General features: G+C 45.5%; 46 protein-coding genes, 2 tRNA genes and 1 other annotated feature (2 of these 49 running past the window's edge). Of the genes, 33 read left to right on the forward strand and 15 right to left on the reverse strand.

Going from position 1 to position 57671, the window contains the following annotated elements; all coding sequences use genetic code 11:
* The 6 genes from mtnN to gltB (AB4405_RS00780) form a co-directional block, all read right to left on the reverse strand.
* A protein-coding gene (mtnN, locus tag AB4405_RS00755) for a 5'-methylthioadenosine/S-adenosylhomocysteine nucleosidase (protein ID WP_372059234.1) crosses the window boundary here: on the reverse strand, window positions 1-205 show its start. It extends 491 nt beyond the left edge of the window; 205 of the gene's 696 nt are visible here — the first part of the coding sequence; its start codon is at window positions 203-205; its stop codon lies beyond the left edge, outside the window.
* A gap of 71 nt (window positions 206-276) precedes the next feature.
* Window positions 277-723 carry a DUF1499 domain-containing protein gene (locus tag AB4405_RS00760; protein ID WP_372059235.1) on the reverse strand — a complete coding sequence of 149 codons (447 nt, stop codon included), beginning with the start codon at window positions 721-723 and terminating at the stop codon, window positions 277-279.
* A gap of 51 nt (window positions 724-774) precedes the next feature.
* Window positions 775-2187: an FAD-dependent oxidoreductase gene (locus AB4405_RS00765; protein ID WP_372059236.1), complete on the reverse strand. Its 1413-nt coding sequence runs from the start codon at window positions 2185-2187 to the stop codon at window positions 775-777.
* Window positions 2188-2205: 18 nt separating this feature from the next.
* Window positions 2206-6669, reverse strand: a complete 4464-nt coding sequence (gltB, locus tag AB4405_RS00770) for a glutamate synthase large subunit (protein ID WP_372059237.1) — start codon at window positions 6667-6669, stop codon at window positions 2206-2208.
* A 459-nt stretch (window positions 6670-7128) separates the two neighbouring features.
* The gene (locus AB4405_RS00775; protein WP_372059238.1) at window positions 7129-8598 is read right to left on the reverse strand and encodes a glutamate synthase subunit beta; all 1470 of its coding nucleotides are present in this window, start codon (window positions 8596-8598) and stop codon (window positions 7129-7131) included.
* On the reverse strand, window positions 8598-13145 hold the full coding sequence (gene gltB, locus AB4405_RS00780) for a glutamate synthase large subunit (RefSeq protein ID WP_372059239.1): 4548 nt from the start codon (window positions 13143-13145) through the stop codon (window positions 8598-8600). The genes AB4405_RS00775 and gltB (AB4405_RS00780) overlap by 1 nt, the downstream gene beginning before the upstream one ends.
* Before the next feature lie 527 nt (window positions 13146-13672).
* Here gltB (AB4405_RS00780) and AB4405_RS00785 point away from each other — a divergent pair.
* The 3 genes from AB4405_RS00785 (at window position 13673) to AB4405_RS00795 (ending at window position 17504) form a co-directional block, all read left to right on the forward strand.
* Window positions 13673-14611, forward strand: coding sequence for a TIGR01212 family radical SAM protein (locus tag AB4405_RS00785; RefSeq protein ID WP_102468359.1), 939 nt, complete (start codon window positions 13673-13675; stop codon window positions 14609-14611).
* A gap of 68 nt (window positions 14612-14679) precedes the next feature.
* A complete protein-coding gene (gene arcB / locus AB4405_RS00790; protein WP_372059240.1) occupies window positions 14680-17031 on the forward strand; it encodes an aerobic respiration two-component sensor histidine kinase ArcB in 2352 nt (783 codons plus the stop codon).
* A gap of 2 nt (window positions 17032-17033) precedes the next feature.
* The gene (locus tag AB4405_RS00795; RefSeq protein ID WP_102468361.1) at window positions 17034-17504 is read left to right on the forward strand and encodes a hypothetical protein; all 471 of its coding nucleotides are present in this window, start codon (window positions 17034-17036) and stop codon (window positions 17502-17504) included.
* Window positions 17505-17598: 94 nt separating this feature from the next.
* On the opposite strand, the gene arcA is transcribed toward AB4405_RS00795, so the two are convergent.
* Entirely contained in the window at window positions 17599-18315 is a 717-nt protein-coding gene (gene arcA / locus AB4405_RS00800) for a two-component system response regulator ArcA (RefSeq protein ID WP_102468362.1), read from the reverse strand.
* Window positions 18316-19118: 803 nt separating this feature from the next.
* Here arcA and AB4405_RS00805 point away from each other — a divergent pair.
* On the forward strand, window positions 19119-19601 hold the full coding sequence (locus tag AB4405_RS00805; protein WP_102468363.1) for a putative 4-hydroxy-4-methyl-2-oxoglutarate aldolase: 483 nt from the start codon (window positions 19119-19121) through the stop codon (window positions 19599-19601).
* Here the strand turns inward: AB4405_RS00805 and AB4405_RS00810 are convergent.
* Entirely contained in the window at window positions 19598-20068 is a 471-nt protein-coding gene (locus AB4405_RS00810) for a ribonuclease regulator (protein WP_372059241.1), read from the reverse strand. The genes AB4405_RS00805 and AB4405_RS00810 overlap by 4 nt on opposite strands.
* Before the next feature lie 275 nt (window positions 20069-20343).
* Window positions 20344-20462, forward strand: a sequence feature (Thr leader region).
* Between the two features lie 29 nt (window positions 20463-20491).
* On the opposite strand from AB4405_RS00810, the gene thrA reads away from it, so the two are divergent.
* The 4 genes from thrA (at window position 20492) to AB4405_RS00830 (ending at window position 26578) form a co-directional block, all read left to right on the forward strand.
* On the forward strand, window positions 20492-22951 hold the full coding sequence (gene thrA, locus AB4405_RS00815; protein WP_102468365.1) for a bifunctional aspartate kinase/homoserine dehydrogenase I: 2460 nt from the start codon (window positions 20492-20494) through the stop codon (window positions 22949-22951).
* Window position 22952: 1 nt separating this feature from the next.
* Window positions 22953-23915 carry a homoserine kinase gene (gene thrB / locus AB4405_RS00820; RefSeq protein ID WP_372059242.1) on the forward strand — a complete coding sequence of 321 codons (963 nt, stop codon included), beginning with the start codon at window positions 22953-22955 and terminating at the stop codon, window positions 23913-23915.
* Entirely contained in the window at window positions 23912-25195 is a 1284-nt protein-coding gene (gene thrC / locus AB4405_RS00825; RefSeq protein WP_372059243.1) for a threonine synthase, read from the forward strand. The genes thrB and thrC overlap by 4 nt, the downstream gene beginning before the upstream one ends.
* 537 nt (window positions 25196-25732) lie before the next feature.
* The gene (locus tag AB4405_RS00830; RefSeq protein ID WP_102468368.1) at window positions 25733-26578 is read left to right on the forward strand and encodes a magnesium transporter; all 846 of its coding nucleotides are present in this window, start codon (window positions 25733-25735) and stop codon (window positions 26576-26578) included.
* Window positions 26579-26623: 45 nt separating this feature from the next.
* On the opposite strand, the gene dacB is transcribed toward AB4405_RS00830, so the two are convergent.
* Window positions 26624-28063, reverse strand: a complete 1440-nt coding sequence (dacB, locus tag AB4405_RS00835; RefSeq protein WP_372059244.1) for a serine-type D-Ala-D-Ala carboxypeptidase — start codon at window positions 28061-28063, stop codon at window positions 26624-26626.
* 430 nt (window positions 28064-28493) lie between these two features.
* Here dacB and greA point away from each other — a divergent pair, with 430 nt between their 5' ends.
* Entirely contained in the window at window positions 28494-28967 is a 474-nt protein-coding gene (greA, locus tag AB4405_RS00840; protein ID WP_102468369.1) for a transcription elongation factor GreA, read from the forward strand.
* Window positions 28968-29115: 148 nt separating this feature from the next.
* Here greA and yhbY read toward each other — a convergent pair whose 3' ends face one another.
* Window positions 29116-29412 carry a ribosome assembly RNA-binding protein YhbY gene (yhbY, locus tag AB4405_RS00845; RefSeq protein WP_102468476.1) on the reverse strand — a complete coding sequence of 99 codons (297 nt, stop codon included), beginning with the start codon at window positions 29410-29412 and terminating at the stop codon, window positions 29116-29118.
* A gap of 112 nt (window positions 29413-29524) precedes the next feature.
* Here yhbY and rlmE point away from each other — a divergent pair, with 112 nt between their 5' ends.
* From rlmE to glmM, 4 genes are all read left to right on the forward strand, one after another.
* Entirely contained in the window at window positions 29525-30154 is a 630-nt protein-coding gene (rlmE, locus tag AB4405_RS00850) for a 23S rRNA (uridine(2552)-2'-O)-methyltransferase RlmE (RefSeq protein ID WP_372059245.1), read from the forward strand.
* Window positions 30155-30259: 105 nt separating this feature from the next.
* Entirely contained in the window at window positions 30260-32239 is a 1980-nt protein-coding gene (ftsH, locus tag AB4405_RS00855; RefSeq protein ID WP_372059246.1) for an ATP-dependent zinc metalloprotease FtsH, read from the forward strand.
* 130 nt (window positions 32240-32369) lie between these two features.
* Window positions 32370-33200, forward strand: a complete 831-nt coding sequence (gene folP / locus AB4405_RS00860; RefSeq protein ID WP_372059247.1) for a dihydropteroate synthase — start codon at window positions 32370-32372, stop codon at window positions 33198-33200.
* A gap of 21 nt (window positions 33201-33221) precedes the next feature.
* On the forward strand, window positions 33222-34559 hold the full coding sequence (gene glmM / locus AB4405_RS00865) for a phosphoglucosamine mutase (protein ID WP_102468373.1): 1338 nt from the start codon (window positions 33222-33224) through the stop codon (window positions 34557-34559).
* Here glmM and AB4405_RS00870 read toward each other — a convergent pair.
* A complete protein-coding gene (locus AB4405_RS00870) occupies window positions 34556-34741 on the reverse strand; it encodes a hypothetical protein (protein WP_102468374.1) in 186 nt (61 codons plus the stop codon). The two genes, glmM and AB4405_RS00870, sit on opposite strands and share 4 nt — an antisense overlap.
* Window positions 34742-34847: 106 nt before the next feature.
* Here AB4405_RS00870 and secG point away from each other — a divergent pair, with 106 nt between their 5' ends.
* The 13 genes from secG (at window position 34848) to AB4405_RS00935 (ending at window position 47784) form a co-directional block, all read left to right on the forward strand.
* Window positions 34848-35186 carry a preprotein translocase subunit SecG gene (gene secG / locus AB4405_RS00875; protein WP_372059248.1) on the forward strand — a complete coding sequence of 113 codons (339 nt, stop codon included), beginning with the start codon at window positions 34848-34850 and terminating at the stop codon, window positions 35184-35186.
* Between the two features lie 12 nt (window positions 35187-35198).
* Window positions 35199-35283, forward strand: a tRNA-Leu gene (locus AB4405_RS00880).
* 55 nt (window positions 35284-35338) lie between these two features.
* Window positions 35339-35415: transfer RNA gene (locus AB4405_RS00885), tRNA-Met, on the forward strand.
* Window positions 35416-35658: 243 nt separating this feature from the next.
* A complete protein-coding gene (gene rimP / locus AB4405_RS00890; protein WP_102468376.1) occupies window positions 35659-36114 on the forward strand; it encodes a ribosome maturation factor RimP in 456 nt (151 codons plus the stop codon).
* Window positions 36115-36146: 32 nt separating this feature from the next.
* Window positions 36147-37634: a transcription termination factor NusA gene (nusA, locus tag AB4405_RS00895; RefSeq protein ID WP_102468377.1), complete on the forward strand. Its 1488-nt coding sequence runs from the start codon at window positions 36147-36149 to the stop codon at window positions 37632-37634.
* A gap of 22 nt (window positions 37635-37656) precedes the next feature.
* Window positions 37657-40374 carry a translation initiation factor IF-2 gene (gene infB, locus AB4405_RS00900; protein WP_102468378.1) on the forward strand — a complete coding sequence of 906 codons (2718 nt, stop codon included), beginning with the start codon at window positions 37657-37659 and terminating at the stop codon, window positions 40372-40374.
* A 99-nt stretch (window positions 40375-40473) separates the two neighbouring features.
* Window positions 40474-40908, forward strand: a complete 435-nt coding sequence (gene rbfA / locus AB4405_RS00905) for a 30S ribosome-binding factor RbfA (RefSeq protein WP_372059249.1) — start codon at window positions 40474-40476, stop codon at window positions 40906-40908.
* Entirely contained in the window at window positions 40908-41855 is a 948-nt protein-coding gene (truB, locus tag AB4405_RS00910; protein WP_372059250.1) for a tRNA pseudouridine(55) synthase TruB, read from the forward strand. Before rbfA ends, truB begins: the two co-directional genes overlap by 1 nt.
* A gap of 228 nt (window positions 41856-42083) precedes the next feature.
* Complete coding sequence (gene rpsO, locus AB4405_RS00915; protein ID WP_102468381.1) at window positions 42084-42353, forward strand: 30S ribosomal protein S15; 270 nt, start codon at window positions 42084-42086, stop codon at window positions 42351-42353.
* Window positions 42354-42661: 308 nt separating this feature from the next.
* Window positions 42662-44782 carry a polyribonucleotide nucleotidyltransferase gene (pnp, locus tag AB4405_RS00920; protein ID WP_372059251.1) on the forward strand — a complete coding sequence of 707 codons (2121 nt, stop codon included), beginning with the start codon at window positions 42662-42664 and terminating at the stop codon, window positions 44780-44782.
* Between the two features lie 155 nt (window positions 44783-44937).
* Window positions 44938-45876, forward strand: coding sequence for a lipoprotein NlpI (nlpI, locus tag AB4405_RS00925; protein ID WP_102468383.1), 939 nt, complete (start codon window positions 44938-44940; stop codon window positions 45874-45876).
* 111 nt (window positions 45877-45987) lie between these two features.
* Window positions 45988-46398 carry a MarR family winged helix-turn-helix transcriptional regulator gene (locus AB4405_RS00930; protein WP_102468384.1) on the forward strand — a complete coding sequence of 137 codons (411 nt, stop codon included), beginning with the start codon at window positions 45988-45990 and terminating at the stop codon, window positions 46396-46398.
* Between the two features lie 45 nt (window positions 46399-46443).
* The gene (locus AB4405_RS00935) at window positions 46444-47784 is read left to right on the forward strand and encodes an MATE family efflux transporter (RefSeq protein ID WP_102468385.1); all 1341 of its coding nucleotides are present in this window, start codon (window positions 46444-46446) and stop codon (window positions 47782-47784) included.
* 71 nt (window positions 47785-47855) lie between these two features.
* On the opposite strand, the gene AB4405_RS00940 is transcribed toward AB4405_RS00935, so the two are convergent.
* The 3 genes from AB4405_RS00940 to AB4405_RS00950 form a co-directional block, all read right to left on the reverse strand.
* The gene (locus tag AB4405_RS00940; protein WP_372059253.1) at window positions 47856-48728 is read right to left on the reverse strand and encodes a U32 family peptidase; all 873 of its coding nucleotides are present in this window, start codon (window positions 48726-48728) and stop codon (window positions 47856-47858) included.
* A gap of 14 nt (window positions 48729-48742) precedes the next feature.
* Entirely contained in the window at window positions 48743-49756 is a 1014-nt protein-coding gene (locus AB4405_RS00945; RefSeq protein ID WP_102468387.1) for a peptidase U32 family protein, read from the reverse strand.
* A 318-nt stretch (window positions 49757-50074) separates the two neighbouring features.
* Window positions 50075-52114 (reverse strand): EAL domain-containing protein, encoded by a 2040-nt coding sequence (locus AB4405_RS00950; RefSeq protein WP_372059254.1) that lies wholly within the window; start codon window positions 52112-52114, stop codon window positions 50075-50077.
* 179 nt (window positions 52115-52293) lie between these two features.
* On the opposite strand from AB4405_RS00950, the gene AB4405_RS00955 reads away from it, so the two are divergent.
* The 7 genes from AB4405_RS00955 (at window position 52294) to AB4405_RS00985 (ending at window position 56855) form a co-directional block, all read left to right on the forward strand.
* On the forward strand, window positions 52294-52821 hold the full coding sequence (locus tag AB4405_RS00955; RefSeq protein ID WP_372059256.1) for an SCP2 domain-containing protein: 528 nt from the start codon (window positions 52294-52296) through the stop codon (window positions 52819-52821).
* A complete protein-coding gene (locus AB4405_RS00960; protein ID WP_372059257.1) occupies window positions 52805-53320 on the forward strand; it encodes a GNAT family N-acetyltransferase in 516 nt (171 codons plus the stop codon). The genes AB4405_RS00955 and AB4405_RS00960 overlap by 17 nt, the downstream gene beginning before the upstream one ends.
* A gap of 217 nt (window positions 53321-53537) precedes the next feature.
* On the forward strand, window positions 53538-53972 hold the full coding sequence (locus AB4405_RS00965) for a DNA polymerase III subunit psi (protein WP_372059258.1): 435 nt from the start codon (window positions 53538-53540) through the stop codon (window positions 53970-53972).
* On the forward strand, window positions 53965-54423 hold the full coding sequence (gene rimI / locus AB4405_RS00970; protein WP_372059259.1) for a ribosomal protein S18-alanine N-acetyltransferase: 459 nt from the start codon (window positions 53965-53967) through the stop codon (window positions 54421-54423). Before AB4405_RS00965 ends, rimI begins: the two co-directional genes overlap by 8 nt.
* Window positions 54424-54630: 207 nt before the next feature.
* Window positions 54631-55428, forward strand: a complete 798-nt coding sequence (locus AB4405_RS00975) for a hypothetical protein (RefSeq protein WP_102468393.1) — start codon at window positions 54631-54633, stop codon at window positions 55426-55428.
* A gap of 254 nt (window positions 55429-55682) precedes the next feature.
* Complete coding sequence (locus AB4405_RS00980; protein ID WP_102468394.1) at window positions 55683-56450, forward strand: SDR family NAD(P)-dependent oxidoreductase; 768 nt, start codon at window positions 55683-55685, stop codon at window positions 56448-56450.
* Between the two features lie 15 nt (window positions 56451-56465).
* Window positions 56466-56855 (forward strand): hypothetical protein, encoded by a 390-nt coding sequence (locus AB4405_RS00985; protein ID WP_102468395.1) that lies wholly within the window; start codon window positions 56466-56468, stop codon window positions 56853-56855.
* 72 nt (window positions 56856-56927) lie between these two features.
* Here the strand turns inward: AB4405_RS00985 and AB4405_RS00990 are convergent, their stop codons facing one another.
* Window positions 56928-57671, reverse strand: the end of a protein-coding gene (locus AB4405_RS00990; RefSeq protein ID WP_372059260.1) for a transmembrane adenylate cyclase. The gene runs 870 nt beyond the window's last position; the window shows 744 of its 1614 coding nt (coding positions 871-1614); its start codon lies off the right edge, out of view — the gene reads right to left on this strand; its stop codon occupies window positions 56928-56930.

Raw genomic sequence — 57671 nt, forward strand, 5'->3', positions numbered from 1 at the left:
CAACTTGGTAATCGCTAAGAAGAATGGTCGTACCGACGGCCGCAGCCACTTTACCAATACCTGATTGAAGCAGCACAATATCCGCACCGTCTAGCTGGCCAGTGTAGAACGTACAGCCGCCTTTAATCTGTTGCTCAAGGTTAGTCAAAGCAGATTTTAAAATGGACACTTCTTGTTCCATTGCGCCAATAATGCCAATTTTCATGGTGACTCTCTAAGTTGGATAGGTAATTGGCATGCAGTATAGCAACTTCGATAGGTTTGCCCAACGCTTGGTCAAGGATTTGTAATAACTAACCCAGTCTCAATTAACTTACTACGAAACTGTTCGACACGTTCTCGGTTTACCTTGAAATCGTAATACCCAATGCGTGCTTCAGAGCGAACGAGTAACTCGCCATTCTGAATTTTCACTTCCATATCATCGGTATAGCCGAACACTTTGGATTGGTATTCTACTCGTAAATAGTCGGATTTTTTATCCGCCACAGTGGCGCGTGGAAAACTCAAAGCAACCGATTCAATTTGATTGATGCTCACATCATCAGCTAGTGGGAATGGTGCGAGCTTAAATTCTTCACGAGAGTCTTGCGTAGAGACGCAGCGAGGACTGTCACCGCAAGGCTGCGCTGTTCTATCTACCATGTTTGTTGTTGACGAACTGCATGCGGTCAACGAGAGAATTATTGTGGTGAGTACAGATGCTTTGACGGTTTTATTCATGATGACTACCCCATAAAAAAGCCTGATATTACCAGGCTTGAAACGTACGTATTATATGTCTAAGAAGTCTAGTATGCCTTCAGCCGCTTTTCGCCCCTCATCAATCGCGGTAACGACTAAATCGGAACCTCTCACCGCGTCTCCTCCGGCGAAAATCTTAGGGTTTGACGTTTGGAATTGATAGGTCTGTTTCGACGCCGCGCAAATTCGACCCCATTTATCCAGCTCAACGCCATGGGGGGCTAGCCAGCTCATTTTATGAGGTTGGAAACCAAATGCCATGATGACGGCGTCCGCTTTTAAAGTATGTTCGCTACCAGCCACTGGTTCTGGACGTCGTCTGCCGGCTTCATCGGGCTCGCCTAAGGCGGTTTTCACCATTTTAATTCCCGCTACGTGACCATTGCCATCAAGCTCAATACCAAGTGGTTGCAGGTTGAACTTAAATCTAACGCCTTCCTCTTTAGCATTTTTTACCTCACGTCGTGAACCAGGCATATTGGCCTCATCCCGTCGGTAGGCACAAATGACACTATCGGCATCTTGTCGTATTGATGTTCGTACACAATCCATCGCCGTATCACCACCGCCTAATACAATGACTTTTTTACCTTTCATGTCGAGAAATGGTGTTGTCGTAGGGAGTCCCATAACACGGTAGGTATTGGATACTAGGAATGGCAGTGCATCATAAACCCCGGGAGCCTCTTCGTTTTCTAGACCCGCTCTCATATTTTTGTAAGTACCGACTCCCAAGAACACGGCGTCGTAATCGCTAATGAGCTCTGACATCTCAACGTCTTTGCCAATATCGGTGTTGAGCCTAAACTCTACGCCCATATCAGTGAAAATACGGCGACGATTGAGCATCACGTCTTTTTCTAATTTGAAGGAGGGGATACCAAAGGTGAGGAGACCACCAATCTCGGGGTAACGGTCAAAGACAACAGGTTTGACACCATTACGAACAAGCACATCGGCAGCGGCAAGGCCTGCAGGGCCGGCACCAATAATAGCGACTTTTTTATCGCTCCATTCAACATGAGAAACGTCTGGTTTCCAACCCATTTCGAAGGCTTTGTCTGTGATGAACTTTTCGACATTACCGATGGTGACCGCACCAAAATCGTCATTTAAGGTGCAAGCCCCCTCACATAAGCGATCTTGAGGACATACTCGGCCACATACCTCGGGTAGGCTGTTGGTTTGATGAGAGAGCTCGACGGCTTCAATTATGCGCCCCTCATTGGCAAGTTTGAGCCACTGAGGGATGTAGTTATGTACGGGGCATTTCCATTCACAATAAGGATTACCGCAGTCAAGGCAGCGATCGGCCTGAGCCGTGGCTTGTTGCTTGGTAAACGGTTCGTATATCTCTACGAACTCAATCTTGCGGATTTTCAGCGGTTTTTTTGCCGGGTCGATACGACTCACATCGATGAATTGATAGACGTTCTGGCTCATAATTCTAGCTCCTTGCCATTATTGGGCTTGAACGCGCAGCTCGGCGGCGCTTCGGCTTTGGTGACCCAACAGCGTACGCAAATCGGCCGCTTTCGGTTTAATCAGGTAGAACTTCGGAATCCATTCATCAAAGTTCGCCAATATATTTTCTGCATGCACTGATCCGGTTTCCTCAAGGTGCTCTGCTATCAATCCACGCAAGTGCTCTTGATGGATATACAAGTCGGCCAGCGCTAAAGCCTCGACAGATTCTGTGTTTACTCGACCATTAAAGTCCTCATTGGTATCGAGCACATAGGCAAACCCGCCAGTCATACCTGCGCCAAAGTTAACGCCTGTCGCACCTAAAATCGCGACGATACCCCCAGTCATGTATTCGCAGGCATTGTCACCAGCGCCTTCAACGACGGCAATGGTGCCAGAATTTCGAACGCCAAAGCGCTCACCTGCGGTCCCTGCTGCAAACAGTTTCCCACCGGTTGCTCCGTAGAGGCAGGTGTTGCCGATGATGGTGGCTTCATTACAGACAAATGTGGTACCCACGTGAGGCTTTATCGTAATTTTCCCTCCTGCCATGCCTTTCCCTACATAATCATTGGCATCGCCAGTGAGATAAATGTCGACCCCACCGGCGTTCCAAACGCCAAGCGATTGGCCTGCGGTTCCGTCAAGATGAAGTTCAATGGGGGAGCTGGCCATGCCCTGATTGCCATAACGCTTAGCGATCTCGCCCGAAAGTCTAGCGCCCAGCGAGCGGTCAGTATTGCGGACGTTGTAGTAGAAACTCGATGACTGCCTTGATTCAACCGCATCAAGGGCATCTTCGACAATTTGACTATTCAGTTCGGCCTTGTCGAACGGATGGTTGGGCTGAGTCCAATACAACGGCAGTTGTTGCGAAGAAACAGGCGAGTCTAGAATACCAGATAGATCAAGCTTACTTTGTTTGGCCGTTAGCCCCTCTGTGACGTCTAATAAGTCCGTTCGACCAATAAGGTCAGTGAGTTTTTCTACGCCAAGCTGTGCAAGCAGTGCTCTCACTTCTTCGGCTAACCCTGTGAAATAGTGGACAACCATTTCTGGCAGTCCCTTAAAATACTCATTACGCAGGGTTTCATCTTGAGTTGCCACCCCTGTCGCGCAGTTATTGAGGTGGCAAATTCGGAGAAATTTACACCCCATCGCGACCATAGGTGCGGTACCAAAACCAAAGCTTTCCGCGCCCAAGATTGCCGCTTTGACGACGTCAAGACCGGTTTTTAAGCCCCCATCTACTTGTAGGCGGATTTTGTGCCGCAAGCCATTAACGACTAGGGCTTGTTGGGTTTCAGCAAGCCCTAGTTCCCAAGGGCTGCCAGCGTATTTAACTGAAGTTAGTGGGCTCGCAGCCGTTCCCCCGTCATAACCGGAAATAGTGATGAGGTCGGCATAAGCCTTAGCCACGCCGGTGGCAATCGTGCCCACCCCAGGTTCTGAGACCAGTTTGACGGAAATGAGTGCTTGCGGATTGACCTGCTTGAGATCGAAGATCAATTGCGCAAGATCTTCAATGGAATAGATGTCATGGTGAGGAGGCGGAGAAATCAAGGTAACGCCTTGCACGGAATAGCGTAATTTGGCTATTTCAGCGGTGACTTTATGGCCGGGTAGTTGACCGCCTTCGCCGGGCTTAGCACCTTGTGCGACTTTGATTTGCAACACATCGGCATTGGTGAGGTAGTGGGGGGTGACACCAAACCGACCAGACGCAATTTGTTTGATTCGAGAATTACGAGTCGTGCCAAATCGACGGGGGTCTTCCCCACCTTCTCCGGAATTAGAGTAGCCTCCAAGTTGGTTCATCGCCATCGCAAGTGCTTCGTGAGCCTCGGGACTTAACGCGCCGATCGACATTGCTGCAGAGTCAAAACGCTTGAATAGGTCGCTGGTGGGCTCAACGGCAGTCAAAGCGAGTGGGGTGGCGATGGATTTTAACGTCATTAAATCTCGCAGCATCGCGATGGGGCGAGCATTCACTTGTTTGGCAAATGATTGATAGTCTTGATTATCACCCGTTTTTACCGCGTGCTGCAGCGTGCTCACAACGTCAGGGTTATAGGCGTGATATTCACCACCATGGACATATTTAAGTAAACCACCTTGTTCAATGGGTTTGCGCTTTGTCCATGCTTTACGAGATAAGTTGAAGATATCTTGTTGGAAATCGTCAAAATTTGCGCCTTGAATACGAGCAGTTACTCCCTTGAAACAAAGGTCAACGATGTCGTTATGGAGCCCAACGGCTTCGAAAAGCTGCGAACAACGATATGACGCCACCGTTGAAATACCCATCTTCGACATAATCTTATATAGGCCTTTGTTGATGCCATTCTGGTAGTTTTGCATCACGACGCGATAGGGTTTATCGAGTGCGCCATCATCGATCATCTTGCCAAGTGCTTCATACGCGAGATACGGATAAATGGCCGTTGCGCCAAAACCAAGTAGTACCGCGAATTGGTGTGGGTCACGTGCGGTGGCGGTTTCAACTAAAATATTGGCATCACAGCGAACGTTGGCATCAATGAGGCGGGTTTGTACAGCGCCAACGGCCATAGCCGCCGGTATTGGAAGGTGGCCTTTGATTAGGGCTCGGTCGGAAAGCACTAATAGCACCGTGCCTTCTTTGACGGCTTTTTCTGCCTGATCACATAAATTGAGTAATGCCTGTTTAAAGTCGTAGTGCTGCGGATCAAAGTTGATGTTGAGTACGGAATGTTGATAATGCTGGTCACTGAGTTGGAGCAGTTGCTGCATATCAGAGTGAAGCAAGACGGGAGAACCAAAAGCAACACGATAAGCGTGCCCGTCCGTTTCGCAAAATACGTTCATCTCTTGTCCGACGCTGGTGGCCAGTGACATAACGTGTTTCTCTCGAAGCGGATCGATTGGCGGATTGGTCACCTGAGCAAATTTCTGCCGGAAGTAGTCAGTGATCAGCCTTTCTTTGGATGATAATACCGCCATTGGGGTGTCATCGCCCATCGAACCTACCGCTTCTTGACCCATATCACCGAGTACCCGAAGGACTTGATCGGTTTCTTCATTGCTCATGGCGAATTGTTTTTGGTAAGTACTCAACAAGTTTGCATCAAAGTCTCTCTGACCAATATCTTCATCAGGTAGCTCGGAAAACGGTGTTAATTTATGAACGTTGTTGTCCATCCATTCGCGATACGGGTGGCGACTTTTTAGGTCGTTATCGATCTCTTCTGAATGCCAAAGCTTACCATCTTGTGTATCGACGACGAGCAATTCGCCTGGCCCGACCCGACCTTTTTCTACCACTTCATCTGGGGCGTAATCCCAAATTCCCACCTCTGAAGCTAGGGTGATGAGGTTATCTTTTGTGATGACATAGCGAGCAGGACGCAAGCCATTGCGGTCGAGATTACAGGCCGCGTAGCGACCGTCTGATAATACGATACCTGCCGGTCCGTCCCATGGCTCCATGTGTTTGGAGTTGAAATCATAGAAGGCGCGAAGGTCTGGGTCCATATCTGGGTGGTTTTGCCATGCTGGTGGTACTAGCATTCGCATGGCTCTAAATATGTCCATACCGCCAGATAAAAATAGGTCAAGCATATTGTCGAGACTTGATGAGTCCGACCCCGTTTCGTTGACAAAAGGCGCGGCGGTTTGTAAGTCAGGTAACAGGGGAGATGCAAATTTATAAGCTCTCGCTTTTGCCCATTGACGGTTGCCTTCAATAGTATTGATCTCACCATTGTGCGCCAGATATCGGAAAGGTTGTGCCAGTGGCCAGCGGGGCTGAGTATTGGTGGAAAATCGCTGGTGAAACAAACAGATCGCCGATTCCATACGAAGATCGGCGAGATCGAGGTAGAAGCGAGGAAGATCCGCAGGCATGCACAGCCCTTTGTAGACGATCACTTGGGTGGACAGGCTACAGATGTAGAATTCACTGTCATCACTGGTACGTTTTTCAATACGCCTGCGAGCAATATATAAACGACGTTCAACATCTTGTTCACGCCATCCTGCTGGTGCTGATATAAAGACCTGCATGATGTTGGGTAGGGAATCGTTCGCAATGGGGCCTAAGACCGCTGGATTTATTGGTACGACTCGCCATCCTGAGATCGTCAGTGTTTCTTGAGCTAACTCCTGAGCAATCACGTCTTTGGTTGTCTGTGCTTTAATCGGGTCATTGGAGAGAAACAGCATACCGACAGCGTACTGCTTCCCTAGATTCCAATGATTTTCTTGGCCAAGTAGTCGAAAGTAGCTGTCGGGTTTTTGTAGTAATAAGCCGCAACCATCCCCAGTTTTACCATCCGCTGCGATGCCGCCTCGGTGTGTCATTCGGTCAAGTGCTGAGATAGCCGTTCGTACTAATTTGTGGCTGGGTTGACCTTGCATGTGAGCAATAAGGCCAAATCCGCAGTTGTCCTTTTCAAGACTTGGGTCATAAAGAGCCATGGTCTTTCTCCCTTTGAACGTGCTGTCGTCCTGACAGTAAATTGATGCTTTTTAATGGTTTTTTTTATTATAAGAATCAAAATTCCATGAATAATGCATTTAACATATAGTGCGATTTTATTTATCACCAACGTCACAAGCTAATGCTTATGGCGATAAACGTCAAGTTTTCAGAAATTAGTCTCGTATAAATTAAAAAAACCATGCATTTATCTGCTACGGCTACGGCTACGGCTACGGCTACGGCTACGGCGTTATGACTTGTTGATATTGTGTAGAAACGTAGTTAGTGATAACGAATTAAATAGCAAAGGGTAGGCAGAGTACGCAGTAAGAGGGCCATCGCTGCAGTTTTTTGGTTACGACTTGTGGCTAGGTAAACAAAAAAGGCCAGCATAAGCTGGCCAAATTAGGAAGGAAATCTGCTGGCTGCTTATTCGCGCAGCCATGCATTTACCTTTAAGCGGAAAGCATTAAAGAATTTGCTTTTGCTTCAAGGTTGGTATTGCCCATTAGGAATTCATCAACAGAGCGTGCACACTCACGACCCTCATTGATGCAGCGAACAACCAAAGATTGGCCAGTACGCATATCACCCGCGGCAAATACGCCTTGTTGGTTAGTTTGGAAATCTTGTGTCGCGACATTGCCACGATCGTCAAGTTTTATATCAAGTTGCGCTAAAACACCGGTTGGTTCAGGGTGTAAAAAGCCCATTGCAAGGAATGCCAAATCACATGGAATGACACGTTCGCTGCCTGCTACTTCGTCAAAGCCTGGGCGTTCGCCTGGTTTTGCATCCTGCCATACGATATCGGCAATGCGTAGCCCAGTGACTTCACCTTTGTCATTACCAATAAACTCTTTGGTTAAGATGTTCCAATGACGTTCGCAGCCTTCCTCATGAGAGGTGGTTGTTTTCATGATCATTGGGTACTGTGGCCATGGCATGTTTGCAGGGCGTTTCTCTGGTGGGATCGGCATGATTTCCACTTGAGTAATGCTGCTAGCTTTATGACGATTTGAGGTGCCGACACAGTCAGAGCCCGTATCACCACCACCAATTACCACGACGTGTTTATCTTTGGCGTGAATCTCTTCGGTTTTCAGATCCATATCGTTAGCACGACGGTTGTTTTGACCTAAGAAATCCATCGCAAAGTGGACGCCTTGTAGCTCTCGACCCGGGATAGGTAAGTCACGAGGTACCGTTGAACCACCAGTCAGCAGAACAACATCAAAGTCTTGACGCAACTGTTGGGCGTTGATCTTGACGCCGATATGAGCGTTGACTTCAAATTTCACACCCGCATCCGCCATCAAATTGATCTTACGATCGATAACGTCCATGCCAAGTTTAAAATCAGGAATACCAAATCGCAGTAGGCCACCCACTTTCTCATCACGTTCAAAAACGGTCACAGAGTGTCCAGCGCTGTTAAGTTGTTCTGCAGCGGCAAGACCAGCAGGGCCCGATCCAACAATCGCGACCGTTTTGCCGGTACGGATACGCGGCTTCTTCGGTTTGGCATAGCCTTCACGATAGGCTGTCTCTACGATGGTTTTCTCGATATTACAGATTGTAATAGGATCTTGGTTGATTCCTAATACACAGGCACTTTCACAAGGTGCAGGGCAAACACGACCAGTGAACTCCGGGAAGTTATTGGTTGAGCTTAGGATGTTCCAAGCTTCTTCCCAGCTGTCGCGGAAAACCGCGTCATTGAATTCTGGAATAATGTTGCCAATAGGGCAGCCGTTATGACAAAACGGCACACCACAATCCATACAACGAGATGCTTGAGTATTGATTTTGTCACCAAACTCTTCGTTAAGCACAAACTCTTTGTTGTCTTCAATACGAACCGATGGATCGAGTTTGCTAGGCAACTCGCGACCATGTTCTAAAAATCCAGTAGGCTTACCCATTATACTGCCTCCACTTCTTCCGATTGTGCCTGTTGTGCTTCAGCTTTACGCTTTTGAAGTACCGCTTTGTAATCACGCGGCATGACCTTAACTAAAGAGGTTAGGTTTGCTTCAAAGTTTGCAAGGAAAGACTGAGCAACTTCACTTCCTGTGAATTCAACGTGCTTAGTTAGCATATCAAGCAGAAGATCTTTATCTTCTTGCTCGATTGGATCTAGGTCAACGAGCTCAGGGTTAAGCTTGGTTTCAAAGTCACCAGCTTTATCCCAAACATAAGCCACACCACCACTCATACCGGCAGCAAAGTTACGACCCGTTGAACCAAGGATAATTGCCGCGCCACCTGTCATGTATTCACAACCGTGGTCACCAACACCCTCAACAACAACCTTCGCACCAGAGTTACGAACACAGAAACGTTCACCAGCCATACCGCGAATGAAAGATTCACCTGAGGTCGCACCGTAGAAACATACGTTACCCACTACGATGTTGTCTTCAGCAACGATAGAAGATTTAGCATCTGGGTACAGTACCAAAGTACCGCCAGACAGACCCTTACCCCAGTAATCGTTCGCGTCGCCTTCTACTTCGAACTTAACGCCTTTCGCAAGGAACGCACCGAAAGATTGGCCAGCACTACCGTGGAACTTAACGTTCATTGGCTGTGGTAAACCGTGGTCTTTGTAAACCTTCGAGATTTCGTTCGACAGCATCGTGCCTGCTGAACGGTCCGTGTTGATGATAGGGAACTGAGCGGTAACGGCTTCACCTTTCTCAAGTGCTGGGGTTGCAGCCTGAATCAACTTACGGTCTAGAACGTCTTCAAGATTATGATTTTGTTTTGTCTGATTGTAGATACCATCTTCTGCACGAGCCTGCTCAATGTGCAGTACCGGTGTTAGATCTAGGTTCTTATACTTCCAGTGACCGATGTCATCACGAACTTTAAGTTTGTGCGATTGACCAACCATTTCGTCGATAGAACGGAAGCCAAGTTCAGCCATTACTTCACGTAAGCCTTCAGCCATGTATTGGAAGAACGTTACTACGTCTTCTACGCGGCCGTCGAAACGCTCACGAAGAGTTTTGTTTTGTGTTGCGATACCAACAGGACATGTATTCTTGTGACACTTACGCATCATGATACAGCCTTCAACAACTAGAGCTGCTGTTGCTACGCCCCATTCTTCAGCGCCAAGTAACGTTGCGACTGCAAGGTCACGTGGTGTTTTCATCTGACCATCAGACTGAACAACGATACGGTTACGTAGGCCGTTTTTCAGTAGTGTTTGGTGAGTTTCCGCTAGACCCAGTTCCCAAGGCAGACCTGTGTGACGGATAGAAGACATCGGAGATGCACCCGTACCACCATCAAAACCTGCGATAAGTACTACGTCAGCCTTCGCTTTCGCTACACCTGATGCAATCGTACCTACGCCAGCTTCTGATACTAGCTTCACGTTGACACGGCCGTTACGGTTCGCGTTTTTCAGGTCGTAGATCAGCTGAGCCAAATCTTCGATTGAGTAGATATCGTGGTGTGGCGGTGGAGAGATAAGACCTACGCCCGGAGTCGAGTGACGCGTTGCGCCGATCCAGTCATCAACCTTATCACCAGGTAGTTGACCACCTTCGCCAGGTTTCGCACCTTGAGCCATCTTGATTTGCAGCTCATCAGCGTTAGATAGGTAGTAAGACGTTACACCAAAGCGACCAGAAGCCACCTGTTTGATTGCTGAACGTTCCCAGTCACCGTTTTCTTTGCGTTCGAAACGTGCTGGATCTTCACCACCTTCACCTGAGTTTGATTTCGCGCCAATGCGGTTCATTGCAACAGCCAGTGTTGAGTGAGCCTCATGTGAGATTGAACCAAAGCTCATTGCACCCGTTGCGAAACGCTTAAGGATTTTCTCAATAGGTTCTACTTCTGCTAGAGGAATAGAGCCTGCTGGGTTCTTGATGAAATCAAGTTGGCTACGCAGTGTTGCTGCGTTGTCGCCTTGAGCATCAACGGCGTTCGCGTACTTTTTGAATTGACCGTAATCTTTGTTACGCGTCGATTCTTGAAGTAGAGAAATCGTTTCTGGGTTGAATAAGTGTTTCTCACCACGTTGTTTCCACTGGTAAACACCACCAACATCAAGTATTTGAGCTGGGATCTCACGAGTAGGGTAGCCGACACGGTGACGAACTAATACTTCGCGAGCGATATCATCGATCGTTAGACCTTGGATACGTGAAACCGTACCAGTGAAGTATTTTTCAACCACTGATTTGCTAATACCAAGAGCTTCAAAGATTTGAGCGCCGTGGTAAGACTGCAGTGTTGAGATGCCCATCTTCGAGAAGATCTTCAGTAGACCGCCGTTCACACCTTTACGGTAGTTATCGAACAACTCACGTGGGTGAAGGCTTGGGTCTAGCTTCTTCGTACGTTGTAGCTCAACAATTGTCTCGATGACTAGGTATGGGTTAACAGCGTTCGCACCATAACCAATAAGCGTTGCAAAGTGGTGTGTTTCACGAGCATCGCCCGTCTCAACCACGATGTCACACTTGGCACGTAAACCTTTACGGATGAGGTGATGGTGAACCGCGCCCACAGCCAGCATTGCTGGAATTGCAGCGTGGTTAGAATTAACGGCACGGTCTGTAAGCAAGATGATTGAGTAACCATCGTTCACCGCATCTTCTGCATATTGGCAGATACGTTTTAGTGCGCGTTCTAACTTGCCAGGCTCTTCGTTTGCTTGGAATACGATATCTAGCGTCTTCGCTTGAAGGTGCTCGTTATCGATAGCACGAAGTTTTTCTAGCTCAGAGTTAGAAAGAACAGGCGACTCAAGTTCTACTTTTTGACAATGTTCAGGGGTTTCTGCAAGGAGGTTCTGATCTTTACCTAGGTAAGTATTCAGAGACATCACCATACGCTCACGAATCGGGTCGATTGGTGGGTTGGTTACTTGTGCAAACAACTGCTTGAAGTAGTTTGAAAGGTGCTGAGATTGGTGAGAAAGAATCGCTAGCGGCCAGTCGGCACCCATTGCAGAAAGTGGCTCGTAGCCGGTTTTTGCAAGAGGGAGAATGATTTCATTCACTTCTTCCGAGCTAACACCAAATGATTGCTGTTTATGCAACAGTTTCTCTGGTGATGGCTGACTGAATTCGTTGCTCGCATCCGGCAGTTTTTTCAGGCTAAGTAGGTTTTCTGATACCCATTTCTCATATGGCTGCGCTTTAGCGATATCGTCTTTCACTTCTTCATCAGAAATGATGCGACCTTGCTCAAGGTCAGCAACGAAGATACGACCTGGCTGCAAGCGACCACGATATTCAACGTTTTCTGGTGCGATTTCTACCACACCCGACTCAGAGGCCATTACCAAGAAGTCGTCTTTTGTCACTGTGTAGCGAGACGGACGCAGACCGTTTCGGTCAAGCGTTGCACCGACTTGTACACCATCGGTAAAGCAGACTGAAGCAGGGCCATCCCATGGTTCCATGACGTTAGCGTGGTATTGATAGAACGCACGACGTGTTGGATCCATATTTTTGTTTTCTTGCCATGCTTCCGGAATCATCATCATCAAGGCATGTGGCAGGCTGCGACCAGAAAGAACTAGGAGCTCAAGTGCCATATCAAAGTTAGATGAATCTGAACTGCCTTCTTGGCAGATCGGAAGCAGCATGTCGATTTCAGCTTGTGAGAACAGATCCGATTCAAGGATTGCTTCACGGGCTTTCATCCAGTTGAGATTGCCTCGGACCGTATTGATTTCGCCATTATGTGCGATGTAACGGAATGGCTGTGCAAGACGCCAGCGAGGGAATGTGTTGGTAGAAAAGCGAGAATGCACGAGTGCAAGCGCAGTCACCATAGTTGGGTTTTGCAAATCGAGGAAGTACTGAGGCACCTGCTCTGTAGTGAGCTGACCTTTATATACCAGTGTCTTATAAGACATTGAGTTAATATAAAAATCATCACCAATATTTGAAATGCTCTCTAGGCATACACGAACGGTATAATTACGTAATACATAAAGCTTACGCTCAAGTTCTTCAGGCGTAATGCCCGGACCACCTGAAATAAAGACATGCTCAAACTGAGGTTCAGTACTTAGAGGATCGGTACCAATCATAGAGTTGTCGGTTGGTAGAACACGGTAGCCGATGACTTCAAGGTCAAGGCGCTGTGCATTGCGTTCTAGAATATCGCGACATTGTGCGCGTTTGTGCTCATCCTTAGGGAAAAGAACAACACCAACACCGTATTTTTCAAAAGAAGGTAGCTTGATGCCAAGCTTAACGGCTTCTTCTAAAAGAAATTCATGGGGTTTTTGCAGTAGGATACCAGCGCCATCACCACTACATGGATCACAGCCTTGTCCGCCTCGGTGTTCCATGCGAGCCAGCATGTCTAAGGCTTGGGTTACTACATCATGCGATTTACGGTTTTTAAGGTGAGCAACAAAACCGATACCACAAGCGTCATGCTCCAGTTCTGGAGTATACAGACCCTGTGTATTCTGCTCTCTATCTACCATAGATACTTCCTTCCAGTTAAATCCAGGCACAACAAAAGTGTGTGATTGTGCCTTGTCCTTTGTAATTCTGATTCTTGACTGCCAGAGGGGGCAGTGTCGATTCCATTCTGCATCTCGCAGGAAAAGTGTTGCGAGAAAAACAATCCGTGGTGATATCCCTCATCGTATACTCACTTTTTAGTGAATTATTTTGGCGGGAATGGGATATCGCCTTTCATTCTACTGATTCAAGCTGTAATCCTAACAGCAGATCGAGCAAAATTGTGTAAGTATCCTACAATTTTGTTCTCGGTAATTCCAACGAAAGTTTCTCTTGTAACCCATTTTTTTTATTTAAAATTGAATACAATCGATAACAAAAAGCTAACAATTGCCGATTTATTGTTGTTTTTGTGCATATTTATTGATTTTGATTAAGTCGATGTCATGGCCACGTTGCTACTGTGCCTGGTTTTATTTTGCAGGGATGTAATTAAATTTCAAAAATTAGAGTGATAGTCATTCTTATTTAATTGAGTTGGTTTGATATGCAATTACATGAGTTAGTTAATACGATCGGTCAAGATCTCCAGCGTCGCTATGGCGAAAAAGTACATAAATTGACCTTGCACGGCGGGTTCAGTTGCCCTAACCGGGATGGGACCATAGGGCGAGGAGGGTGTACATTTTGTAATGTGGCATCGTTTGCTAATGAAAACACCAGAATTCAGTCTATCCATGAGCAGCTTAATGACCGAGCGGGCGAGGTGAAGCGGGCCAAGAAATATTTGGCTTACTTTCAGGCATACACCAGTACCTATGCCGAGGTTCAAGTTCTCAAAAGCATGTATGAAGAAGCGCTTAAATATGCGGATATCGTCGGGTTGTGTGTGGGTACACGGCCAGATTGTGTCCCTGATGCGGTCTTGGAGTTACTTGCTGATTATGTAGAGCAAGGTTTTGAAATTTGGTTAGAGCTTGGACTGCAAACGGCACACAATCAAACGCTGAAGCGGATAAACCGCGGTCATGATTTTGAGGTGTATGATGCCATCACTAAGCGTGCTCGTGCGCTCGGCATCAAAGTGTGTACTCACCTTATTGTCGGCCTCCCTAAAGAAAGTAAACAAGATAACCTCGAGACCCTCGCTAAAGTGCTGGCAACGGGAACGGATGGTATTAAGTTGCATGGCTTGCATATTGTCGAGGGGAGCACCATGGCAAAAGCTTGGCATGCAGGGCGCTTAGAAGCCCCTGAGCTGGACTTCTATCTTGATGTAGCCAGTGAGATGATTCGGCGAACCCCTGCCGATATCGTTTTTCATCGTGTTGCCTCCTCAGCTCGAAGACCGACGTTGCTTGCGCCGCTGTGGTGTGAAAACCGTTGGTTGGCGATGACCGAGCTTGGCAAGCGGCTGTCTTTGTCAGGTTCACAAGGCTCTTTGATTGATAATGCCTTTGTTTATCACAAACCTACTCTCAAATAATTCGCCATTCGTGTGATGCAATGGGGTAAGTGATACACTTAGCCGAGTTGTTACGCACGGAGTGCTGAATGAAGCCCATCAAAAATCTTGCCCAATACTATGTCGACCTTTTGGTAAAGCTCGGCATTGTTCGTTTTTCTATCTTACTGGCACTTGCTTTAGTGGCCCTCGCCGTTGTGGTACAGGTTGCGATTACCCTTGTCCTGAATGGCAGAGTGGATGATATTGATATTGTTCGCTCGGTCTTTTTCGGCTTATTGATCACCCCGTGGGCGGTCTACTTTTTGTCGGTTGTCGTTGATCAGCTTGAAGAGTCGCGCCAGCGATTGGCAAAGATGGTCTCTAAATTAAAAGACATGCGATCTCGAGACCAAGACCTCAATATTAAGCTTCAACAGAACATCAGTAAGTTAAATCTCGAGATTGAAGAAAGGCAAAAGGCCGAAGATGCGCGAAAAGAAGCGATAAAAGATCTCGAAAATGAGGTGTACCAGCGAGAGCGGACACAGCTCGAGCTTGCAGAGCGGACAGCCTTACTGCGTTCATTTATTGATGCCTCTCCGGATTTGATTTATTACCGAAATGCAGAAGGGGTCTTTTCAGGTTGCAACAAGGCCATGGAAGAGCTTACCGGTAAAAAGGAAAAAGAACTCGTTGGGTTGACGCCTTGGGACGTGTATTCCGAAGAAATCGCTGAACAAGTTGTAGAGACCGATCATAAAGTCATGAGCAATAATCAAGCCCTGACTTATGAGCAATGGCTAGAATATCCCGATAGCAAGAAATGCTATTACGAACTGCGAAAAGTGCCATTTTACAGCAAAGATGGTCGCCACCTTGGCCTGGTTGGTTTTGGTCGCGATATTACAGAGAGAAAGCGTCATCAAGAGTCTCTAGAAAAAGCGAGTCGAGATAAAACAACATTCATATCAACGATTAGCCATGAATTACGTACCCCTCTTAACGGTATCGTCGGGCTAAGCCGAATGCTGCTTGATAGTTCTTTAGATCAAGAGCAACGCAATCATATGCAAACCATTAACGTCAGTGCGATTACTCTGGGCCATATTTTCAACGATATTATCGATATGGATAAGTTTGATCGCCGTAAGCTAGAGCTGTATCCAGAGGCGCTTAATTTTGACGATTTTATCATCGAGATAGAGAGCATCTCGGCCTTGATGGCTGAGCAAAAAGGATTACGTTTTGACTTAGAGCGGCTCACTGATCTGCCAGTCGGCATTAGTGTTGATGCGACACGATTGCGACAGGTGATCTGGAACCTTGTCAGTAATGCGATGAAATTCACCAAGCAAGGTGGTGTGGTCATGACGGTCAGCGCGGATGTTGTTGATGGGATGGCGCATATCATGATCGAGGTTGAGGACACAGGGGTCGGGATTCCTCAAGCTGAAGTCGATAAGATTTTTGCTATGTATTATCAAGTTAAGTCTAAGAAAGACAACTTGCATGCGGTTGGAACAGGGATCGGTCTTGCGGTCTCTCAACAGTTAATTCATATGATGGACGGTGATATTACGGTCGATAGTGAGGAAGGGTTTGGCAGTACATTTACGATATCGATTAACGTTCCGTGTGTCGACACCCTTCAATCAGAAGAGCGCATAGTAGAGTCTCAAAAGGGGTTGAATATTTTCATGCTTGAGGATATTGAGCTCAACATCACTGTTGCGCGTAGCCTATTGGAAAGTCTTGGTCACACGGTGACAGTGGCGATGTCCGGTCAAGAGGCCATCGATCTATTCCGGCCGGAAGATTACGATCTTGCCTTGCTTGATATTCAGTTGCCCGACATGAGTGGTTTTGATGTCGCTCAGCATTTCCGTGAAGCCTATGACTCTCTCCCCCCTTTGGTTGCTCTGACGGCGAATGTTATCAAGAACAAAAAGGATTACCTTGAACAAGGAATGGATGACGCAATTAGTAAGCCTTTAAGTGTTAAGGCGCTTACGGATGTCATTACTAACTTTGCTACTCCGACTGAATATAAATCGATAGAAGTCACAACGCAAAAGGATGAAGAATTGATGAGTAATAATAGTGAATTATACGAACGATTGCTTGATATCGGAATGCTTGATTCATACGTTGATATTGTCGGAACAAAGCCCGTTTTTGCTAGCATCGAGATGTTTGAAGAAATGATGCCCGGTTATATGGAGATTTTGCAATCAAACATGACGGCAAAGGACCAGCCCGGTATTACCTCTGAAGCTCATAAAATAAAAGGGGCGGCAGGGTCGATTGGCTTGAAAAGAATCCAGTCTGTAGCGCAGAAAGCTCAGTCGCCAGATTTGCCAGCATGGTGGGAGAACATTGAAGATTGGATTGAAGAAATAGAAAATGAATATCGCAATGACATTCAGGTATTAAAATCTTGGCTAGAAAGTAAGGGTTAATAATGAAAAAAACGATCACAACAATTGCATTGGCAATTGTGCTTGGTGGGTGTTCGTCATCGTCAGTGATGGATAACGACATGTGGATTGCAAAAGATACCGCAATGGTTGAACAACAAGCTATTTCATTGTCAGCTAACCTGTGGATTGACATGATGCCGAAGATTGGTGAAACACAGCCGTTGATGAAAGAGCAAATGCTTCATGGTGCACTTAATTTGAGTACCGAAAGTCAGCTACCAGCAGATATGGACGCAGTAAAAGTCGTGCTAAGACAAGATGGCGAGACATGGACATTGGATTCTGAGGATTTTGAGCTGCGTAACCATAGCGAAGAACAGTGGGAAATTGCATTTAAATGGCAGCTAGCCTTTAATAATTCCAAACCAATGGATGTGGCAGTGCTTCTGGTCAATAGTGACAAAGAGATTTGGTTGACGAATCAACAGGTGATGGTCGACACCGTCTATTGAGTCGGGTTTGACTGAGCAATGTCATGTTATTTGAGCTCAAATCGCCAAAAATAAAAAGGGACGCATGCGCGTCCCTTTTTTAAACTTTCAAATTTTACTCTTCAAGGTCGCCACAAAAACGGTAGCCTTCACCGTGAATAGTAGCAATGATTTCTGGTGTTCCTGATACTGACTCGAAGTGCTTACGAATACGACGAATCGTCACGTCTACAGTACGATCGTGAGGTTTTAGTTCACGGCCAGTCATCTTTTTCAGCAGGTCAGCACGAGTTTGGATTTTGCCTGGGTTTTCACAGAAGTGAAGTAAGGCACGAAACTCTGAGCGTGGCAGCTTGTAGCCATCACCGCTAGGGCTAACGAGTGAGCGGCTGTTAATATCAAGTATCCAGCCATTGAATTCGTATTTTTCTACGCTACGCTTCTCTTCTTGAGACACGTTAGTGCTCATAGAACGATTCAGAAGGTTGCGTGCACGAATAGTCAATTCACGTGGGTTAAATGGTTTAGTGATGTAATCATCTGCACCAATTTCCAAACCAAGAATTTTATCGACTTCATTGTCACGTCCCGTTAGGAACATAAGTGCGACGTTAGCTTGTTCTCTAAGCTCACGAGCGAGAAGTAGACCATTTTTACCTGGCAGGTTGATATCCATGATAACTAGGTTAACTGAATTATCGGTTAAGACCTGATGCATTTCTTGACCGTCACTGGCCTCGAATACAGCATATCCTTCTGCTTCAAAAATGCTCTTAAGAGTGTTACGTGTTACTTGCTCATCTTCAACAATAAGAATTTGCGGGCTTTGCATTGGCGGTACCTAAATTAAACTTGTGATAAATCTGTCTGTAGTAGAATAAATTCTAGGCAATAAGTTAACATAAAGGTAATGTTTCTTGGATGTTCTGCTTACAATCAGAGAAACAGTTACGATATGAGTCGCCATCCATGAAGCTGCCAATTAACGAGAAATCCCTTTAATCTCTTATTATTCCGCTAGGTCATTGAGGCGAATTCTAATATGTTAACAGCATGCTAACAATGGTCAAATGTTAATTACTTGCAGTTTGTTGATTTAAATCAATCGCTGACTTGTAACAAATATTAATAGTAGTAGGTAAATTGACCACTGCTATTAATATGTGTGTTAATGCCTAATTGAATGTTTGTTGTGCAACATGATGCGTTGGCTACTGTCTCCGTCAATGACGAGATATTTTGAGGCGATTGACGTTTTAAACCTAAAATAAAAAAGTAATTTAATGTTAACTTTACAATTAAAAACAATAGCTTGCCTTTGTTTTTTTATGGGTTGCTCCTTGCCGATACTCAATGCTAGCCTACGTGGTTATATCAATAATGGCCTTTACATGATCAAAGATTTGCACGATTAATAGTTCTGTTTTATGCGGAAATTCTAACTAAATGTAATGAAGCTCACGGATAATGCAGGAAAAGCATAGCGCTCTTGTTGTGCAGGAGAATCGTTTAAAAAATTTAGATTTATTGGGTAACAAAGTGACCGTTGAGTGGTCAAATACCCAATAAGTGACAAGGATTTTTAGTTTAGCACTCTCTAAAGGCGCGCCTATTGAGTGACATCACGGAGGAAAAATGAGAGATATCACACCTGATATTTGTGACCAACACGAAGACAAAGTGACATTGTTGGATTTGCCATTGCAAAACTTTGGGCAACGTGCGGCCTTTTGGGGCGAGATAGTGACGATCCGTTGTTATCATGATAATTCCAAAGTACGCGAAGTACTTTCCCAAGATGGAACGGGAAAAGTGCTGGTTGTGGATGGCAATGGTTCTTGTCAAAAAGCCTTACTAGGTGATCAATTGGCCATCATGGCTATTGAAAATAACTGGGAAGGCGTGATCGTAAATGGGGCGATTCGAGATGTTGCTATGATGTCCGAAATGGACCTTGGCGTTAAAGCGTTGGGAGCGAATCCTTTTAAAACAGAAAAACGGGGTGCTGGCGATGTCAATGTTACGCTGACCATGAGTAATCAGATTGTTCAGCCAGGGTATTATATTTACTCGGACTGGAACGGTATTTTAATCTCTAAAGAAGCGTTAACGTTCTAGAATCGAAAGCCTAGGCCGACCTCAACGCCTTGTTGGACTTTTTCAAAGTCAAAGGTAGCGTGGACGTCTAGGTTTTCTGTCAGCCTCATTCTGCTTGATATTTCTGCAGCCATCCCGGCTTGTGTGATGTCATCTTCTTCATATTGGTACCCTCTTAGGGTACTTTTGACCGAGATTCGTTCTGATACTTGATAACTCATGCCACTAAGCAGTCCTTTGTCACTTGATTCATCAGAGTTATTAAGTCGCGCCCCGATATAAATATCGACAGACTCAAATAGCGAATAGGAATAGCCACTGTCTACGTTCCATTGATCGATGCCGTCGCTCGAGGATTTACTATCGGAAGAGAGAAAGAAATTATGTGGGGATGCGTTATGCTTGCCAGGCAGCGCTGGCAGTTCGACGGCTTGGACCATACTGGATGATAATAATACGAACAAAGCAGACGCAATCATTGCTTTCATAGCACCACTCCTTGTTCGTCATTATTATTTTATATTTGTTCATTAATTAAAGCACAAGATCTAGTCAAAAAGTTGTAAATGTATATAGCAATTGGCGATTTACTCATAACGTTACAGTATATGCATTTCATAAGTGTAGGTTTTCAAGCACTGGCTATGATTTCATTGTTTATTTGATAAAAGTACAGATTTTGATTGACTACTCTACAGAAAGTGCGGTAAACGTATGGGTAAGCACATTAGAAAGTTTGTAGATAACCCTATGTATAGAAACCAGCTCGTAGTAATGACCACCACCATTATTATTACCGACATAACCATTGTTGGGGCAGGCTGGTAGACGGAAGAAATTCAAGAACAAGGCCTGTATCAACAAGATACGGGCCTTTTTTTTACCTGTTTTGAGTATTTCGGGAGGAAAGGATGCGAGTACTAAAATTTGGAGGCTCATCGTTAGCCGATGCTGATCGCTTTTTACGAGCGGCAGACATTATTGCCAACAATGCCCAACAAGAAGATTTAGCGGTGGTGCTATCTGCGCCAGGGAAAACAACCAATAAGTTAGTCGCGATTATTGAAACCGCGTTAAAAAATAGCGAAGTCGAGCTTCAGATCTCTGAACTGGAAACGGCGTTTAACGAATTATTTTCTAATATTGAATCTGTACTTCCTAACATACAGCGTGCTGATTTTGACAATCAGGTAAAAACCTCTTTATTCCAACTGCATCAATTCGTTCATGGTATCCGTTTGCTTGGTACTTGTCCGGCTCATGTTAATGCCCGCATCATTTCCAAAGGTGAGCGCATTTCAATCCAGTTGATGAGAGCGGTCCTAGAAGCGAAAGGCCAAGCGGCGGCATTGATTGATCCGGTTAAGTATCTTTATGCCAATGATGACTATCTAGAAGCAATGGTAGATGTTGGTATTTCAACACAAAACTTCAGATCAAACCCATTGACCGAGGGTGTCGTGCATATCATGCCTGGTTTTACGGCAGGCAACGCGAAAGGCGAGTTAGTCACACTTGGGCGCAATGGCTCGGATTATTCAGCTGCAGTACTGGCAGCCTGCTTACGAGCGGACTGTTGTGAAATTTGGACTGATGTCGATGGGGTATACAATTGTGACCCTCGATTAGTGGATGATGCACGCTTGCTGAAATCACTGAGCTACCAAGAAGCGATGGAGTTGTCTTACTTCGGTGCGTCGGTACTTCACCCGAAAACCATTGCTCCAATTGCTCAGTTCCATATCCCATGTTTGATTAAAAACTCGTTTAACCCTCAAGGCGCAGGCACGCTGATCGGTCAAGACACCGGTGAAGATAACCTGCCAATTAAAGGTATCACCACCTTATCTAACCTGATTATGGTTAACGTCTCTGGGCCGGGTATGAAAGGTATGGTCGGGATGGCTAGCCGTGTCTTTGGAGCCATGTCATCAGCAGGTGTCTCTATTGTTCTGATTACACAGTCTTCATCTGAATACAGCATCAGCTTTTGTATCGAAGAAGAAGACAAGCTAAAAGCGTCTCAAATCCTTGAAGAAACATTTGATCTAGAACTCAAAAATGCACTGCTTGAGCCTGTCGAGTTTATGGAAGACGTCGCAATTGTCACCTTAGTTGGTGATGGTATGAGAACCTCTCGCGGGGTGGCATCACAGTTCTTTTCATCATTAGCTGAAGTGAATGTCAATATTGTTGCCATTGCACAAGGCTCTTCTGAGCGCGCCATTTCTGCTGTTATTCCAGAAGATAAGATCTCAGAAGCGATCAAAGCGTGTCATGAGAATTTGTTCAATTCTAAACACTTCTTAGATGTGTTCGTTGTTGGGGTTGGCGGCGTCGGTGGTGAATTGGTTGATCAAATCCAACGTCAGCAAACAAAACTGGCAGAAAAAGGTATTGTTATTCGAGTATGTGGCCTTGCCAATAGCAAAGGCGTACTTCTCGACGGTAAAGGCTTACCGCTTGATCAATGGCGAGATCGCATGGGCGATGTGACGGAGCGATTCAGCGTCGCTGGATTAGCCGCGCTCGTTCAGCGTAATCATATTATTAACCCAGTATTGGTGGATTGTACCTCGAGTGAAGATATTGCCAATCAATATGCCGAGTTTTTGGCCGCTGGTTTCCACGTAGTGACACCTAATAAAAAGGCCAATACATCAAGTATGGCCTATTACCACCAACTTCGAGACGTTGCACGCAGCTCACGTCGTAAATTGATGTATGAGACAACGGTAGGGGCGGGTTTACCTGTCATTGAAAACCTGCAAAACCTGATATCAGCAGGGGATGAGCTGGAAAAATTCAATGGTATTTTGTCGGGCTCATTATCGTTTATCTTCGGTAAGCTGGATGAAGGGCTAACACTAAGCCAGGCCACAAATGTTGCTAAGGATAAAGGGTTCACTGAGCCTGATCCGCGTGATGACTTATCCGGTATGGATGTTGCTCGTAAACTGCTAATTCTCGCTCGAGAGTCGGGAATGGCGCTTGAACTTGAAGATGTGGAAGTGGATCAAGCGCTGCCGCCGGGTTTCGATGATTCAGGTTCGGTTGATGATTTTATGGCTCGCTTACCTGAAGCCGATAAGTACTTCTCTCAGTTAGTCGCGGATGCGGCGAAAGAAGGCAAGGTGCTTCGATATGTGGGTGAGATTGCCGATGGCAAGTGCCGTGTTCGTATGGCCGCTGTCGATGAGAACGACCCAATGTACAAGATTAAAGATGGTGAGAATGCCTTGGCATTTTATAGCCGCTATTATCAACCGATTCCATTGGTGTTGCGTGGCTACGGCGCCGGTACAGAAGTAACTGCGGCCGGTGTCTTTGCCGATGTTATGCGTACACTTGGTTGGAAGTTGGGGGTATAAAATGAGTCAACGTGTTGTTGTTTATGCTCCAGCGTCGATCGGCAATGTCAGTGTTGGGTTTGATGTGTTGGGTGCTGCGGTCTCACCAATCGATGGAACCTTGCTAGGGGACTGTGTTGAAATTCAAGCATCAGAATCGCCTTTCGAGCTTTCAACTAAAGGACGATTTGTCGATAAGTTGCCCGTTGATCCACAAGAAAACATTGTCTATGACTGTTGGAAAGTGTTTGCGAGAGAGCTGGATAAGAAAGGTGTGGCGCTTCAATCCATCCATATGACGTTAGAAAAGAACATGCCGATTGGCTCTGGACTAGGCTCAAGTGCTTGTTCTATCGTTGCGGCCTTGGATGCGCTTAACCAGTTTCATGGCAATCCACTTGACGAAACGGAACTGCTTGCCTTAATGGGTGAAATGGAAGGGCAAATTTCTGGTGGTATCCATTATGACAATGTGGCACCGTGTTACCTAGGTGGTGTACAGCTTATGCTGGAAGAGCTTGGTGTTATTAGCCAAGAGGTACCTTGCTTTGATGACTGGTTTTGGGTCATGGCGTACCCAGGGATCAAGGTATCGACCGCTGAAGCGAGAGAAATTTTGCCGTCGCAGTACCGCCGTCAGGATGTCATTGCTCACGGACGCCACCTTGCAGGCTTTATCCATGCTTGCCATTCCGGTCAGCCTGAGCTGGCTGCAAAGATGATCAAAGACGTCATAGCGGAACCGTACCGAGCTAAATTGCTTCCCGGTTTTAGCAAGGCGCGAGAGTATGCTGCTAGTGCGGGAGCGTTAGCGACAGGTATTTCAGGCAGTGGGCCGACCTTATTTAGTATCTGTAAAGAGAAAGATGTGGCTGAGCGTGTTGCTCGCTGGTTAGAAGAAAATTACGTACAGAATAACGAAGGATTCGTGCATGTTTGTCACTTAGATAAGCAAGGTTCGAAAGTAACAGGAAGTCAGCTATGAAGCTTTACAATATCAAAGAAAACGATGAACAAGTCTCTTTTGGCCAAGCCGTCCGTCAAGGACTAGGGCGCAATCAAGGGCTGTTTTTCCCTTCTGAATTACCGACATTCGACGATATCGATGCGCTGTTAGCTGAAGATTTTGTTTCGCGCAGTGCGAAGATTCTGTCGGCGCTGATTGGAGACGAGCTGTCCAAAGAGAAAGTAACAGAATTAGTTGATGCGGCATTTCAGTTCCCTGCGCCAATCAAGCAAGTCGAAGATGGCGTATACGCCCTCGAGCTTTTCCATGGACCAACGTTAGCCTTTAAAGATTTTGGTGGTCGCTTCATGGCGAATTCACTGGCTGCGGTTTCTGATGGCGGTAAAATCACCATCTTGACGGCAACCTCTGGCGATACCGGCGCTGCCGTTGCCCATGCGTTTTATGGCATGGAAGACATCAATGTTGTTATCTTGTACCCAAATGGCAAGATAAGCCCACTGCAAGAAAAGTTATTTTGCACACTAGGTAAAAATATCCATACCGTAGCGATTGATGGTGACTTTGATGCGTGCCAAGCGTTAGTCAAACAGGCATTTGACGATGCTGAATTGCGCAAAGAAATTGGGCTAAATTCGGCGAACTCAATCAATATCAGTCGATTAATGGCGCAGATTTGTTACTACTTCGAAGCCGCTTCTCAGCTCAGTAAAGCACAGCGTGATAATCTAGTTATCTCCGTACCAAGCGGTAACTTTGGTAACCTTACTGCTGGCTTGTTAGCGAAAGCACTCGGGCTTCCAATTAAGCGTTTCATTGCGGCGACGAATGAGAACGATACGGTTCCACGTTACCTTGAAACAGGCCAATGGGCCCCTAAGCCTACAGTGGCGACAACATCGAATGCGATGGATGTGAGTCAACCTAATAACTGGCCACGTATTGAAGAGCTTTGCCAGCTAAAAGGTTGGGGCCTAGATACACTGGGTAAAGGCGCAGTAACAGATGAGCAAAGTGCAGAGTCGGTGCGCGTTCTGAATGATAAAGGCTACCTATGTGAACCCCATGGTGCGATCGCTTACCGTGTGCTTGGTGAGCAGTTGCAAGCCGATGAAACCGGCTTGTTTTTGTGTACGGCGCACCCAGCAAAATTCAAAGAGGTCGTGGATGATATCCTAGGCACTGATATTGAGTTACCGGCACCACTGGCTAAACATGCCGCGATGGAACTGTTGTCAGAAGAACTTGATAATGACTTTGAAGCACTAAAGGTCATTCTTCGACGCGTACAACAGTAAAATAGATAAAAACGGCGTTCTGCGTTGTTTTAATTCGTAAATCGAACGCCTGTTTGTTAAATGATATCGATTAGAGATATCGTTTAACAAACAGGCGTTTTTTCTGAAGGTAATCGCAATGACGCTGAATCTAGAGAGTAAATCGAGAGTTAGTTAAATAAATAGCAAGCACATTCATGAACATTTGCGAGATCGTAAACGCTTAAAGGCATTAAAAGCGTAAAAAATAGTTTCAGGAAGTGAAATAGGCTTTACTCAATGAGCGTTTTTGGTATCCTAGCGCCGCTATCAAGTTGATAGTTTCCTCGGAGATACCTATGAACAATACCGACCATCCTCCTAGTATCAAGGGAGAAAAGTAACACTCTGTCGGTATTTTACGATCTTCGTTCCTGCCTTCAAGGTGGGAAGTTTTATCTACAACTCTTTTCTTATTTTTCTCCTTTCTACTATTTACGAATGAATGCCATCTAAATGTGGTAGGCACGTATTCGTGACAATTGATGGTCGTTACCAACGCTAATCGGGAGATTCGCCATGACGGTAATGAACAACACTTATATTGAAAATGCACCTCGCTTCTCAGAAGAAGAGATCAGTGCAGCAACAAAAGCATTTTTGCAATACGACGATGAGCAACAGCTTAATTTGTTAACGCTGATGCCGATCGATGAAGCGGTCGGTGTATTACAGCATTGTGCATTTGGTCAGGTACAACACCTGATACAACAACTTGATTTGCAAGGTCACGACAAAAGAGCGCGACACTTTGCACACCAATTGGGCTTTATTCACTCAGAGGCTGAAACGACACAAGGCTATTTATCGACGGGCGTTTTAGAGCACGTTAAACAGCGTATTGGTTGGATCATCACCTTGGCTTTGATGGGCATCGTGTCTGGTCTTATTATCGCTCAGTACGAAGATATACTAAGCCAGTTAGTGTTATTAGCTGTGTATATGCCAGTGATTGCAGCCGCAGGTGGTAATACGGGTACGCAAGCCGCGACCCTCGTCATCAGGGCGTTAGCAACAGGCGAATTACGAAAAAGGCAGTGGCTTGATGTACTTTGGAAAGAGAGCCGAGTTGCTGTCTGCCTTGCATCGGCAGTCGCCTTGGTGATGGTTGCCCGCATACTGCTCTTCAGTGACGCGAATGCGGGGAATGGGTTTGATTTGAATATCATTGCCTTATCGATAGCGGTGGCATTGTTTATCCAAGTGACGATCTCAACGACATTAGGAGGGGTTCTTCCTATTATTGCTCGAGTCTTTCGTTTAGACCCTGCCGTGTTAGTGAGTCCGGTACTCGCGTCTATCGTCGATATCTCAGGAATGTGGATCTACTTTACAGTAGTCAACTATTTCTTAGGGCTATCGTAATCTGGACAAATGACAAATGACAAATGACAATACAACAAAGCACAGCTAAGGCTGTGCTTTGTTGTTTGAGCGCTCAAGCGAAAGACTATAATCGATAACTTGTTGGTAGAGGGCTTGTTCAAATTGGGTCAGTGGTGAAACCACTGGCTTTTTGGTTTCCGAAGGAACTACGTGATAATCGGTAATCATTTGAACAAAAATAGATTGAGGCTTTCCTGCTGAATCTAACCCATACCCCATCATATTGTAGGTGCCAAATAATGAGCCGCTCTTGGCGGTAAGCGCGCCTTTTATCGGCGACTTCCTCATACTTTGGCGGTACTTTAATGTCCCGTTCGTCCCTGCTACAGGGAGTAGCTTGATAAGATTGAGAGTGGCGTCATTGTCATAAATGTAGTGGAGCACTTGTGCCATTTGACTGGTGGTAACCCTATTGTTTCTTGAGAGGCCTGAGCCATCCTCGAGAACGGCACGGCTGAAGTCGATATTTGCTTGTAGCCTCAGTATCGCCTTAAGTGCTTCGGTACCGTTGTTAAACGAACCAGGTTGATTGTAATACGTTGCGCCAATCGTCTTTAATAGGGTGTCAGCATAAAGGTTGTTTGAGTCACGCAACATGGTGGCCAATAACTCAGGTAGAGGCTGGGATCGTTGCACAAATAATGGCGTAGATGGGGTGTTTTTGGGACGTCCGGTTTTTATGTCTCCAGATATCGTGATCCCTAAACGTTTCGCTTCCGCACGGATGACATCACGAGTGAACTTTTCTGGAGAAGCAACTGCAAACTTTAACGGTAGCGGCGATGTTCGCGAAACAACGCATCCAGCAAGGGAATATTGATTACCTTGTGACACATTGAGTTCAAGGTCACAGTGGCGCTCTTTTTGTTGTGTTTTCGTAACGGCACGAGCGGTTGTGGTTGCCGCTATTGGTTGATGTGCGGGGATATTGATTCGTGTCGTGCCATTGTCATTAGTGTACAGCGCACCTTGCACGCAATTACCATCAAGCGTAATGGCAGAGGCCGGAGCACTATAGCAGACACCTAGTATATCCCATGGCCAGCCTACCGCTCGGTCATAGCCGGAAAAAACGCTATCGTCGAGCCAAACGGTGCCGAAAGAGGGGCCAATGGATGACTTGGCCTCTTTTAGCATCATTCGTAGCGTATCACGCGAGAACGATGGGTCACCAGAGTATTGGATGACGACATCATTTCCTACACGATACAGAGGCGTTTCAAAACGAAAGTCATCCCCTAAAGACAATTTGGCTGCAAGTGCAGTAACAACTTTAAGCGTGCTGGCTGGTGGAAAGTACGCGTCGGTGTTTTCGCTCACTAATACAGAAGAAGAGGGACTCAACCCATCGATGTAAATGCTGTTTCTACTGCCTTCAGGTAACTCTGCTTCAATTGATGACGCCATGATTGAGGAGGAGGCAATGGTTAATAGTAGGGCGGTTATGGCGCAATTTATGGTCATAGTAGTCTGGTAAGCCATCGATGGTGTATTGGGGTAGGCTAGCAACCAACCTGTAAGAGATAAAGTGCTAATTATGAATCCTTGGATTATATTGACTGAAACCACGGAGTCACAGTGAACAGAAGAGTAGGAGTGTGCATGGGCACACGTTTTATGCGTTAACTGATACTTGCAGTTAGCGAGATTTTTGCGTTATATTTATCGGCTACAATGCGCCTAGTAAAGCTCAGTGAGGCTCGCTTGCCGCGACAGTAAAGCAATGAGTCGAAATTCAATACCAACAACTTTGCTTCTAATTATGAATTTCAATGATTTGTATCCACAGATTGATTACACTAGGCTTAATCCAGTAATTTTTTAAATTGTACTCAAGCTTTGTTTGAGTAGGGTTTTTTTGTCCAAAGTAAACTTTGGAAAAGAGGTTGTTAAAATGGAAAAAGTTCCAATGACCGCTCGTGGCGAGCTTCAATTACGTGAAGAGCTAGAGCGACTACTAAAGCTTCGCCCACTTATTTCACAAGCGATTGCTGAAGCTCGTGAATTGGGTGATTTAAAAGAGAATGCGGAATACCACGCCGCTCGTGAAGAGCAAGGTATTTGCGAAGCACAAATTCGTGACATTGAATATAAGCTATCAGTAGCTCAGGTCATCGATGTAACGAAAATGGATAATACCGGTAAGATCATTTTTGGCTCGACGGTAACGCTAATCGATGTTGATACGGATGCTGAGCAAACGTATCAGATTGTTGGTGAAGATGAAGCCAACATCAAAGCTGGTCGTATTTCTGTTAGCTCTCCTATTGCCCGTGGACTTATCGGCAAAATGGAAGGTGATGAAGTGACGATAACCACTCCGGGTGGTCAAAAAGATTTTGATATTGATAAAGTCGCGTATATCTAAGTCGAATTAGCACGAAAAAAGTCGCATTGCGCGGCTTTTTTTATATTGATAGGTCTATTTGATAAACGTGCGATCAAAAAAGGCCGCATTGAGCGACCTTTTTAATGTGAAACGAACTGTTTCAGCAGAGTGACGAATTAAGGTCTCGTTATTTACGAGGTAATTCGATTTTCTTTTGCTCAGATTGGCGATAAAGAACAAGTGTTTTACCGATAACTTGTACTTTCTCAGCCTTTGTCTCACGGACAATTGCATCAACAATCAATAGCTTAGTTTCACGGTCTTCCGAAGCCACTTTAACTTTAATCAGTTCGTGGTGGTCAAGAGCGATTTCGATTTCCGCTAGAACAGCCTCTGTTAGTCCATTTGCGCCTAGAAGCACAACGGGTTTCAGTGCGTGTGCTAGGCCTTTTAGGTGCTGTTTTTGTTTCGTGCTTAAGTTCATAACGCGGCCAAATTTATTTAGTATTAGGGTTGAAAAGTCGTATTTTAACGCCATCTAATGACGAAGACTATACTTTATTCTAAGGGTTTGCCCTTGTGACGTTGGATATTGAATGAGTAAGCAAAAACATTCGGCTAGTTCTGGCCGCTGGTTGAAGGAGCATTTTGATGATAAATATGCAAATGAAGCCAGAAGAAAAGGGTATCGATCTCGTGCTATCTTTAAAATTGAAGAAATTCAAAATAAAGATAAGCTATTGAAATCTGGGATGACAGTTGTCGATTTGGGCGCTGCACCTGGAGGCTGGTCACAGTACGCCGCTAAGGTTGTTGGGGATGAAGGACAAGTGATTGCTTGTGATTTGTTACCGATGGACTCTATCGCCGGTGTGAGTTTTTTACAGGGTGATTTTAGAGAAGAAGCTGTACTCGATGCCCTGCTAGAAAACATACAGCCTGATATGGTCGATGTGGTGATGTCTGATATGGCACCTAACATGGCAGGAAATTTATCTGTCGATCAGCCTAGAGCAATGTATCTTGTTGAACTAGCATTAGATATGTGTAGACAAGCCTTAGCACCTGGAGGCAGCTTTGTTGTTAAAGTGTTTCAGGGAGAAGGGTTTGAGCAATACGTGAAAGAAGTGCGTGAAATGTTCAAAGTGGTGAAGATTCGTAAACCGGATTCATCAAGAGCGCGTTCCCGTGAGGTATTTATCGTAGCTAATGGATACAAAGGCTGAACATTAGTTTACAAAGAGAAAATTAACATTGTAGCTACAGCTGAAAAACTGTAGTACCCTACCTTTAATTACAATTAGTTATCGAGGACTGACACCTTGAGTGACATGGCAAAGAATTTAATTTTGTGGTTAGTCATCGCCGTTGTGTTGATGTCGGTATTCCAAAGCTTTGGACCTGGCGAGAGCAATGGTCGAGCGGTAGATTACACCACGTTCGTACAGGAAGTTGGCAGTGGCCAGATTCAAGAAGCGCAGTTTAAAGACAGCGAGATAACGTTTACTCGTCGTGGCGGTAGTCGCTTTGTGACTTACATGCCGGTTTATGATCAAAAACTTCTTGATGACCTGATTAACCAAAACGTAAAAGTTTCAGGAACACCACCAGAAGAACAAAGCCTACTTGGTACGATCTTTATCTCGTGGTTCCCGATGATTCTTCTTATCGGTGTTTGGATTTTCTTCATGCGTCAAATGCAAGGCGGCGGTGGCAAAGGAGCCATGTCGTTTGGTAAGAGCAAAGCTCGAATGATGAGTGAAGAGCAGATCAAAACCATGTTTTCTGACGTTGCAGGTTGTGACGAAGCAAAAGAAGACGTTAAGGAGCTGGTCGATTACCTACGTGACCCTAGTCGCTTCCAGAAGCTTGGCGGCAAGATCCCAACCGGTATCTTATTAGTCGGCCCTCCTGGTACGGGTAAAACATTACTTGCGAAAGCCATTGCTGGTGAAGCAAAAGTACCGTTCTTTACGATTTCTGGTTCTGACTTCGTTGAAATGTTTGTCGGTGTGGGTGCATCTCGTGTGCGTGACATGTTCGAACAAGCGAAGAAAGCTGCACCGTGTATCATCTTTATCGATGAAATCGATGCTGTAGGTCGTCAACGTGGCGCGGGTGTTGGTGGTGGTCACGATGAGCGTGAGCAAACACTGAACCAAATGTTGGTTGAGATGGATGGCTTTGAGGGTAACGAAGGTATTATCGTTATCGCTGCAACGAACCGTCCTGACGTGCTTGACCCAGCACTACTTCGTCCAGGTCGTTTTGACAGACAAGTTGTTGTTGGCTTGCCAGATGTACGTGGTCGTGAGCAGATCCTTAAAGTTCACATGCGTAAAGTACCTTTATCATCAGACGTCGAGCCTTCACTGATCGCACGTGGTACACCTGGTTTCTCTGGTGCGGATTTAGCAAACCTAGTGAACGAAGCTGCACTCTTTGCAGCGCGTGGTAACAAGCGCAATGTCTCTATGGTTGAGTTTGAATTGGCGAAAGATAAGATCATGATGGGTGCTGAGCGCCGCTCCATGGTTCTATCTGAAGATACTAAAGAGTCCACCGCGTACCACGAAGCGGGTCATGCTATTGTGGGGCGCTTGGTGCCAGAGCACGATCCAGTGTACAAAGTCTCGATTATTCCACGTGGCCGAGCACTTGGTGTCACGATGTATTTACCAGAACAAGATCGTGTCAGCATGTCACGCCAGCATCTAGAATCAATGATTTCTAGCTTGTACGGTGGTCGATTAGCGGAAGAACTTATCTACGGTAAAGACAAAGTGTCGACGGGCGCATCAAACGACATCGAACGTGCCACTGATATTGCACGTAAGATGGTCACGCAATGGGGTTTCTCTGAGAAACTTGGACCACTTCTTTATGCTGAAGAAGAGGGTGAGGTTTTCTTGGGTCGTGGTATGAGTCAAGCGAAACATGTCTCTGATGAGACGACTCGACTCATCGATGAAGAAATTCGTATCCTAATTGATCGCAACTACAACCGAGCGAAACAGATTCTTGAAGATAACATGGATCTGATGCACTCGATGAAAGATGCGCTAATGACATACGAAACCATTGATGCAGGCCAAATCGACGATTTGATGGAACGTAAAGAAACGATCCGTGAGCCAGCAGGTTGGGGCGATGAAGTCACTGCTCGAGAAGAGCCGACTAAAGCCAAAGAAGAGCCTGTTAAGCCTCAGGAAGCGCCAGCAAAAGCGGAATCAAATCCAGAGACAGAAGCTAAGCCTGAAGGTGTTGACGAGGAAAGCTCAACAACATCGTCTAAAAAAGATTCTGAATAGTCTTTAATAATTGAGCCCCGAGATCTTCTCGGGGCTTTTCTTGTTTTTACTCGTTACGATTTTATCAATCATGTCCTCAACTCCGATTCCTACATCCACTATGTCCAAAACTTCTAAGCTTACGGCTACTATGTCGTTGTCTTCCAACGGCAAAACGTTACACCTCGACCGCCCTCAGGTCATGGGTATCCTTAATGTCACGCCTGATTCTTTTTCTGATGGTGGGAAGTTTAACTCCATTGAAAATGCACTTGTTCAAGCAGCTTCTATGATTCAATCTGGTGTCAGTATTATTGATGTTGGTGGTGAATCTACTCGGCCAGGGGCGCCAGAGGTCACTCTGGAAGAAGAACTGGCTCGAGTTATTCCAGTCATTAAAGCCATTCGTGAGCAATCTGATGTATGGATCTCTATTGATACCAGTAAAGCTGAAGTGATGAGAGCCGCGGTAGACGCGGGTGCAGATATCATCAATGACGTACGAGCACTGCAAGAGCCTGGTGCACTTGAAGTCGCGGCGGCGACCAATGTGCCCATTTGTTTGATGCACATGCAAGGACAACCTAAGACGATGCAAGCAAACCCTAGCTATGATGACTTGCTCGGTGATGTTCAGGTGTTCTTAGAAGAAAGGGTTGCCGCGTGTGAGGCTGTCGGTATAAAGCGAGAGAAATTGATTCTTGATCCTGGTTTTGGGTTTGGAAAAACACTCGATCACAATTACCATTTATTGGCTCACCTCGACAAATTTCAACAGTTTGGACTACCTGTACTCGCAGGAATGTCACGAAAATCGATGGTCTTTAAATTACTTGATAAAGCACCTCATGACACGATGGTTGGCAGCGTGACCTGCGCGGCTCTCGCTGCACTCAAAGGGGCGCAGATTATTAGGGTCCACGATACGCAAGAAACGATAGAGGCAATGGCTATTGTCTCTATGATGCATAAAAATAAATAAGAATATTAAAAGGAAATTTACATGTCACAACGACGTTATTTTGGTACTGATGGTATACGAGGAAAAGTAGGTCAATATCCTATTACTCCCGATTTTGTACTAAAGCTAGGCTGGGCGGCTGGACGAGTGCTTGCGAAACAAGGCACTAAAAAAGTGATCATTGGTAAAGATACTCGCATTTCTGGTTATATGCTGGAATCGGCATTAGAGGCTGGCTTATCTGCTGCGGGCTTGAAGGCTATCTTTACCGGCCCATTACCAACGCCAGCGGTTGCGTACCTCACGCAAACATTCCGCGCGGAAGCGGGCATTGTTATCTCAGCGTCACACAACCCATATTATGATAATGGCATTAAGTTCTTCTCTTCGGAAGGAACCAAGCTGCCTGACTCAATTGAACTTGCTATCGAAGCTGAGTTAGACAAAGACATTGAGTGTGTGGAATCCTCAGAGTTAGGTAAGGCGAGTCGCCTTGAAGACGCAGCAGGACGATACATTGAGTTTTGCAAAAGTACGTTTCCTAACGAAATGGATTTGTCAGGCATTAAGATTGTGATCGACTGTGCCCATGGTGCAACCTACAAGATTGCACCGTCAGTATTTACCGAACTAGGCGCCGACCTGATCGTCATGGGTGCAGAGCCTAGCGGCACGAATATTAATGATAAAGTCGGAGCGACAGATGTCGCGGCGCTGCAGGCTCGTGTTGTTGCTGAAAAAGCGATGCTTGGTCTTGCGTTTGATGGTGACGGTGACCGTATCATCATGGTTGACCATCTAGGTAACAAGGTTGATGGTGACCAAATTGCTTATATTATCGCTCGTGACGCGTTGCGCCGTGGTGAGCTAAAAGGCGGCGTGGTCGGTACTTTGATGACCAACCTAGGTATGGAAAATGGCTTGAAGCAACTGGGTATTCCGTTTGAACGTGCTGCGGTCGGTGATCGTTACGTCATGGAGATGCTGCTTGCAAATGATTGGCGCATAGGCGCTGAAAATTCAGGTCATGTGATCTTGCTGGATAAAGTGACGACGGGGGATGCGATTGTAGCGGGCCTTCAGGTACTGGCATCGGTCGTGGACTCTAAAATGTCATTAAATGAATTAGCAAGCGGCATGACGTTATATCCGCAAGTATTGATCAATGTACGCTTCAGCGGCGATGCGAATCCACTTACTGCGGATGCGGTTACGCAAGCGGTCGCGAAAGTGGAGAGTGAACTAGGCGAAAAAGGGCGTGTATTGCTTCGTAAGTCTGGCACAGAGCCACTACTTAGAGTGATGGTAGAGGGCGAAGATGATGCACTCGTTAATCAATCTGCTCAGTATATTGCTGATGCGGTAAAGGCGAGCTGCTAATTCAGCATTCTCATAAAATAAACAAAGCCACTAAGATTTTGACTTTGTTTATTTTTAACTTTTCCCGCAGGAATTGCTTGAAAAGGGGGGGATTGCCCCTTTTTTGAGCGCTTAAGCTTTAAAACTTCGGTTTTTCTTATTTTTATCTTGTCAGTCAGTGCCGCATTCGATAGTATTGCCACCGCCTTCTCTTAGGAGGTCATAGCCAGGTTTTCGATGGCGAGGCAAATTCTTTGTCTTAGTCAAGAAAGCAGCGCTGGCTCAACAATTAGGAACATAGGTGGACATATGATTCAAGTTCTACTTGTGATTTACCTGTTGGCTGCGCTTGGTGTTATTGGCCTAGTGTTGATTCAACAAGGTAAAGGCGCAGACATGGGAGCCTCATTCGGTGCTGGCGCGTCAAACACAGTGTTTGGTGCTAGCGGCTCAGGAAATTTTCTAACCCGAATGACTGCAGTTTTTGCAATTGTTTTCTTTGTTATTAGCTTGGTCTTGGGTAACATGTATACCCATAAAGGCGAGTCTCAATGGGTTGACCCTTCACAAGGTCAAGTTATTGAACAACAAGCTGATAATATTGTGAGTGAAATTCCCGCTAAATCTAGCGACGAGATTCCTCAGTAAGCGAATAGCTTAGCCGAGATGGTGAAATTGGTAGACACGCTAGCATGAGGTGCTAGTGCCTTATGGTGTGAGGGTTCGAGTCCCTCTCTCGGCACCATTATTTATAAACTTGTAATACAGTTTGTTGAGCGTATAATGCTCAGCAATTCGGACGCGGGATGGAGCAGTTTGGTAGCTCGTCGGGCTCATAACCCGAAGGTCGTTGGTTCAAATCCAGCTCCCGCAACCAATGCTTCTTGAGTGTTGATGGATTGCAAGTTTAGCAGTGTGAAAAAATCACTGCACATTAAGGAAATAGACGAATTACTTTTAAAGTTTTTCATTTATTGCTTATCCTTAATGCATCAGGGTCCAGCAACAAAAAACCCCGACTTTCGGGGTTTTTTGTTATCTGAGCTTTTTAAAGTTCAGGTATGTGTGCTTGGGATTTAAATTGGGCTTTAAGCCCTTTTTTTGTTTCTGGAGTGGTTAAATGACTGGTTTAGAAAGACAACTTACAGAATTACTTGAGGCTCCGGTTGAAGCTTTAGGTTACGAACTTGTTGGTTTAGAGTTCATCCGTGCTGGTGAGCATTCAACGCTTCGTATGTATATCGATCATGAAAATGGTATTACTGTTGACGACTGCGCAGAAGTGAGTCGCCAGACAAGTGCAGTGATGGATGTCGAAGACCCAATTACGGTGGCTTATAACCTAGAGGTGTCTTCACCAGGTCTAGAACGCCCGCTGTTCAAAGCAGCGCACTATGTACAGTTTATTGGTCACGAGGTCAGCATCGTACTCAAAATGGCTGTGGGTAACCGTCGTAAATGGAAAGGAACAATCCAATCTATTGATGGCGAAAACATCACAATCCTTGTTGACGGTAACGAAGAAGAGATGGTGCTTAGCAACATTTCTAAAGCTAACCTGATTCCTAAATTTTAGGTCCCTAATAAGAAAGCTTAGAGGCTAGATAAATGAGTAAAGAAATTTTAGCGGTAGTTGAGGCGGTTTCTAACGAGAAAGCGGTACCTCGTGAGCGTATTTTTGAAGCGTTAGAAACAGCACTTGCAACATCAACAAAAAAGAAGCATGAACTTGAAATTGAAGTTCGCGTTGAGATTGACCGTAAAACGGGTGAGTTTGTTACTTACCGTCGTTGGATGGCCGTTGCTGAAGTTGAAACACCAACAATGGAAATCTCAATTGAAGCGGCGCAATATGACGACGAATCAATTCAACTTGGCGATTACGTCGAAGATGAAATTGAGTCAGTGACGTTTGACCGTATTACGACTCAAACAGCGAAGCAAGTTATCGTACAAAAAGTTCGTGAAGCTGAGCGTGCTCAAATTGTTGAACAGTTTATTGATAACGAAGGTGACTTAGTTACTGGTGTTGTTAAAAAAGTGACTCGTGAAACGATCATTCTTGACCTTGGTAACAACGCAGAGTCGGTTATTTTACGTGATGACCAATTGCCACGTGAAAACTTCCGTCCAGGCGACCGAGTTCGTGGTTTGTTGTACGCGGTTCGCCCTGAAGCACGTGGTTTCCAACTATTCATTACTCGCTCTAAGCCAGAAATGCTAGCAGAGCTTTTCCGTGTTGAAGTGCCAGAAATCGCGGAAGAGTTGATTGAATTAAAAGCTGCAGCCCGTGATCCAGGTTCTCGTGCTAAAATCGCAGTGAAAACTAACGATCGCCGTATTGACCCTGTTGGTGCGTGTGTGGGTATGCGTGGCGCACGTGTTCAAGCCGTTTCTGGCGAGCTTGGCGGTGAGCGTATCGATATCGTGCTTTGGGATGATAACCCAGCACAATTCGTTATCAATGCAATGGCACCAGCAGACGTAGCTTCAATCATTGTTGATGAAGATGCGCATGCAATGGATATCGCGGTTGAAGCTGATAACCTAGCACAAGCTATCGGCCGTAACGGTCAAAACGTACGTCTTGCGTCTCAGCTTACTGGCTGGGAACTGAATGTAATGACAGTTGCGGATCTACAGAAGAAGCACCAAGAAGAAGCATCAGCTTCGATTGAAAACTTCATGAAGTATCTTGATATCGAAGAAGACTTCGCTCAGATGCTTGTAGAAGAAGGTTTCTCAACACTAGAAGAAGTGGCGTACGTGCCAGTTAACGAACTTCTAGATATTGACGGCTTAAACGAAGAGATTATTGAAGAACTTCGTGGCCGTGCTAAAGACGCATTAACGACAATGGCTCTTGCACAAGAAGAGACATTTGACGGCGTTGAGCCAGCTGAAGACTTGCTTGCACTAGAAGGTCTTGAGCGTGAAATGGCATTTAAGTTGGCTGCCAAAGGCGTAGCGACTCTTGAAGATCTTGCTGACCAAGGTGTTGACGAGCTAGAGGGTATCGAAGGACTAACGGAAGAACGTGCTGGTGAGCTTATTATGGCTGCACGTAACATATGTTGGTTCGGCGACGAAGAATAATAATCAGCAAGGAGGTAGTTGCATGACAAAACTTACGGTTAAAGCACTTAGCGAAGAGATTGGTACGCCAGTCGATCGCCTAATTGAACAACTTGCTGATGCTGGTCTTAAAAAATCAGAGAGTGATCAGGTTAACGATGATGAGAAGCAAGCGCTTCTTACGCACCTGAAGAAAGAACATGGTGATACATCTGGTGAAACTGAACCAACGCGCCTAACGCTACAACGTAAAACACGTAGTACGTTATCTGTCGCCGCTGGTGGTGGTAAGAGCAAAGATGTACAAATCGAAGTACGTAAAAAGCGTACTTATGTAAAGCGCAGCGCGGTTGACGAGCAAGATAAACGTGAAGCTGAGGAAGCAGCGACACGCGAAGCGGAAGAACGTGCACAACGTGAAGCCGAAGAGCAAGCCAAACGTGACGCTGCAGAGAAAGCACAGCGCGAAACTGAAGAGAAAGCAAAGCGAGAAGCTGAAGAAAAACGAGTAGCAGAGGAAACTGCTAAACGTGAAGCTGATGAAAAACGCGATACAAGCTCAACAGTTCAACAGCGCGACGAAGCGGAAAAGGCCAAGAAACAAATGAACGCAAAAAATGCCGAAGCGAAAAAAGAAGCTGACGAGCTGAAGCGCCGTCAAGATGAAGAGGCTCAACGTAAGGCTGAAGCTGAAGCCGCTCGTCTAGCTGAAGAAGCGAAGAAGCTGGCTGAAGAAAATTCAGAACGTTGGTCAGAAGAAGAGAAGAAGTCAAAAGAAAACGAGAAAGGCGACTATCACGTTACGACTTCAACTTACGCTCGTGAAGCGGAAGACGCTCAAGACCGTAGCGAAGAGAAAACGCCTCGTCGTCGCAAGAAGAAATCAACGCAAGACCGTGATGATTCTCGTGGCGGACGCGGTGGACGTAACCAACGTGGCCGTAAAGGTAAGTTGGCAAAACCTAGCTCAATGCAGCACGGTTTTGACAAGTCTGCTCAAGTAGCTAAGCAAGATGTTGTTATTGGCGAAACTATCGTAGTTTCTGAGCTGGCACAAAAAATGTCAGTAAAAGGCACTGAAGTCATCAAAGTAATGATGAAGATGGGCGCAATGGCGACAATCAACCAAGTCATCGACCAAGAAACAGCATCACTTGTTGCTGAAGAAATGGGTCACAAGGTTGTACTTCGTAAAGAAAACGAATTGGAAGAAGCGGTACTATCGGATCGTGACTCAACTGCAGATGCAGTATCTCGTGCGCCAGTTGTTACTATCATGGGTCACGTTGACCACGGTAAGACGTCGACACTTGATTACATTCGTCGTACTCACGTTGCTTCTGGCGAAGCGGGTGGTATTACTCAACATATCGGTGCATACCACGTTGAAACTGAAAACGGTATGATCACTTTCCTTGATACTCCTGGACACGCGGCGTTTACCGCTATGCGTGCTCGTGGTGCTCAAGCGACAGATATCGTTGTTCTAGTTGTAGCAGCAGATGATGGCGTAATGCCACAGACTATCGAAGCAATCCAGCACGCGAAAGCGGCTGAGGTTCCATTGATTATCGCTGTTAACAAGATCGATAAAGAAGGTGCAAACCCAGATAACGTTAAGAATGAGCTTGCTCAATATGACGTTATTCCTGAAGAGTGGGGCGGCGAAAACATCTTCGTTCATATCTCTGCTAAGCAAGGTACAAATATCGATGGCCTTCTAGAAGCGATTCTACTTCAATCTGAAGTATTAGAGCTGACAGCGGTTGCTGATGGCATGGCTTCTGGTGTGGTTGTAGAATCATTCCTAGATAAAGGTCGTGGTCCTGTTGCAACGGTACTGGTTCAATCTGGTACATTGCGTAAAGGCGATATCGTACTTTGTGGTCAAGAATACGGCCGTGTACGTGCGATGCGTGATGAAGTCGGTAAAGAAGTCTTTGAAGCGGGTCCATCGATTCCAGTTGAGATTCTTGGTCTATCTGGCGTGCCTTCATCTGGTGATGAAGCAACAGTGGTACGTGATGAGCGTAAAGCTCGTGAAGTAGCAAACTACCGTCAAGGCAAATTCCGTGATGTGAAACTTGCTCGTCAACAAAAAGCGAAACTAGAGAACATGTTCTCTAACATGACTGCTGGTGATGTTGCTGAGTTGAACGTAGTTCTGAAAGCAGATGTACAAGGTTCTGTTGAAGCGATTGCTGATTCACTACTGAAACTGTCTACTGAAGAAGTAAAAGTGAAGATTGTAGGCTCAGGTGTTGGTGGTATCACCGAAACTGACGCTTCACTAGCGGCTGCTTCAAACGCGATTATCCTAGGCTTTAACGTACGTGCTGACGCTTCTGCGCGCCGTGCGATTGAAAACGAAAACCTAGATCTTCGTTACTACTCAATCATCTACCAATTGATTGACGAAGTTAAGCAAGCGATGGGCGGTATGCTAGCTCCTGAGTTCAGACAAGAAATCATCGGTCTGGCAGAAGTACGTGACGTATTTAAGTCACCAAAACTGGGCGCAATTGCCGGTTGTATGGTTACTGAAGGTACTATCAAGCGTAACAACCCTATCCGCGTACTACGTGAGAACGTTGTAATCTACGAAGGCGAACTAGAATCTCTACGTCGCTTTAAAGATGACGTTCAAGAAGTTAAGAATGGTTACGAGTGTGGTATCGGCGTTAAGAACTACAACGATGTTCGCGTTGGCGACCAAATCGAAGTATTCGAGATCATCGAGATCAAACGTACTCTAGACTAGTTGACAAAATCTCTACTGACTTTTTTAATTAGTAGTGATGGTAGTTGAATACACCATGGGGGGCGCAAGCCCCCCATTCTTTCTATAGTGAGAAAAGAAATGTCAAAAGAATTTAGTCGCGCTCAGCGCGTGTCGCAACAACTGCAAAAAGAATTAGCGTTGATTTTACAGCGCGAAGTTCGTGATTCTCGCATTGGCATGGTGACGATTTCTGATGTTGAAGTATCGCGTGACCTAGCTTATGCCAAGGTTTTTGTTACTTTCCTTTGTGTTGGTGAGCAAACACCAGAGTCATCTCTTGCTGCTCTTAAAGAGCACGAAGTGCCTGTTCGTATGGCTCTTGGCAAGCGTATTCGTCACCGCCTAACACCTGAGGTTCGCTTTACTTACGACAATACATTGGTTGAAGGTATGCGCATGTCTAACCTTGTGAGCGAAGTGTTGAGTGAAGACAAGCGTCGTCAAGAAGCCGCTGGCCGCACTGATGAGCAAGAAGTTTCTGAACAAAAAAAATCAGAGGGAGACGCTGAGTAATGGCACGTCGTCGCAAGGGACGTCCCGTTAATGGCGTTATTCTTCTAGATAAACCGACTGGAATCTCATCAAATGATGCGCTGCAAAAAGTAAAGCGACTCTATTTTGCTGAGAAAGCAGGACATACTGGTGCATTGGATCCATTAGCAACGGGTATGTTGCCCATTTGTTTGGGTGAAGCGACCAAGTTCTCACAGTTTCTACTTGATTCTGATAAACGTTACCGAGTGATCGCGAAACTTGGCGAGCGTACGAATACTTCTGATTCCGATGGAGAAGTGGTCGAGACTCGTGATGTGAATGTTGAGCAGGCTTTTCTTGAAGAGTGTGTGAATAAATTCCAAGGCGAAACTGACCAGATTCCTTCCATGTTTTCTGCGTTAAAGTACCAAGGGAAGCCTTTGTACGAATACGCACGTGAAGGCATTGAAGTGCCGCGTGAATCAAGAAAAATCACCGTTTACGAAATCATACTGCATCGCTTTGAAGGTGATGAAGTTGAAATGGAAGTGCATTGTTCTAAAGGCACATACATTCGTACGATTGTTGATGACTTAGGCGAGATGCTTGGCTGTGGTGCTCATGTCACCATGCTTCGTCGTACTGCGGTTGCAAAATATCCCTATGAGAATATGGTGACGTTAGAGCAACTTAATGAACTTCTAGAACAAGCTAAACGAGAAGAGATTCAACCAAAAGAGCTGTTGGATCCGTTGTTGATGCCGATGGACTCAGCCGTTGAAGACCTGCCTGAAGTGAACGTTGATGCGGTATTGACGGATTTGATTCAACATGGTCAACCGGTTCAAGTGCTTGGCGCACCAGACAACGGCCCAGTTCGTCTTACCTCTGGTGAAGAGAAACTCTTCATTGGCGTTGGTGCGATGAATGATGACGGCAAGATTGCACCGAAACGTTTAGTGGTGTTTCGCGAAGAAGAAGCATAGCGACGATAGCGGTAAGCAAAGTGATAGGCGTATATTAACCATTAGCGCCTGTCAGGATGCTAGCAGCCTCGATGCAATTTATTGAGGCTGTCTCTATTATGGCGTTATTTATCCCGAGATTGCCTATTGCACCTAGCGATATTATTCCCTATAATTCGCGCTCGCGTAGCGGCTGAATCAGAGATTGGCTGCTACAACTTTTAAACTTACTCTTATTAGGAGAGCATTATGTCTCTGAATGCAGAAACTAAAGCAGCAATCGTTGCAGAATACGCACAAGCTGAAGGCGATACTGGTTCACCAGAAGTTCAAGTAGCACTACTTACTGCTTCTATCAACCACCTTCAAGGTCACTTTAAAGCACACAAAGGCGATCACCACAGCCGTCGCGGTCTTCTACGTATGGTTTCTAGCCGTCGTAAGCTTCTAGACTACCTTAAAGGTAAAAATCTAGCTCGCTACCAAGATCTAATCAAACGTCTAGGTCTACGTCGCTAATTAGCGCTCGTATCTGACAGTTTGTATAAAAGGGGCTATATGCCCCTTTTTTGATGCCTAAATTTCGCTGTTATTAGCATAATCTGCATTAAGTAGTTTATACTACGTCCCGTTGGAACCCACTGAGAGGTTCTGATTCTTCACTCATTGCATTGCAGTCCAATTAGTCGACCATTAGGTCGCGACTATTACAAGTGCTTTATTGTTTAGGTTCACCTGCCAGCGATAACATTTGTACTAGTCGCGATATGCGATGCCTTGAGCCAATTAATTCTCAATCTAGAACTTTCTAGATAAAAGGAAATGCAATGTTCGAAAAACCAGTTGTTAAGTCGTTTCAATACGGCAACCACACAGTAACGCTTGAAACTGGCGTTATGGCTCGTCAAGCGACTGCTGCTGTAATGGCAACAATGGATGATACGGCAGTATTCGTATCAGTCGTCGCGAAAAAAGAAGCGGTAGCGGGTCAAGATTTCTTCCCTCTAACGGTGAACTACCAAGAGCGTACTTACGCGGCAGGTAAAATCCCAGGTGGTTTCTTCAAGCGTGAAGGTCGTCCTTCAGAAGCGGAAACACTAACGGCTCGTCTTATTGACCGTCCGATCCGTCCACTTTTCCCAAGTGCATTCAAAAACGAAGTACAGGTTATCGCAACGGTTGTTTCTATCAACCCTGACGTAAACCCAGACATGATTACTATGATTGGTACTTCTGCAGCACTTGCTATTGCTGGCGTTCCTTTTAATGGTCCTATCGGTGCGGCACGTGTTGGCCACATTGACGGTGAGCTTGTACTTAACCCTTCAAACACTGAGCTTGAAAATTCTAAACTAGACCTTGTTGTGTCTGGTACAGAGGGCGCAGTACTGATGGTTGAATCTGAAGCAGATAACCTATCTGAAGAAGAAATGCTTTCTGCTGTTGTTTACGGTCACGATCAACAACAAGTTGTTATCCAAGCTATCAACGAGTTCGCTGCTGAAGTTGCGACTCCATCTTGGAACTGGACTGCTCCAGAAGTAAACGTAGAACTTAAAGCAAAAGTAGCTGAACTGGCTGAAACTCGCCTTTCTGATGCTTACCAGATCACTGAAAAAATGTCTCGCTACGAGCAAGTTGGTGCAATTAAGAGCGAAGCGGTTGCTACTCTTCTTGCTCAAGATGAAAACCTAGACGAGCGCGAGATTCGCGGCATGCTTGGTTCTCTAGAGAAAAACGTAGTACGTAGCCGCATTATTGCGGGTAACCCACGTATCGATGGCCGTGAAAAAGACATGGTTCGTGCACTTGATGTACGTACTGGTGTACTTCCACGTACACACGGTTCTTCTTTGTTTACTCGTGGTGAAACTCAAGCGCTTGTTACTGCAACGCTGGGTACACAACGTGATGCTCAAATCATCGACAGCCTAATGGGCGAGAAGAAAGATAACTTCCTTCTTCACTACAACTTCCCTCCATACTGTGTAGGCGAAACTGGCTTTGTAGGCTCTCCTAAGCGTCGTGAAATTGGTCACGGTAAATTGGCGAAACGTGGTATTGCTGCAGTAATGCCTTCAGTAGAAGAATTCCCGTACACGGTGCGTGTTGTTTCAGAAATCACTGAATCTAACGGTTCATCTTCTATGGCTTCTGTATGTGGTACTTCTCTTGCGCTTATGGACGCAGGTGTACCAATCAAGGCTTCTGTTGCGGGTATCGCAATGGGTCTTGTTAAAGAAGGCGACGATTTCGTTGTTCTTTCTGACATCCTTGGCGACGAAGATCACCTAGGTGACATGGACTTTAAAGTAGCAGGTACTAACGACGGTATCACTGCGCTTCAAATGGACATCAAGATCGAAGGTATCACTAAAGAAATCATGCAAATTGCGCTTAACCAAGCACAAGGCGCACGTAAGCACATCCTTTCTGTAATGGATGAAGCGATTTCTGGTGCTCGTGAAGATATCTCTGAGTTCGCTCCTCGTATTCATACGATGAAAATTAGCTCTGAGAAAATCAAAGATGTTATCGGTAAAGGCGGCGCTGTTATCCGTGCACTAACGGAAGAAACAGGCACAACTATCGAAATCGAAGACGACGGTACCATCAAGATTGCTGCGACTGAAGGTGCTGCGGCACAAGAAGCGATCCGTCGTATCGAAGAGATTACAGCTGAGGTTGAAGTTGGCCGTATCTACGCTGGTAAAGTGGCACGTCTTGCTGACTTTGGCGCGTTCGTCAATATTCTTCCTGGCAAAGATGGTCTAGTACACATCTCTCAAATCGCTAACGAGCGTGTTGAGAAAGTGACAGACTACCTAAAAGAAGGCCAAGAAGTTCAAGTTAAAGTACTTGAAATTGACCGTCAAGGCCGTGTACGCCTAAGCATGAAGGAAGCGCTAGAAACTCCAGCGGCTCCAGCAGGCGATAGCGCAGAATAATTCGCGTAATTATCACATTATGTGAGAAACCGTGTTATAAAAGGAGGGGTCAATGACCCCTCTTTTTTATGCGCCAAGGAAAATACCTGCTAAAACTTAATGATCAGGAATTGAATTGTTAGTCTTACGACATCAGGTACAAGGAGATATTTATAGTGAAATGGTTTCGAATCTTAGGACTAGGCTTAGTCGTTGCGGTATCTGGTTGTGCCTCAAATTCTTCAAATGATGAATTGCAATGGCTTAACCCGCCTATGGCCGTCCCTTTGCAAGCCAATGTTCAGTATGAAGTACAGGTAGCAAGGCTCACTCAGCTGCTACAGCGTGGCGATCTTGAAAACGATGTACGAGCAAAAATGCATTTTGAACGTGGCTCGTATTACAACAGCTTAGGGCTGCGAGATTTAGCTCAACTCGACTTTAATCAATCGCTGCAACTAAACCCAGCACAGTCTGTTGTGTTTAACCAAGTAGGGCAATATTTCACTCAAATTGGTGATTTTGATTCTGCATATGAAGCCTTTGACTCTAGCTTAGAATTAGATGCAGCAAACTCATATGCCTTAAGAAATCGCTCTATTGCGCTTTACTATGGCGATCGATTTCCACTCGCGATTGAAGGCATGACGACGTATTACCAAGAGGCACCGTCTGATCCTTACCGCGCACTTTGGCTTTACATTATTTCTCGTGAAGTAGGCCCAGTCGATGCGGGTATTGCACTCGAAAAACGCTATCAATCTCGTAACAATGATTGGGGCTGGATTTTAGTGGCGTTGATGTTAGATAAAGTAACCGAAGAACAAGCCTTTAAAGCGGTATTAGCAAGCAGTAGAGACAACACTGTGCTCGCGGAGCGACTGACTGAGGTGTACTTCTATTTGGCTAAACGCCATCAAATTGAAGGTAACTATCCAGCAGCGGTATCGCTCTATAAGCTAGCCATTGCTCAAAATGTTTATGATTATGCTGAGCACAAATATGCGTTCTTAGAGCTGACTAAAATATTTGAAATTGCAAGAGCTGAGCAAGCGGCTCAAGAGAAAGCAAAGCAAGCGGAGCAGGCAAAGCTTCAATCTGAAGCGACAGAGTAGCGCTTTAGTCTACTTTACAAAACCAGCCCCAGTGGCTGGTTTTTTTGTGCCTTGAACTTATCATTAGGTTGGATTAAAATAGTTAGCCTAGCTAATTAATGAGTAGTGTGAATGTCTATTGAATCGAGTATCGAGGACCTAGAGAGGTTAACGGCAAGAGTGTGGCGAGCAAATAGCCAAGAAGATCCTCTTAGCCATCTTAGTTTCAATGAGTATGACTACCTTAAGGCGATTCAAACATCGGAGGAACCAATTCGTCTTACCGATTTGGCCAACGAGCTTGATGTATCTAAGCCATCAGCGACCAATATGGTTAAGCGGTTAGAGAGAAAGGGATTGGTTGAGCGAATTGCTTGCCTTGACGATGCCCGTTCTAAACGCGTCAGGCTGACAGAAAAAGCGAGGGTACCACTGAGTTCCGAAGTGTATATATATGGCATTGTGGCTAATAAACTCAAAGCTAAACTCAATACGGCAGAGTCCGAGTTGTTGGATCAGCTGTTAGCGAAAGCGTTATCTTAAAATTTAACTATTTAGTTAGCCTGAATAACTAAAGTGAGAAGAAACATGCAACAATCAATCTATCGCCAATTTTGGCGCTACGCAATCCCAACCATTGCCGCGATGTTGGTCAATGGCCTCTATCAAGTTGTTGATGGTATTTTTATTGGCCAATATATGGGCAGTGAAGGTCTGGCTGGTATCAATGTCGTCTGGCCGGTGATCAGTGTCATTTTAGGGATTGGCATGATGATTGGTGTCGGTACGGGCGCACTATCATCCATCAAGCAAGGTGAGGGTAACTTAGAGGCAGCGAAGAAAACGCTGGCAACGGGTTTAATGTTGCTATTGGCTCTGGGACCTATTGTGGCATTGGCACTATGGGGCTTCTCGGATAATGCGCTACAGCTTCAAGGGGCGCAAGGGCGAATGTTAGAGCTAGCCACACAGTATCTTGATGTCCTGATTGTGGGCAGCGTGTTTGCGTTAGGCTCAATTGCAGTCCCTTTCTTATTGCGAAATGATGATAGTCCGAACGCCGCAACCTTGTTGATGGTGATTGGCGCTGTGATCAACATTGTTTTAGATTATGTCTTTATTGTGTTATTCGCATGGGAGCTTGCCGGTGCGGCGTTAGCTACGGCCATCGCACAAGCAGTAGTCACAATCCTTGGTGTGGCATATTTCTTCTCAAAACAAGCGAAAATGCGCTTAACATTCAGCGATTTTAGGTTCCAATTTGACGTCGTGCCACCGATATTGTCTATCGGCTTGGCCAGCTTTTTTATGTTCGCGTATGGTTCGTTCATGATCGCGTTGCATAACAAATTATTTGCGGATTATGGCTCCGTCGTGTTGGTTGGTGCATATGCGATTCTGGGCTATATCGTGTCATTTTACTACTTAGTTGTGGAAGGCATTGCCAATGCAATGCAGCCATTGCTGAGCTATAACTTTGGCGCTGGTAGAAAAGACAACATGCGAAAGTTATTTAAAGTCGCAATGATCAGTGCCGTTGCTGGCGGCGCAGTATTTGTTGGGCTACTTAATGTGTATCCAGTCGATGTCGTGTCGATCTTCAATTCGACCGACACTATGCTGATCGACAATACGGTGACGGGTATTCGCCTGCACTTGTTTTCTATGTTTCTTGATGGCTTTCTCGTGGTTGCCGCTGCGTATTATCAATCCATCAATATGAGTAAGAAAGCGTTGTTTGTGACCTTAGGGAACATGCTGGTTCAATTACCGTTTCTTTACGTGTTACCGAAGATATGGGGGGTGACGGGAATATGGATTGCTTATCCTATCTCGAACATCGCATTGACCATTGTTGTGGTTTATATGATGTGGAAAGATGTGCGCCTACTTAAAGAAGATTCGGGTGTGCCTGCTGTCGCTGTATAAAACATAGAGATATAAAACATAGCGGCATGAAAAGAAAAAAGCACTTCACCAGTCGTGTGAAGTGCTTTTTTTTATTGGATATTCAATCCTGCGATCTGGTGCCAATAACCGTTGCATTGACGATCAAGGTCGCGTACAGGGTTCGCCCCATTCTCATTAGCTCTGAAGCGATCCACCTCGGAGAAGGTGTCTAATCCTATTGGACTTAAACGGACAACGTCAACCAAGCCTTGCATCGATTGTAGGTCATTCACCAAGTTATACTCATAACCAGATTGGGTTTGAATACCATTAAGGTTGAAGATAGATTGACCTTCTTGGCTTTCAACTTGCAGGCCTGTCGGATATTTAATACAGCATGTCTCACAATCGTCCTTGGCCTTGTTTTCCGCGCGAGCAGTAAAGCAGCGAGCGGAATAGGCAAGAGGAATGTAACCGTGACTAAAGACTTCGACGTCAAATTGCTGGCGAATACCAAGTTGTTCCGCTTGTTCTAGTGTATTCACAAGCCATTCACGAGAAAGCTCAACGGGCATGCACCAACGAATCATACCTTGCTTAGCAAAGAGCTGGAGCGTTCGCGCATTGTAGGTATTGACGGCTGGACCTACGATGAAAGGTACCTTATTTTCGTGAGCAAGCTGAATGGCAGATACGTCATTGGCCTCAATCGCAAAATCACCATTGTTGATGTATTTCTTCATGATGCTAATTTCGCTGGGTGCTTCGAGCAGTGCCATCGTGGAAATCACGACTTGCTTACCGGATTGCGAAAGTTCTTTTGCAACATCAAGCCAGTGTGTGGCCTTCATTTCTCTGCGTTTCGAACACACGGTCTCACCGAGATAAATGATATCGGCAGAACTGGATTTTGCTTGCTCGTAGAAGCTTTCTACGTCTTGTTTAGGCCAAAAATACAACAAAGGGCCGAGTGCATACTTCATCAATTAACCTCTGATTACTGCCATTTACGGTGGTACGCACCGAGTGTAGTTTGTGTCCCTTCAGAAACGTTCGCGAGCGCCTGATCCCATGTTTGTTTCACACGGTATTGCTGTGGTTCTTTCTGATATAAGTCTATCGCCTCACGCCATGTTCGTGTTACTTGCTCTACGTAAGCCGGGCTGCGTTGACGCCCTTCTATTTTCACGGAGGTCACATTCGCAGCAAAAAGCTCTGGCAGCATCGACAGGGTATTCAGGCTAGTGGGCTCTTCTAAAGCATGGTAGCGCTTTCGCTCACCGTCAATCTCAGCTTCAAAGCGGCCCTTGCACAGGGTAGGGTATCCGGCATTTTCACCTGCTGAATAGCGGTCTATGAGTATATCGTTTAAGCGAGATTCCAGGCCGTTTTCGGTCTCTTGCCAGCGAACGTATTTCGCTGGTGAGCAAGCACCTACCGTATTAGGGGATTCACCCGTCAGGTAAGACGACAAGTAACAACGTCCTTCCGCCATGATGCATAAGCTACCAAAAGCAAAGACCTCGAGTTCAACGTCAGAGGTGATATTTCGTGACAGCTGTTTCACTTGATGGATCGATAATACGCGTGGTAATACAACACGTTTGACATTGAAATTCTGGTGATAGAAGTCGATGGCAGCGGTGTTAGTCGCAGATGCTTGAACGGAGAGATGAAGCTCTAAATCTGGATATTTGTTTGCCGCATAATCGAGAACCGCAATATCGGCCACAATCAGAGCATCTACGCCTAAATCAGCCGCTTGATCGACGGCGTTCGTCCAGCGCTCAAATCCGTTAGGGTGAGCAAACGTGTTTAATGCGATGTGGAGTTTTTTATTGCGATCATGGACATATTGCACCGCACGTTCTAGTTTTTTGCCAGTAAAATTAAGTCCTGCAAAGTGACGTGCGTTTGTGTCATCTTTGAATCCAATGTACACCGCATCTGCGCCGCAATCTATTGCCGTTTTTAACGCAGGGAGATTACCTGCCGGGCATAAGAGTTCCATAAGCTCAATACCAATTATTCCTACATAGGCCCGCATTTTATGAAGAAAGATGAATGGCCAATTTGATGTGAGGCAGGTTTACATTAATAAACATGGAATTAACACCAAAGAGGTAAACACTTTGATGTGAAATTGAAGGCGGATGAGTCTGACAGCGAAGTCGGTATGGAGCACATCAACACTTAATTGGGAGCATCTAAGTGTTGATGTTATTGGCAGAGCATGACGGTTCGCGGTGATGTTTTAATCGTCATGGCGATTACACTAGGTCATTACGATTGTTTATTCGTCTCAACGGTGTCTCAAACACGTCACGACTCAATTACGATGGCGTCGGTTTTGCGCAAACAGCACCTCGACTTCGTGTTTGGGCTGTGGACGATGAAAATGGAACCCCTGGATTGAATGGCAATTTAAGTTCGACAATAAGGTTGCTTGATGGCGAGTTTCTACCCCTTCTGCCACCACCGACAGGTTGAGTGAACGACCTAGGTTGATGATATTTTCAATCACAGTCAATTGCTTGGGCAGGGTGTCGATATCCATAATGAAGGCCCGGTCGATTTTTAGCTCGTCGATTGGGAAGTGTGCCAAATAGGATAAGGATGAATAGCCGGTACCAAAATCATCAATGGACAGCGCAAAGCCAAGTTTCTTGATGGCGTCGAGCATTTGCAACGTGTGCTCACTGTTACTCATCACAGCGCTCTCGGTAAGCTCAAAAGTAATACAGCTAGGGTCTAGGCCTGTACTGCGGAGTAAGCGTTCCATATAATCAATGAGCTTTGGATTGCCAAACTGCTCTGGGGATAGGTTAATCGCGACACGGCCAGGCAAAATGCCTTGTTGTTTCCATCGTTTCACTGTGTTGAATACATCACGCATGACGACTCGACCTAAGCTTTCGATGAGCCCTGCTTGTTCGGCAACGGGAATAAAAGAGGCTGGGCTAATGTACCCTTCTACAGGGTGCTTCCAGCGCACCAATGCTTCTGCACCATTGATACTGAAATCACGAGCATTAACCTTAGGTTGATACCAAACCTCAAGGCCATTTTGCGCCAATGCTTTTTGTAGTTCGATCTCAAGCCAGAGTCGCATGCGAGCTTCTTTGTTCATCTGGTCATTGAACTTGACCAGTCGATTGCGTCCACGAGCTTTGGCTTCATACATCGCAGTGTCAGCGTTTTGTAGCAAGATTCGAGGGTCGTGACCGTCATTGGGATAAGTGACACTGCCAATAGAGCAGGCAAGTCGTTTGCTAAAGTGATGTAAATCGAACGGTTGGTTGATTAGGCTGATGATTTTTTCTGCCAACATATCAACGGCGCTACTGCCTTCTGGTTCTGGCAGAATAATGCCAAATTCATCACCACCTAGGTGTGCTAAGACGGTGTGCTGTGGTAAGTGGCGTTTGAGCCGGGTAGAGACTTCTTGTATGACTCGATCACCGATGTGATGACCAAGCGAATCATTGATGTTTTTAAAGTTATCGAGGTCGAGATACAACATGACTAATGGCGTTTTGTTCTCGATGAAATGATCAAGACAGCGAGTAAAACCAAGTCGGTTATAGAGTTTGGTTAATGCATCAATATTGACATCTTCATGACTGTCTTTTGCAACAGGCTTGGGTTTCTCATCCATATCTTGAATAAGGATGAGGTGCGCGCTATTACCAAAGAGATTTGCGTCGTCTATATTCAATGCGAGGTGACGCTTTGAACCGCAGGCGTCACTGGTCATAAAATTCAGCGCTTTACTATCTACGGTTGATTTGAAGTTTAATGGGCTTGGTGTGCGATTACTATCATCAACCAACAACCGGCTAAGTGACTCACTTAATAAATCACTCGCTGAAGAATAGCCAAATAAACGTGCTGCGGCCGGATTGGCAGACAAGATACAATCATCCTCGACGATCAGCAGACCTTCAGGGATGAGCCGTGACAGTTTAAGGAATTTGCTTTCTGATTCTTCGAGAGAGCGGGAGAGGATTTGTTTTTCAGAGGTATCGATGGCGTGAAAGACCACGTTTTCAATGGTGCCATCTAACGCTACCGGAGAGAGACTAAAATGCAAACTCGATTCCACATTGGATTCATCTAATGTGACCTCGGCTTCAATGGATTCTCCGTTCAAAGCGCGTTCATAATAGGGTTTGAGTTTGTGGTAAAAGCGCTCACCTAGGATTTGTTGATCGTTCATACCGACCAGATCACTATGGGTCAGTCCAGCAACATCACAATACCGATCATTGACCATGCAGTATTGGTGTTCGGCATCCAAAATAGCAAAAAAGAACGGGCTATTGGACGTGAATTTGGCGAAGTATTCCTTTAACGATTTGGATGACATCAATGTACTACCAGTTCTCTGAAGAGCTTATATATCAGTAACCCCCACACTATAACCGCGATTAATCAGTTAGAAAAGGGCGGAGTCCAAAGCTAGAAATATTTGACACATAACAGGATTTTTTTTGTGCAAATATCGTATTATGAGCCATCTGAAGTATAAATTAACGGAAAAACCGCGTGTTAGACAAGATTCGAAGTCAACTAGTTAAAAACGCAGCACAAATTTTGCGATCTCCAGTCCATTTTCTGCCAACCAAAATTCAGAACATGGCATTGTCTGAAGCACTAAAAATCGTTTTTAAAGAATCACTTGAAGATGGTGACTTTGAATTTCTTGAAGATAAGTGGTTAAAAGTCCATATTCGTGATCTAAACCTCAGTTGGTATATTTCTTATGTGGACGAAAAGCTGTTGGTTGCAGAGCAACCTCAATCTGATGACGTGAGTTTCAGTGGTAATTTGAACGATTTAGTACTCATTGCTGGTCGTAAAGAAGATCCGGATACTCTCTTTTTTCAACGTCGTTTGAGTATCGAAGGTGACACGGAGTTGGGACTTGAAGTTAAAAACTTGATGGACAGCGTTGATCTCGATGCATTACCTAACACCATGCTAAGTGCATTGAATCACCTTGCCGATTTTGTTTATAAAGGCACGCAATCATCAACGACTGAAAACGAGGTTACCCATGCTTATTCGAACTGAAGCCCCGTCTGATATCTTAGTCATTGATCGATTACTTAAGTCGGTATTTGACTCAGATGCTGAAGCAAATCTTGTGATGTCCTTAAGAGAAAATAGCAAGCTGACCTTGTCTCTGATTGCCTGTACTGATGAAGGTGAAGTAATTGGTCACGTTCTTTTTACACCTGTGTGTGTGGATGGTGAAGATTATGCTTGGCAAGGGCTTGCGCCACTTGCTGTGAAGGCTGACCACCAAGGGAATGGGGTAGCGACGGCGCTATTGAAAGAGGCATTTGAGACCCTACCAGAACTGGGCTACCCAGCGTGTGTCGTGTTAGGGGATCCTAAGTTTTATGGTCGATTTGGATTTCAATCGGCATCTGACTTCGGACTCTCTTGTCAGTGGGAGGTGCCTGAAGGAGCATTTCAAGCCCGTTCGCTGACCGAGCAACCATTGTCAGCCTTATTTACAGCAGACACAGGGTTGGTTGATTACAGCTCTGAATTTAACGAATTATAGTAAGAGACCCGTAGCATAGATTTCTTTGAACGAGGAAATCTATGTCTTATTCTCGGCACCGTTGCTGTTATGAAAACGGGGCGAGGTATCATGTAATCTTGTGCTAAAACTCGGTTGGGTCCTGACGGCTTGATGCGGGCTAGGTGAGGGATGGTTGGTGATTCACATAAGCTTTGTTAAACTTCGCGTCGATAGATGACAGACCAATGAGTGAACCATGCCACGAGATAACGTAAAGCTGCAATTGATGGGCATCCAAACTTGGGAGTTGACGCATCCCGAGCGGCTGTCAGTGCAACCAAAGCAGACCTTAACCTTGCCTCAAGAGTGCGAGCTGCTTTTTGTTTCTCCAGTGAAGCCAGAAAAAGAAACAGCGTTGTTTTATCAAAAGATTCTCAAAGCGATGAAGCTTGATATTGCATGCTCTCAGCACATTACGCCTGAACAATTATTGCATCTAGACGGTGCTCATACACCTAAGTGGCTATGGTTTGCAGGCGATGACCGTGCTGATGAGCGCTACCAACAATTGCTGTCGTTACGTACTTTTACTACTCAACCTAACCAACTCACTTCTCCGTTATTAACCAATATTGATGGTAATGATGCAGAAAGACGAGCCCTTTGGAATCAAATCCGTTCTTATGCCTAATATAGAATTTCTCGCGCTTAGCCCAGATCACGTTACCGCCATCCTTGAAATAGAACGCCAAGCCCATTCGCATCCATGGAAGGCGTCTATGATTGAGGAGACGAATGGTCGGGGAGCACAAAACGCAGTCATGCTGGTTGATGGTCACCTTGTTGGCTACTTTTATGCTCAGAATATCGTTGGTGAGGTATCATTATTGAACGTAGCGATTGCCCCAAAATGGCAAGGTCAAGGCTATGGTAGAGCGCTAATCGAACACTTTCTTGAGCAGTGTCAGAAAGCGGGTGCGGAAAGTGCCTGGCTAGAAGTGCGTGAAAGTAATCAATCCGCGATACGACTTTACTTGGCCGAAGGTTTTAATGAGGTGGATCGCCGCAAGGATTATTACCCAACGGATAATGGTCGTGAAGATGGCATTATCATGAGTTATTATTTTATGTTTGGTATGTAGTCCTTTTATCGTTTCCAGTCCGCGCCCTACCACCGATCACCTTTTATTCGAAATCTTGCAATTTCTTGCCTCAACTGACGGTTGTGGCGAGTTTTGTTGGCTCAAACTATCTAACTGTCATATAGGTTACATTACCCTTAGTTACTTTTAATTGAGGTATGCGTCGGCATAATTCCCGTTAATTATTGATACCAATGGGAACTGACCATGAACCGATTATCAGCACTATCACTTTTTGTATTGAGTGGTGCAGCGATTAATGCTTATGCAACTGAAGAGCAAGTGAATGATCCTGCTGACGTTACTCGTCCACAAACTTACTTGAAAGTTGACTCCGGCGCGAAAGGTAAAGACGGCCTAACGCGACTGCAACTAAACATGGCCGGCTCTTACACTGAAAGCATTGGGTATCTTGCTCAGTTGGAGGGCGATTTCCAAACCAATGTTGATGCAGATACCAAAAATGGTAAATCGTCAGACTTTGGTATGTCTCGTGTTCGTGCTCGTTACTTCCAGGTTCATTCAACCGGTTTTGAACTACTACCTGAAATTGGTTTCTCGCTCGACTATATCGATTATGCCAATAATTGGGTGGTAAAAGACACAGGGGCGAATAATACCGTTGCCGTTGGAGCGGTGGCCAAGGTCATCACACCATTTGAGTCTTGGGTTTCTTATCCCAACGTGGCTATCATGCGAAATGCTTACGATAACGGTAAATCTGGTGATGGCTGGCAGGCAAACTGGTTTAACTCTTTTTACCTAACAGAGAAAGGCTCATACATTACGGTTAACCCGCAATATGCGAATTACAAGAATGCCTTTGGGCAGAATGAGCAGTCGCTTGAAATGATGATGGAAGGTGGAGTGCCATTATCATCAGATGGCAGTGTTTGGGGGAACGTCACGTATTCTGAACATTTCTTTAAAGCAGCTGGAGAATCACGAATGAAGCATCTGGATGGTAATCGAGAGGTACGTATCGGCGCTACCTGGTTCTTCTAAATCTCATTTATTCTATTTATCTGCAATGATGTGGATGCGCGATGCTAAGGCAAGGATGCCTTATTGCTTTCTGTTATTACTTTCGGTTATTACATTCGGTTATTTACCTCTGTTATCACTCTCCCTTTTATCCATGAATCGATAGGTTTTTACTGCCTGTGTTACTGGATCGATCCAAGTTTGTAACTGCGATTTAACGACGGAGTCCGCTACCATCTTTTCTCACCGATTATCACCACTATGAGGAAACACATATGGCAGTGCCATTTCACTTAACAGATAAGGTTATTGTCGTCATCGGTGGAACCTCCGGTATTGGTGAAGCGACAGCGTTGCGGCTGCATAACGCCGGCGGTCGTCTAGTCATTGCTGGTCTCGATGCTGTGGCTTCGAAAAATAGGTCGTTAGATGCCCTGTATATAGATGTTGATGTGACCGATGAAATTGCTATTAGCGAGCTCATGGCCATTACCTTCGAACACTTTGGGCGCATCGATGTATTGGTGAATTGCGCCGGTTCTACCAATGGCTACAGTACGATAATGGAATCTAAAAAAGCCGAATACGATGCCAATTATGCTGTGAATGCGTTAGGAACCGCATTGGCAATTAAACACGCGGTGCCTTATATGCCATTCAAATCAAGCATTATTAATGTGGCCTCTTCGGCGGGGACGTCGGGTGTTCCTTACCTTGGCGCTCTTGCGAGCTCGAAGTGGGCTGTACTTGGTATTACTAAAACGGCGGCGTTAGAGCTTGGAAATAAACAGATCAGAGTGAATGCGGTGTGTCCCACGTCCGTTGATACCCCCCGTGCCCACGCTGAAGGTGGTGAACCTCAGTTACGAATGGAACAAAGAGCGGTGCCTTTGGGGAGAATTGGCCAACCAGAAGAAGTTGCCGCAGTAATACATTTTCTCGCCTCGCAAGACAGTAGCTTCGTTAATGGACAGGCTATTGGTGTCGATGGCGGTTTTAGTGCTGGAATGAGTATTGATGCTTATAACCAGCTTGCTCAATAGTAGGAAGAGTATGTGATGAAATTAAAAATGATCTTAACGTTAGTGTTATCCCTGCTGAGCTTTCAAAGCCTAGCGTATTATTGCGACCAGACAGCAGAGGGCGCTGTAGTCGGTGCGGTTGATGGCGCAATCACTGGCGCGGTTGTTGGTGGAATTGTCGATGGTTCACATGGTGCTAAAGCTGGCGCGATCATTGGTGGTGGTGCGGGTGCTGTCGGAGGAGCCGTTGATGGTGCTTACTATGAAGGTGCTTGTGAGGTCGCGACCGATGTTATCGTTGAGGATGAAATTATTGCCGAAGAATACATTGCTGAAGAGTACATCGAAGAAGAGTACATCGCGGAAGAAATCATAGAAGAAGAGTATATTGAAGAGGAATACTATGATGACGTACTTTATGATTAATTATTGGTGATAGGGATTGTCAACGAATAACGGCGAGCAGGGGCTTGCCGTTATTCGTTTAGTACAAAAAGATTATAATCGGTCAAGTGCCAGCAACAGTTTGTTTTTAATCTCAGGGCTCGCAATAAACGCCCCTAAATAACGGGCTTCATTACCTTCAAAGTCAGGACGAAGTTGCAGCATTTCTTTGTAGCTCGCTTGTGCTTGTTTGAATTCACCTTTTTGTACTTGAATAATAGCCTTTAACATAGGCACCCAGAATAGACGTCTAAGTGACAGTTTACTGACGGATTTTTCCGCACCATCATAATCATCAAGCATGATTTGATGCACAATTGTTGCGATAGAGAACCAAGGGGGTCTAAACGGGTTGAGCGCTTTTGAATTAGTAATTAGTGCTAATCCCCGCTCAAATTCCCCCGCCATACACAAAGCCCAACCACATAAACCAATCTGATAGGCCGCATTGGGATTAATGTCGATAACCTTGTTGACGGTTTCGATAATGCCAGAGATATCTTCTTTTATCTGATGTGCCATGAGCATGGCGATTTGTGACTCTTGGTTGTTGGGCTCCAGCTCTACGGCACGCTTGGCGTAGCTGAGTCCAGTTTCAACCGCATTGCAACTGTTTCCCATTCCCAGCATCTCTGCATCGAAATACAAGACCGCCAGCATGGCATGTAACAATGCTACGTAAGGCTCACGCTCGACGGCGCTTAGCAAGGCTTGAGTCGCGAGCTGGTGGGTTTCCTCTGAAAGCGTCATTAAATAATGTCGGTAACGCAATGTCGCTTCATATGTGGATAGGTGTTC

It is taken from the genome of Vibrio sp. 10N.261.51.F12 (assembly GCF_041471725.1).
GTDB lineage: Bacteria > Pseudomonadota > Gammaproteobacteria > Enterobacterales > Vibrionaceae > Vibrio.

What these genes read in the sequence shown, in the direction of transcription:
- AB4405_RS00760 (WP_372059235.1), bottom strand. Translation starts at nt 723, where the DNA reads ATGAATAAAACCGTCAAAGCATCTGTACTCACCACAATAATTCTCTCG.
- AB4405_RS00765 (WP_372059236.1), bottom strand. Translation starts at nt 2,187, where the DNA reads ATGAGCCAGAACGTCTATCAATTCATCGATGTGAGTCGTATCGACCCG.
- gltB (WP_372059237.1), bottom strand. Translation starts at nt 6,669, where the DNA reads ATGGCTCTTTATGACCCAAGTCTTGAAAAGGACAACTGCGGATTTGGC.
- AB4405_RS00775 (WP_372059238.1), bottom strand. Translation starts at nt 8,598, where the DNA reads ATGGGTAAGCCTACTGGATTTTTAGAACATGGTCGCGAGTTGCCTAGC.
- gltB (WP_372059239.1), bottom strand. Translation starts at nt 13,145, where the DNA reads ATGGTAGATAGAGAGCAGAATACACAGGGTCTGTATACTCCAGAACTG.
- AB4405_RS00785 (WP_102468359.1), top strand. Translation starts at nt 13,673, where the DNA reads ATGCAATTACATGAGTTAGTTAATACGATCGGTCAAGATCTCCAGCGT.
- arcB (WP_372059240.1), top strand. Translation starts at nt 14,680, where the DNA reads ATGAAGCCCATCAAAAATCTTGCCCAATACTATGTCGACCTTTTGGTA.
- AB4405_RS00795 (WP_102468361.1), top strand. Translation starts at nt 17,034, where the DNA reads ATGAAAAAAACGATCACAACAATTGCATTGGCAATTGTGCTTGGTGGG.
- arcA (WP_102468362.1), bottom strand. Translation starts at nt 18,315, where the DNA reads ATGCAAAGCCCGCAAATTCTTATTGTTGAAGATGAGCAAGTAACACGT.
- AB4405_RS00805 (WP_102468363.1), top strand. Translation starts at nt 19,119, where the DNA reads ATGAGAGATATCACACCTGATATTTGTGACCAACACGAAGACAAAGTG.
- AB4405_RS00810 (WP_372059241.1), bottom strand. Translation starts at nt 20,068, where the DNA reads ATGAAAGCAATGATTGCGTCTGCTTTGTTCGTATTATTATCATCCAGT.
- thrA (WP_102468365.1), top strand. Translation starts at nt 20,492, where the DNA reads ATGCGAGTACTAAAATTTGGAGGCTCATCGTTAGCCGATGCTGATCGC.
- thrB (WP_372059242.1), top strand. Translation starts at nt 22,953, where the DNA reads ATGAGTCAACGTGTTGTTGTTTATGCTCCAGCGTCGATCGGCAATGTC.
- thrC (WP_372059243.1), top strand. Translation starts at nt 23,912, where the DNA reads ATGAAGCTTTACAATATCAAAGAAAACGATGAACAAGTCTCTTTTGGC.
- AB4405_RS00830 (WP_102468368.1), top strand. Translation starts at nt 25,733, where the DNA reads ATGACGGTAATGAACAACACTTATATTGAAAATGCACCTCGCTTCTCA.
- dacB (WP_372059244.1), bottom strand. Translation starts at nt 28,063, where the DNA reads ATGACCATAAATTGCGCCATAACCGCCCTACTATTAACCATTGCCTCC.
- greA (WP_102468369.1), top strand. Translation starts at nt 28,494, where the DNA reads ATGGAAAAAGTTCCAATGACCGCTCGTGGCGAGCTTCAATTACGTGAA.
- yhbY (WP_102468476.1), bottom strand. Translation starts at nt 29,412, where the DNA reads ATGAACTTAAGCACGAAACAAAAACAGCACCTAAAAGGCCTAGCACAC.
- rlmE (WP_372059245.1), top strand. Translation starts at nt 29,525, where the DNA reads ATGAGTAAGCAAAAACATTCGGCTAGTTCTGGCCGCTGGTTGAAGGAG.
- ftsH (WP_372059246.1), top strand. Translation starts at nt 30,260, where the DNA reads ATGGCAAAGAATTTAATTTTGTGGTTAGTCATCGCCGTTGTGTTGATG.
- folP (WP_372059247.1), top strand. Translation starts at nt 32,370, where the DNA reads ATGTCGTTGTCTTCCAACGGCAAAACGTTACACCTCGACCGCCCTCAG.
- glmM (WP_102468373.1), top strand. Translation starts at nt 33,222, where the DNA reads ATGTCACAACGACGTTATTTTGGTACTGATGGTATACGAGGAAAAGTA.
- secG (WP_372059248.1), top strand. Translation starts at nt 34,848, where the DNA reads ATGATTCAAGTTCTACTTGTGATTTACCTGTTGGCTGCGCTTGGTGTT.
- rimP (WP_102468376.1), top strand. Translation starts at nt 35,659, where the DNA reads ATGACTGGTTTAGAAAGACAACTTACAGAATTACTTGAGGCTCCGGTT.
- nusA (WP_102468377.1), top strand. Translation starts at nt 36,147, where the DNA reads ATGAGTAAAGAAATTTTAGCGGTAGTTGAGGCGGTTTCTAACGAGAAA.
- infB (WP_102468378.1), top strand. Translation starts at nt 37,657, where the DNA reads ATGACAAAACTTACGGTTAAAGCACTTAGCGAAGAGATTGGTACGCCA.
- rbfA (WP_372059249.1), top strand. Translation starts at nt 40,474, where the DNA reads ATGTCAAAAGAATTTAGTCGCGCTCAGCGCGTGTCGCAACAACTGCAA.
- truB (WP_372059250.1), top strand. Translation starts at nt 40,908, where the DNA reads ATGGCACGTCGTCGCAAGGGACGTCCCGTTAATGGCGTTATTCTTCTA.
- rpsO (WP_102468381.1), top strand. Translation starts at nt 42,084, where the DNA reads ATGTCTCTGAATGCAGAAACTAAAGCAGCAATCGTTGCAGAATACGCA.
- pnp (WP_372059251.1), top strand. Translation starts at nt 42,662, where the DNA reads ATGTTCGAAAAACCAGTTGTTAAGTCGTTTCAATACGGCAACCACACA.
- AB4405_RS00930 (WP_102468384.1), top strand. Translation starts at nt 45,988, where the DNA reads ATGTCTATTGAATCGAGTATCGAGGACCTAGAGAGGTTAACGGCAAGA.
- AB4405_RS00935 (WP_102468385.1), top strand. Translation starts at nt 46,444, where the DNA reads ATGCAACAATCAATCTATCGCCAATTTTGGCGCTACGCAATCCCAACC.
- AB4405_RS00940 (WP_372059253.1), bottom strand. Translation starts at nt 48,728, where the DNA reads ATGAAGTATGCACTCGGCCCTTTGTTGTATTTTTGGCCTAAACAAGAC.
- AB4405_RS00945 (WP_102468387.1), bottom strand. Translation starts at nt 49,756, where the DNA reads ATGGAACTCTTATGCCCGGCAGGTAATCTCCCTGCGTTAAAAACGGCA.
- AB4405_RS00950 (WP_372059254.1), bottom strand. Translation starts at nt 52,114, where the DNA reads ATGTCATCCAAATCGTTAAAGGAATACTTCGCCAAATTCACGTCCAAT.
- AB4405_RS00960 (WP_372059257.1), top strand. Translation starts at nt 52,805, where the DNA reads ATGCTTATTCGAACTGAAGCCCCGTCTGATATCTTAGTCATTGATCGA.
- AB4405_RS00965 (WP_372059258.1), top strand. Translation starts at nt 53,538, where the DNA reads ATGCCACGAGATAACGTAAAGCTGCAATTGATGGGCATCCAAACTTGG.
- rimI (WP_372059259.1), top strand. Translation starts at nt 53,965, where the DNA reads ATGCCTAATATAGAATTTCTCGCGCTTAGCCCAGATCACGTTACCGCC.
- AB4405_RS00975 (WP_102468393.1), top strand. Translation starts at nt 54,631, where the DNA reads ATGAACCGATTATCAGCACTATCACTTTTTGTATTGAGTGGTGCAGCG.
- AB4405_RS00980 (WP_102468394.1), top strand. Translation starts at nt 55,683, where the DNA reads ATGGCAGTGCCATTTCACTTAACAGATAAGGTTATTGTCGTCATCGGT.
- AB4405_RS00985 (WP_102468395.1), top strand. Translation starts at nt 56,466, where the DNA reads ATGAAATTAAAAATGATCTTAACGTTAGTGTTATCCCTGCTGAGCTTT.